This is a genomic window from Microbulbifer sp. 2205BS26-8 (genome assembly GCF_030731025.1).
Lineage (GTDB): Bacteria > Pseudomonadota > Gammaproteobacteria > Pseudomonadales > Cellvibrionaceae > Microbulbifer > Microbulbifer spongiae.
In genome coordinates, this window is sequence record NZ_JAVAMR010000022.1 from 1 (window position 1) to 57,671 (window position 57,671).

At 55.6% G+C, this 57,671-nt stretch carries 39 protein-coding genes and 1 pseudogene (1 of these 40 running past the window's edge); 27 read left to right on the forward strand and 13 right to left on the reverse strand.

Annotation, left to right across the window (positions count from 1 at the left end):
• The first annotated feature begins 514 nt into the window (after positions 1-514).
• A complete protein-coding gene (locus tag Q5Y71_RS09090; protein WP_306041793.1) occupies positions 515-1,486 on the forward strand; it encodes a dockerin type I domain-containing protein in 972 nt (323 codons plus the stop codon).
• Between the two features lie 252 nt (positions 1,487-1,738).
• Here Q5Y71_RS09090 and Q5Y71_RS09095 read toward each other — a convergent pair whose 3' ends face one another.
• Entirely contained in the window at positions 1,739-1,981 is a 243-nt protein-coding gene (locus Q5Y71_RS09095) for a hypothetical protein (RefSeq protein ID WP_306041796.1), read from the reverse strand.
• A gap of 190 nt (positions 1,982-2,171) precedes the next feature.
• A complete protein-coding gene (locus tag Q5Y71_RS09100) occupies positions 2,172-3,071 on the reverse strand; it encodes an alpha/beta hydrolase (protein WP_306041798.1) in 900 nt (299 codons plus the stop codon).
• Between the two features lie 377 nt (positions 3,072-3,448).
• Between Q5Y71_RS09100 and Q5Y71_RS09105 the strand changes: the two genes are divergently transcribed.
• The 4 genes and pseudogenes from Q5Y71_RS09105 to Q5Y71_RS09120 all read left to right on the forward strand — a co-directional run bounded on the left by Q5Y71_RS09105 (position 3,449) and on the right by Q5Y71_RS09120 (position 9,058).
• Positions 3,449-3,574: a hypothetical protein gene (locus tag Q5Y71_RS09105; RefSeq protein WP_306041800.1), complete on the forward strand. Its 126-nt coding sequence runs from the start codon at positions 3,449-3,451 to the stop codon at positions 3,572-3,574.
• A 12-nt stretch (positions 3,575-3,586) separates the two neighbouring features.
• A pseudogene (locus Q5Y71_RS09110) lies at positions 3,587-4,114 on the forward strand (haloacid dehalogenase type II); the annotation flags it as partial.
• A 343-nt stretch (positions 4,115-4,457) separates the two neighbouring features.
• Complete coding sequence (locus Q5Y71_RS09115) at positions 4,458-7,034, forward strand: exo 1,3/1,4-beta-D-glucan glucohydrolase (RefSeq protein WP_306041802.1); 2,577 nt, start codon at positions 4,458-4,460, stop codon at positions 7,032-7,034.
• 155 nt (positions 7,035-7,189) lie between these two features.
• Positions 7,190-9,058: a glycoside hydrolase family 3 N-terminal domain-containing protein gene (locus Q5Y71_RS09120; RefSeq protein ID WP_306041804.1), complete on the forward strand. Its 1,869-nt coding sequence runs from the start codon at positions 7,190-7,192 to the stop codon at positions 9,056-9,058.
• Between the two features lie 586 nt (positions 9,059-9,644).
• On the opposite strand, the gene Q5Y71_RS09125 is transcribed toward Q5Y71_RS09120, so the two are convergent.
• Entirely contained in the window at positions 9,645-11,978 is a 2,334-nt protein-coding gene (locus Q5Y71_RS09125) for a trehalase family glycosidase (protein WP_306041806.1), read from the reverse strand.
• A 77-nt stretch (positions 11,979-12,055) separates the two neighbouring features.
• A complete protein-coding gene (locus Q5Y71_RS09130) occupies positions 12,056-14,959 on the reverse strand; it encodes a TonB-dependent receptor (RefSeq protein WP_306041808.1) in 2,904 nt (967 codons plus the stop codon).
• A gap of 1,101 nt (positions 14,960-16,060) precedes the next feature.
• On the opposite strand from Q5Y71_RS09130, the gene Q5Y71_RS09135 reads away from it, so the two are divergent.
• Complete coding sequence (locus tag Q5Y71_RS09135) at positions 16,061-18,277, forward strand: M3 family metallopeptidase (RefSeq protein ID WP_306041810.1); 2,217 nt, start codon at positions 16,061-16,063, stop codon at positions 18,275-18,277.
• Positions 18,278-18,433: 156 nt separating this feature from the next.
• Here Q5Y71_RS09135 and Q5Y71_RS09140 read toward each other — a convergent pair whose 3' ends face one another.
• The 5 genes from Q5Y71_RS09140 to gltA all read right to left on the reverse strand — a co-directional run bounded on the left by Q5Y71_RS09140 (position 18,434) and on the right by gltA (position 25,026).
• Positions 18,434-18,982, reverse strand: a complete 549-nt coding sequence (locus tag Q5Y71_RS09140) for a DUF3365 domain-containing protein (protein ID WP_301418394.1) — start codon at positions 18,980-18,982, stop codon at positions 18,434-18,436.
• A gap of 12 nt (positions 18,983-18,994) precedes the next feature.
• Positions 18,995-20,344, reverse strand: coding sequence for a cytochrome c3 family protein (locus tag Q5Y71_RS09145; protein ID WP_306041813.1), 1,350 nt, complete (start codon positions 20,342-20,344; stop codon positions 18,995-18,997).
• Entirely contained in the window at positions 20,345-22,375 is a 2,031-nt protein-coding gene (locus Q5Y71_RS09150; protein WP_306041815.1) for an FAD-dependent oxidoreductase, read from the reverse strand.
• A gap of 518 nt (positions 22,376-22,893) precedes the next feature.
• Positions 22,894-23,430: a hemerythrin domain-containing protein gene (locus Q5Y71_RS09155; protein ID WP_306041817.1), complete on the reverse strand. Its 537-nt coding sequence runs from the start codon at positions 23,428-23,430 to the stop codon at positions 22,894-22,896.
• A gap of 306 nt (positions 23,431-23,736) precedes the next feature.
• Entirely contained in the window at positions 23,737-25,026 is a 1,290-nt protein-coding gene (gene gltA / locus Q5Y71_RS09160; protein ID WP_306041820.1) for a citrate synthase, read from the reverse strand.
• Between the two features lie 441 nt (positions 25,027-25,467).
• On the opposite strand from gltA, the gene sdhC reads away from it, so the two are divergent.
• The 9 genes from sdhC (at position 25,468) to sucD (ending at position 36,696) form a co-directional block, all read left to right on the forward strand.
• Positions 25,468-25,842 carry a succinate dehydrogenase, cytochrome b556 subunit gene (gene sdhC, locus Q5Y71_RS09165; protein ID WP_306041822.1) on the forward strand — a complete coding sequence of 125 codons (375 nt, stop codon included), beginning with the start codon at positions 25,468-25,470 and terminating at the stop codon, positions 25,840-25,842.
• On the forward strand, positions 25,830-26,204 hold the full coding sequence (sdhD, locus tag Q5Y71_RS09170) for a succinate dehydrogenase, hydrophobic membrane anchor protein (RefSeq protein WP_371877019.1): 375 nt from the start codon (positions 25,830-25,832) through the stop codon (positions 26,202-26,204). Before sdhC ends, sdhD begins: the two co-directional genes overlap by 13 nt.
• Positions 26,205-26,207: 3 nt before the next feature.
• Positions 26,208-27,980: a succinate dehydrogenase flavoprotein subunit gene (sdhA, locus tag Q5Y71_RS09175; protein ID WP_306041826.1), complete on the forward strand. Its 1,773-nt coding sequence runs from the start codon at positions 26,208-26,210 to the stop codon at positions 27,978-27,980.
• A gap of 19 nt (positions 27,981-27,999) precedes the next feature.
• Entirely contained in the window at positions 28,000-28,704 is a 705-nt protein-coding gene (locus Q5Y71_RS09180; protein ID WP_301418408.1) for a succinate dehydrogenase iron-sulfur subunit, read from the forward strand.
• Positions 28,705-28,903: 199 nt separating this feature from the next.
• The gene (locus Q5Y71_RS09185) at positions 28,904-31,780 is read left to right on the forward strand and encodes a 2-oxoglutarate dehydrogenase E1 component (RefSeq protein ID WP_306041829.1); all 2,877 of its coding nucleotides are present in this window, start codon (positions 28,904-28,906) and stop codon (positions 31,778-31,780) included.
• Complete coding sequence (odhB, locus tag Q5Y71_RS09190; protein ID WP_306041831.1) at positions 31,777-32,970, forward strand: 2-oxoglutarate dehydrogenase complex dihydrolipoyllysine-residue succinyltransferase; 1,194 nt, start codon at positions 31,777-31,779, stop codon at positions 32,968-32,970. Before Q5Y71_RS09185 ends, odhB begins: the two co-directional genes overlap by 4 nt.
• Before the next feature lie 71 nt (positions 32,971-33,041).
• Positions 33,042-34,484 carry a dihydrolipoyl dehydrogenase gene (gene lpdA, locus Q5Y71_RS09195; protein ID WP_306041833.1) on the forward strand — a complete coding sequence of 481 codons (1,443 nt, stop codon included), beginning with the start codon at positions 33,042-33,044 and terminating at the stop codon, positions 34,482-34,484.
• A 170-nt stretch (positions 34,485-34,654) separates the two neighbouring features.
• Positions 34,655-35,821, forward strand: coding sequence for an ADP-forming succinate--CoA ligase subunit beta (gene sucC / locus Q5Y71_RS09200; protein WP_306041835.1), 1,167 nt, complete (start codon positions 34,655-34,657; stop codon positions 35,819-35,821).
• Positions 35,822-35,823: 2 nt separating this feature from the next.
• On the forward strand, positions 35,824-36,696 hold the full coding sequence (sucD, locus tag Q5Y71_RS09205; RefSeq protein WP_301418418.1) for a succinate--CoA ligase subunit alpha: 873 nt from the start codon (positions 35,824-35,826) through the stop codon (positions 36,694-36,696).
• A gap of 614 nt (positions 36,697-37,310) precedes the next feature.
• On the opposite strand, the gene Q5Y71_RS09210 is transcribed toward sucD, so the two are convergent.
• The 3 genes from Q5Y71_RS09210 to Q5Y71_RS09220 form a co-directional block, all read right to left on the reverse strand.
• Positions 37,311-37,574: a hypothetical protein gene (locus tag Q5Y71_RS09210; protein ID WP_306041837.1), complete on the reverse strand. Its 264-nt coding sequence runs from the start codon at positions 37,572-37,574 to the stop codon at positions 37,311-37,313.
• A 726-nt stretch (positions 37,575-38,300) separates the two neighbouring features.
• Positions 38,301-38,906 carry a trans-aconitate 2-methyltransferase gene (locus Q5Y71_RS09215; RefSeq protein WP_306041839.1) on the reverse strand — a complete coding sequence of 202 codons (606 nt, stop codon included), beginning with the start codon at positions 38,904-38,906 and terminating at the stop codon, positions 38,301-38,303.
• A 103-nt stretch (positions 38,907-39,009) separates the two neighbouring features.
• Entirely contained in the window at positions 39,010-39,576 is a 567-nt protein-coding gene (locus Q5Y71_RS09220; protein ID WP_306041841.1) for a DUF2239 family protein, read from the reverse strand.
• Positions 39,577-39,839: 263 nt separating this feature from the next.
• Here Q5Y71_RS09220 and mtnP point away from each other — a divergent pair, with 263 nt between their 5' ends.
• From mtnP to Q5Y71_RS09250, 6 genes are all read left to right on the forward strand, one after another.
• Entirely contained in the window at positions 39,840-40,739 is a 900-nt protein-coding gene (gene mtnP, locus Q5Y71_RS09225) for an S-methyl-5'-thioadenosine phosphorylase (protein WP_306041843.1), read from the forward strand.
• A gap of 5 nt (positions 40,740-40,744) precedes the next feature.
• Complete coding sequence (arsS, locus tag Q5Y71_RS09230) at positions 40,745-41,692, forward strand: arsenosugar biosynthesis radical SAM (seleno)protein ArsS (RefSeq protein WP_306041845.1); 948 nt, start codon at positions 40,745-40,747, stop codon at positions 41,690-41,692.
• A 61-nt stretch (positions 41,693-41,753) separates the two neighbouring features.
• The gene (locus Q5Y71_RS09235; protein WP_306041847.1) at positions 41,754-42,437 is read left to right on the forward strand and encodes a TVP38/TMEM64 family protein; all 684 of its coding nucleotides are present in this window, start codon (positions 41,754-41,756) and stop codon (positions 42,435-42,437) included.
• 9 nt (positions 42,438-42,446) lie between these two features.
• Positions 42,447-43,931: an NAD(P)/FAD-dependent oxidoreductase gene (locus Q5Y71_RS09240; RefSeq protein WP_306041849.1), complete on the forward strand. Its 1,485-nt coding sequence runs from the start codon at positions 42,447-42,449 to the stop codon at positions 43,929-43,931.
• A complete protein-coding gene (locus tag Q5Y71_RS09245) occupies positions 43,931-44,605 on the forward strand; it encodes a TIGR04283 family arsenosugar biosynthesis glycosyltransferase (RefSeq protein ID WP_306041851.1) in 675 nt (224 codons plus the stop codon). The genes Q5Y71_RS09240 and Q5Y71_RS09245 overlap by 1 nt, the downstream gene beginning before the upstream one ends.
• On the forward strand, positions 44,598-45,239 hold the full coding sequence (locus Q5Y71_RS09250; RefSeq protein WP_306041853.1) for a TIGR04282 family arsenosugar biosynthesis glycosyltransferase: 642 nt from the start codon (positions 44,598-44,600) through the stop codon (positions 45,237-45,239). Before Q5Y71_RS09245 ends, Q5Y71_RS09250 begins: the two co-directional genes overlap by 8 nt.
• Here Q5Y71_RS09250 and mltF read toward each other — a convergent pair.
• On the reverse strand, positions 45,236-46,714 hold the full coding sequence (mltF, locus tag Q5Y71_RS09255) for a membrane-bound lytic murein transglycosylase MltF (RefSeq protein WP_306041856.1): 1,479 nt from the start codon (positions 46,712-46,714) through the stop codon (positions 45,236-45,238). The two genes, Q5Y71_RS09250 and mltF, sit on opposite strands and share 4 nt — an antisense overlap.
• Before the next feature lie 414 nt (positions 46,715-47,128).
• On the opposite strand from mltF, the gene purL reads away from it, so the two are divergent.
• From purL to Q5Y71_RS09285, 6 genes are all read left to right on the forward strand, one after another.
• The gene (purL, locus tag Q5Y71_RS09260) at positions 47,129-50,995 is read left to right on the forward strand and encodes a phosphoribosylformylglycinamidine synthase (protein WP_306041858.1); all 3,867 of its coding nucleotides are present in this window, start codon (positions 47,129-47,131) and stop codon (positions 50,993-50,995) included.
• Positions 50,996-51,245: 250 nt separating this feature from the next.
• A complete protein-coding gene (locus Q5Y71_RS09265; RefSeq protein WP_306041859.1) occupies positions 51,246-51,803 on the forward strand; it encodes an NADAR family protein in 558 nt (185 codons plus the stop codon).
• Positions 51,804-51,910: 107 nt separating this feature from the next.
• On the forward strand, positions 51,911-53,590 hold the full coding sequence (locus Q5Y71_RS09270; RefSeq protein ID WP_306041861.1) for an NAD-dependent malic enzyme: 1,680 nt from the start codon (positions 51,911-51,913) through the stop codon (positions 53,588-53,590).
• Positions 53,591-54,542: 952 nt separating this feature from the next.
• Positions 54,543-55,151, forward strand: coding sequence for an RNA polymerase sigma factor (locus tag Q5Y71_RS09275; RefSeq protein WP_306041863.1), 609 nt, complete (start codon positions 54,543-54,545; stop codon positions 55,149-55,151).
• On the forward strand, positions 55,144-56,196 hold the full coding sequence (locus Q5Y71_RS09280; RefSeq protein WP_306041865.1) for a FecR family protein: 1,053 nt from the start codon (positions 55,144-55,146) through the stop codon (positions 56,194-56,196). The genes Q5Y71_RS09275 and Q5Y71_RS09280 overlap by 8 nt, the downstream gene beginning before the upstream one ends.
• Positions 56,197-56,342: 146 nt before the next feature.
• Positions 56,343-57,671, forward strand: the 5' portion of a protein-coding gene (locus Q5Y71_RS09285; protein ID WP_306041867.1) for a TonB-dependent receptor. 1,269 nt of this gene lie beyond the right edge of the window; only the first 1,329 of its 2,598 coding nucleotides appear in the window; the start codon lies at positions 56,343-56,345; its stop codon lies off the right edge, out of view.

Below are 57,671 nucleotides of genomic sequence, written 5' to 3' on the forward strand. Positions count from 1 at the left end.
CCTGCGGCGCGAATATGCGCTTATTCTTCATCAAGTCTTCACAGCCAGTGCTTGTGTTGCCGATCGCGGCTGTTAATATGACGCACGGGGGTCGCCCCCCGCTTTTGATGGTAAGTGTCTGGATCCATATCTGGGAATTATTTTCAGAATACATTGTTGAGTAGTTTGGAAGTATTGACTCTTTATTGTATTTACCGATATCTGGCTTGTTCGGTTGGTTTTACAGTATTGACCGTTTCTGATTTATATCAATTCTGAAATCAATACATGCCGGAAAATTACTGTGCAGTGTAATACAGGTACCGGTTGCCAGCCCCTGGAGAAGACATAGCGGGCATTGCGATAGTACTTCCGGAATAACAGTGCAATAACTACCGGAAGTTTTGATTGATAACCCAATAAATACCAAATGCCTGTTTATGCAGCATGGGCTTGATTTGTCCCGGCGTCGGTCCAGCGCTGATCACTCTATGGATTTTTGAGTCACCAATTGACCTACTATAAGGAGATAGTAATGAGGATATTGCGTTTTCTTTCAACAATTGCCACGGGGTTGTTATTGAGCCTGAGCGGTACTTGTACTCTGGCACAGACCTTTCACGCCACCATGGTGATTGACCGCAGTGGCTCAATGACAGCCACAACAATGCGTAATGGTATCGCCAGTACTCGCTGCAAAGATGCCCTGTCTGCCGCCAAGGACAAAATCAACAACAGTCTTGTGGGAGGTACACAGATTAGCGTATGGACCTTCCAAAACAGTACCTATACCAATCGTACCGGTGGCTTTGTTTCCAAGGCCAATGCCATACAGGCCATAGACCTGTTGGCCGCACAGAGCTGCTCGGGTACCACGCCACTGGCACACACGGTCTGCTCTGCTATCGATGACCTGGAGCTGGCCACGCCGCTGCTCTACCGCACACTGTGGGTCCTCACCGATGGCGAGGAAAATTCCAGCGCGGGGCTCAGTTGCGGGGGACCGAGTGACGCTGACGGTGTGGAGCCCTGGGAGACCCTGAGTTGGCAGGGCAGGGTTTGGCATGAACTATTCCCTTCAGATACACCGCCCTATCAGACCGCGGGAGCCGGCGTAGCGACTGTGCCTATCTATTTCGGGGTTTTTGGCGATTATATCGGCCTGTCCCGTTACAGTGAGCCTGTGGCCCTGGCCGGTGATACACCGGCGGTCTCCTTCAGTCATCAATTCGCACCCGGTGATGCGGGTGGCCTGTTCAACACCATGGCCGCGGCCTCTGGCGGTTACGTTGCACTCATTGATGACTCGGCCAGCATCCCCACGACTTCCCGTTTTGATGTGAATGGGGATGGATGCGTGGACCAGAATGACCTGATAAAAATGCTGCCCTACCTGGGCAAGCGGGTGCCCGATGCTCCCGCATCGCTGGATGTGAATGGAGATTTTGTCGTAAACACCCGCGATTACAATCTGGTCACTGCTAATTCCGGGTTGGGCTGCAAATAGCATGGGTGGCTCACGGGTGTATTCCTGAGCCTGGTTGTGCACCCGGCAGCCAAGCCTGACCGGTTTGGCTGCCGCTTTTCCGCCGGTGCAACTGTGGGCTTGCCCGCTGTTCAGGGGTGTGCGCAGACCGGCGACAGGCATTGCCGTTTCGGGTGTCGTTTAACCCCAGCGTCTTTCGGCGTGCGGATAAAGAGTGCCGATTGAAGGCCCACTTTGAGCTTGCGAAAAGCGAAAGACAGTCGGTTGGACTTGTCAGGTTTCCTGCTTGGGCTGCGTCTCCTCCGGCAGATCATTGCAAACTGTACAGTGCATCCCTTTTCGGAAATAGTAAACGCGAATCACGGCAAAGAGTGCGACTGAGGCCAGTGACCACAGGATGCCAAACTCCACTGAATATGCCAGCCCTCTTCCCTTCCAGTATTGAATACCGGCGAGCATAAGAAAGGTAATTGGGATTGCAAAAGCATATTGCACACTCCATTTTTTTACAGGCATGTAACCCCCTGATAGGAATTGATGCATAAAAGCCACAGTGGCAGCAGGTAACCACCAGGCTGCCCAGGGGTGCTTCTGAGCGTGTAGAATGACTGCACCGGTTGGGGTAATCCTACCACACCACTAAAATCACGCCAGTTATCCCGGTTGCGCTGAAAGTGGCCTCCTCCTGCCAGTAAAATACCGCCTATCAAAAGGAGTATTTTCTCGGCCGGAGCTGGGATTTGAATACCTGTTCCAGCCCTTTATCGTAACCGGGATTCACCACTGTGCCATGGTTCTCACGCTCGAAAATGCGCTTGGTCAGGCTAAGGCTGTTATAGTTGCGGGATTCAAGGCGCTGGAGCATATCCCCGAAATCCCGCACGCCACATACGGACATGTCGTCCATGCAAGTTTCTTCGCCGCCGATAAAGAGATACACATTTTTTGGCAGATCAGAATGCCGCTCCGCATACGCCACTTCGCTCTCTAGGATTTGCTTCCCGGCCCACCAGATACTGGGACTGCCAATGACATAGCGATCAAAACTGTCGGTGTGATTGAACAGGGTGTGCAGGGCGAACAGCCCCCCCAGGGCGTGGCCGGCGACTGTCTCGTCGTTTTCATCCCCCATAAACGCATTATTGATAAAGGGTTTCAACTCTTTCTGGATAAATTCCAGGAAGCGGTCTGCGCCACCACCCAACAGGGCACCCTGAATTTCCCCCGGTACGGGGGTGAAATCGGTCAGGCGCATCCTGAGGCTGCTACTGTCGGTTGGGTGGGAAATGCCAACGAGAATCACTGGCGGTATTTTTGCCTTTCCCCGTGCATCCGGTATCTGCTCCTGAATCAGATTAGGGGCGGTCATTGGGAAGTGCATAAAGCCATCGGTCATATAGATGACCGGGTATCGGGTATTGGCTTCGGGATTATAGGTTAGAGGCAGTAACACATCGATCACGAACCCCCGCCCCAGAAGTTCGGAATGAAAGTGGTAAGACAGGATGCCCTGACGTGTAAACGAGGTGGGTTCGGCAGTACCCGCCTGAACTAATTGTGCTGCCAGGGCCATCAGGACCAGTATCCATAAGCCAATTATTTTCATTTTTATCCCACCATCAGTCAGCATGATGACCTTGGTAATCAGTATGCCGGCCGGGTTTATCCGTGTGCCTACCTGCCTTAGAGGGCTGTCAAGACTCATAAGCCTATCAGATGGACTATGACAACGGCTACCTGGCAGTGTGTTTCCTGTCGCAAAGATGTGTAAATACGTCTCAAGTGGAGAAAAGCCATGTATCGGTGGGCTAAAGGCAGGCTTATGCCTACTTTAATATATGCGGTAACAGCAGGGGGGTACGTTGGTAACTCAGCCATCAGTGTCAAGTCGGGGTGGGGGGCAACAGTAATCCTGTTGTCCGACCAGTCAATGCGCGGGGTTTGCACTTTTGCGGTATGCCTTCTTTTTGAAAGGAAACTATTATGGCAGTCACACTGGCTCTCGATGTTTACGGCACGATGATCAATACCCACGGCGTTGTCGCTATCCTTGCGGAGTGGATAGGTCCCAAGGCCAATGCGTTTAGCGGTACATGGCGAGAGAAGTAGCTTGAATATGCTTTTCGCCGCGGGCTAATGCAGATCTACCAACCTTTTTCCCGATGTACAAGCGATGCATTGGAGTATACCTGCCGGTTTTACCGTATCCAGCTGACAAAAGAGCAGAAAAAGAGAATCATCGACAGTTACCTGATGTTGTCCGCCTTTAAGGATGTAGCGCCCGCCCTGGCAGCGCTGGATAAAAGGGGAGTGCAGATGACTGCTTTTTCAAATGGAGAGGAAAAAGCAGTGGAATCGCTGCTCAGGCACGCCGGCCTGCGCGAGTATTTTCAAGCTATTGTGAGCTGCGATTGTATCAGGACCTTTAAACCCGATCCGGCAGTTTACAGTTACCTTATGCGCAAAACCCGCGCGCTGGCGAAAAATCTCTGGCTGGTCTCTAGTAATCCTTTTGATGTTATTGGAGCCATGTCTGCGGGTCTGCAAGCGGTATGGGTCAAGCGCTCGCCGGAGGCCGTTTTTGATCCCTGGGGATTAGCGCCCACAAAAGTGGTCACGGATTTGTGCGGTCTTGAATCAATCGTTTGAGGTAGTGATTGCCGATTGCAACGCGCTTTCCCTGTCATGATCTCACCGGGTCCGGGGTTTCCCATTTACCCAGAATTCAGTCCCTCTCGCCGACAATGTGTCTGTTGCTTGTTGCAGCTTTGCCGCGAAGGCTGCATTTTCTCGTACTGGCGCTGGTGCTGAAGGTCACAATCCCATGCCCGTCGCATCGATTCGTGGATTGTTGTTTCTGTAACGGAGGCATGCAGTAAGCCCAGCGGTCGAACACCTGAAAGCCTGCCCGTAAGCCGCGCGCTGCCGGTTTCTTGCACTGAGAGAAACGGTTGTTGTGTCGGCGGTGAAAAAAACAGTTAGGAGAGACGCGATGCCATTGCCCAGGCGCAAACTTTTGGGGGTATTGTTTTGCAGTGTGATTTTGGCCGGTTGCAAGCACGAAGGGCTGAACCGGACTGAGACAACGACTGCAGCAAATGGCACTGCGTCGGAGATTTCCGTATGGCCTGCGCTGCCACCGGCACTGCCTGTTGACCCAGCGCTGGAGGCGCGCATTTCCGGGTTGATGGCGCGGATGACCATCGAAGAAAAGGTGGGCCAGCTGATCCAAGCCGAAATCAAATACACCACCCCCGAAGATGTCAGGAAGTACCATCTGGGATCGGTGCTCAATGGCGGCGGCACCTACCCGGACAATAATAAATTCGCTACACCGCAGGACTGGCTCGCATTATCCGCGGCTTTTTTCGCGGCTTCCATGGATACCAGTGATGGCGGGGTCGCTATCCCCATTATTTGGGGCAGCGATGCGGTACACGGGCACAACAATATCGTCGGTGCGACTCTCTTTCCCCACAATATCGGCCTGGGCGCGGCCCGAGATCCGGACCTGATCCGTCGCATCGGTGTGGCCACTGCCCGTGAGGTGGCGGTAACCGGTATCGGCTGGACATTTGCCCCTACGGTTGCGGTGGTGCGCGATGACCGCTGGGGCCGCACTTATGAAAGTTATTCCGAAGATCCGGCGGTGGTGCAGGCCTACGCAGAGGCCATGGTCAAGGGCCTGCAGGGTGAGAAAAGTGATAGCGACTTCTTGCGGGGTGAGCATCTCGTTGCCACCGCCAAACATTTTGTAGGTGACGGCGGTACTATGCGGGGTATCGACCGCGGAGACAACCAGGTGTCCGAGAGCGAGCTGGCCAAGGTGCATGGGGCGGGGTATCTGGGTGCGCTTCCAGCAGGGGTACAGACAGTAATGGCCTCCTTCAACAGCTGGCGAGGCGAGCCTTTGCATGGCCACAGGTACCTGTTGACCGATGTACTGAAAGGACAGCTCGGATTTGATGGATTTGTCGTAGGTGACTGGAATGGCCATCGCTTCGTGCCCGGCTGTACTGTAGACAGTTGCGCGGCAGCGATCAATGCGGGCCTGGATATGTTCATGGTGCCGTCGGATTGGAAAACGCTCTATGAGAACACCCTGGCGCAGGCCAGGCGCGGTGAGATTCGCCCCGAGCGCCTCGATGATGCCGTGCGGCGTATCCTGCGGGTAAAAATCCGCGCTGGCCTGTTCGAGCACCAGCGACCGTTGGCCGGCAGGAGCGGTGTTCTGGGCAGTGCAGAACATCGCGCAGTGGCCCGCGAGGCGGTGCGCAAATCGCTGGTGCTGTTAAAAAACAACAACAACCTGTTACCGCTCTCACCCGCACAGAGCGTGCTGGTAGCCGGTGATGGAGCGCACAACCTGTCCAAACAGACCGGTGGCTGGACTATTTCCTGGCAGGGCACCGGCAATACCCGTGAGGACTTCCCCGGCGCGACCACAATTTTTGAGGGCATCCAGGCACTGGTCAAAGCTGCCGGTGGTGAAGTGGTGCTGAGTGCGCGCGGCGAATTCGACAGCACTACTTTTACCCATGGCGGCAGGCCCGATGTGGCCATCGTCGTATTCGGTGAAGAGCCCTATGCGGAATGGCACGGCGACCTGGCCAGCCTGGAGTATCAGCTCGGCAGCAACAGCGATCTGGCGCTGTTGCAAGCCCTGCGTAAACAGGGGATTCCTGTGGTTAGTATCTTCCTGTCCGGCCGCCCGCTCTGGGTCAATAGGGAGTTGAATGCTTCGGATGCCTTTGTCGCCGCCTGGCTGCCGGGTTCCGAGGGAGCGGGGGTGGCCGATGTGGTGTTCACCAGCCCCGAAGGCGGGAGACCATACGGCTTCAGCGGTACATTGCCGTTCAGCTGGCCGCACTATGTGCACCAGACGGTGCTGAATCCCTATCACCCGGACTACGCGCCGCTGTTCCCATTGGGCTACGGATTGCAGGATGGTGCACAGTCCCTGGTGAGCAACACCCTCACAGAAGATGGGGATACTTATTCCGACGGCGCGCTCGAAGATGCCTGGCTGATGGTGTCGCGCCCGCGCGCGCCCTGGAAACTTTTTATTGTTGAAGAGCTGCAGGCACCGGTGGCCGTTACCGGTAACCGGTCCAGCAGTGGCCCGGACACCAATATTACTGTGGCCGCTATCGACCGGGAGTCTCAGGAGGACGCGCGCCAGATTCGCTGGAAAGGTCTGCGCCCGGGGGCGGTATGGCTCGCTGCCGAGAGGCCCCAGGACCTTAGTCATTATCTAAAGGAGCGCGCGGCGCTGATACTGGATGTTCGTGTCGACCGCAAGCCCGAGCACCCGGTGCGCGCTGGTATCGCTTGTGGTCCGGACTGCGCGGCTGAACTGCCATTGCAAACCGCACTGGCAAAACTGCAACCTGGTAACTGGTCAACGCTCTCTATCGACCTGCAGTGCTTTGCTGCCGAGGGAGCGGATTTCAGCCGGGTATCAGGTGCTTTATCGATCTCCAGTGAAGGCGCTCTCGAGTTGGCGGTTGCCGACGTCAAATATGTGCCGGGTGCCGCCGACCGTGCAGTGATCTCGTGCGGAGGTTGAAGGGGCTGAGACGCCGGTGTGCCGCCGGCTGTGAGATGGTACGAACCTCTGATAACGCGGCGATGCCTTATCGCGGTGGCAAGGGTGGCAAGGGTGGCAACGATCCGTGGGATGGATTGCCGGGTAAATAAAAAACGGTTTTGTAGGAAGAAAGTATGAAACAGTCCCGATTGGCCAGCACAACCATCTCGGCCACAGCATTGGCTCTGGCTTTCGCCACAGCGCAGGCGGCGACGTCTGTGGAGGAGAGAGTCCGCGGGCTTGTGCACAAGATGACGCTGGCGGAAAAGATCGGTCAAATGACCCAGGCTGAACGTCAGCACGCCACTCCGGAGGACGTCAAAACCTATTATCTCGGTGCGATTCTCAACGGCGGCGGTTCCATCCCCAAGGAAAACCGTCGCAGTGACTGGGTTGAGATGATCCGGGACTACCAGGCGGCTGCTGGTGGCACCCGCCTTGGCATTCCGATCCTGTATGGTGCCGATGCAGTGCACGGTCATAACAATGTGCTGGGAGCCACCATCTTTCCCCACAATGTTGCCCTGGGTGCAACCCGCAATCCGCAGTTGGCGCGTGCTATTGCCGCGGCTACGGCAAGGGAAGTGGCGGCCACCGGTATTCACTGGACTTTTGCCCCCACCCTGTGTGTGGCCCGTGATGACCGCTGGGGGCGCGCCTATGAGTGCTTTGGCGAGGATCCGGAGCTGGTGTCAGCCTTCGCGGGGCCTTTCATCCAGGGATTACAGGGGGAGCGGCTCGACGGCAACAACCTGGCGGCCGACAAAGTACTCGCCACCGCCAAGCACTGGGTCGCCGATGGCGGTACTATTTATGGTACCGGTGATGAAGGCTATGCGATTGACCGCGGCGATACGCGACTGGGCGCGGACAGTCTGCGCGCAGTGCATATCGCCCCCTACCTGCCGGCACTTAAGGCCGATGTGGGCAGCGTGATGGTGTCCTACAGCAGTGTCAATGGCACCAAGATGCATGAGCACAAGGCGCTGGTAACAGATACTCTCAAGAAAGAACTCGGCTTTGCCGGTATCACACTCTCCGACTGGTCGGCACTCAGCGAGATTCCCGCCGAGACCAACCGCGCGCGTATTGTTCGCGCTGTCAATGCCGGCCTGGATATGGTGATGGAGCCGGAAAAATGGCGGGGCTTTATCACCGACCTCACCGCAGCGGTCGAAGCCGGTGAAGTGCCCATGGCGCGTATCGACGAGGCGGTAACGCGCATCCTGACCACCAAATTCCGGGCCGGACTGTTTGAATGGCCGCTACCGCCACTGGCCACGGCGCCGGATGCAGACCACCTGATCGGGCATCCGGCACATCGCGACCTGGCGCGACAGGCGGTGCGCGAGTCTCTGGTATTGCTGAAAAATTCAGGTGAGCTGTTGCCGCTGGACAAAAAGGCAAAGATTTTTGTTGCAGGCGATCATGCCGACAACATAGGCCTGCAATCCGGTGGCTGGACCATTGAATGGCAGGGTAAGCGCGGCAGTATCACCCGAGGCACGACTATCCTTGATGGCATCCGCGCGCTGGCAGAGCGGGAAGTCACATACAGTCCCACGGGGGAGGGGGCTGCCGGGCACGATGTTGCCCTTATTGTAGTGGGGGAGGAGCCCTATGCAGAGGGTATGGGGGATTACCGCCCGCTGCCCTGCAGTAAATGCCAACCTATCACACTCGCGAAATCCCAACGCGAAATGCTTGCGCGGGTGCAGGTCAGTGGGGTTCCCATGGCGGTTGTGATTCTTTCCGGGCGGCCGCTGATGATTACCGAGGATATTGGGTCCTGGCAGGCTGCGGTCGCCGCCTGGTTACCCGGCAGTGAGGGCGCGGGGGTGGCCGATGTACTCTTTGGCGAGCAGGCGCCATCCGGCAAGCTGCCGGTGACCTGGCCGAAAAGTCTGGCACAGTTGCCCATCAATACCGGGGATGCGAAGTACGATCCGCTGTTTCCCTACGGCTTCGGTCTGACTTACAACGCTGCAAGCAGTATCCGCTAAGCAAAATGAAAGCTTCCGGAAATGAATTGCCAGAAAATATTGTGGTAGGCATCCAAAACAGTGTAGAGCAACACTATGATTTGGCGATGTCACCGCGATACCCGGATGGCAGCACATTTTTTGCTGATGCTAACGGGGAAGAATCAAGGATTATTTGATTTTCTATAAAAAGAGCTTGTCCCATTTCTTGAATACAATTATTGGGTGAATACTCACAAAACTATTATCGGTATGTCACCAACGTTTGGTCCGGTACTGGAGCCCTTTTGGAATGAACCTGACCTGTTTGACGGATATATTGTGCTTGCCGCGGAACTGGCAGTAAAGACAGCCTCTGGAAGAAACCTTAGCAGAAAGAGTGTTGCAGGCCATTTAAGACAAAAGTGCTCCAAGGGTACCATATAAATAGGAAAGGCGCGCGATGACCTGAAAAGGAGGCTAAAGGAGGAAGCATTCGCTCCGGCTAGCGCCAGGTGGTCAATGGTGACCGGGTGCAGTGAGTTTTTGAATGCAGTGTAGAAACCTGTGTATCTAGGTGCTGGATTCTGAAGGCGTAAGAGCAGGCGTTACCGCGTCTTTGAATTGATCAGTGGTGCGTGCAGTGAATAGTGTGTTTCTCGGTGCCGCTTTTGCCGTGCAACACCAAGTTGAAACTCTGCTTGCATGTGGCGCTGAACTGCAACGCAGCATCGCTGTGTTTACGGGCTGCGGCGATCAGGCTGATCTGATTCCAGTGGCCGCTGGCTGTACGATAGCGCAGATTTTCAATACCGTGCTTGCCCATTTCCCGGGGCCACCAGTGGATGGTATTGTTGGGCGCATCGATGCGGATGCCGATGGCGTATTCGATCAGGTAGGTGATGGGGGCGAGTCCGGACCAGCCGATGAAATCTGGTTTGGCCTTGCGCCCACGAAGGAGTTTTTCCGGAAAGTAGTTTTCCCATGCGGTGCCTGTCTGTTTGTACACTTCAGTAGCGGCATTCAAATGGTTGAGAGCGATTTCGTGGGCCAGGTCCCTGTGCCCGTATTTTTCCAACCCCGAGATGACCATGGTATTTGTGGGCGCCCAAACGGCCCCGGCCCAGTAGTCGCCGCTGTAACCCACTTCATCTTTTGGATGGGTGGGCACCCGGTGTGCAGTTTTGAAGCTTTTCCCATCGTTCAGATGCCCGATCAGCCGCTCGACCTGTGTTGCGCTGGGAATGCCGCCCAGCATGGGCCAAAAGGCAGCAATGGTGCGCATGGTCATACGTCTGCCGCTGTTGCCCCAGTCGTAGTAAAAACCACTCTGTGCATCCCATAGTTTTTTGTTCAGGAATTCACTATAGCGGGCTGCGCGCCGGAGGTAGAAGAGGGCCTCAGAAGGTTTCTCGAGTATGTCTGCCATCTCTGCCAACCAGCGATCAAAGATGGCCATTTGTGCAGAGACATCTACACCTGCCAACAGGGTATCGTTGCGCGGTGAATCATCCATGGCAGCCTTGTCGGTGAGATACAGCCCGGTGGCGGGATGGTAGATCTGCTGGTAACTCTCGCGATAAGCCCGTAATGCCGGATAGATGCGTGCCAGGCGCGTCCGGTCGGCGGTAATGCGGTAGGCACGCAGTTCGGCCCAGGCGAGCATGGGGTGATTCAAGTTACCGGGGGTGCCGGGCTCCGACCAGCCTTTCACACCGAGCCGGCCGTCGGCCTCGCCGATTTCCCGAAGGATTTCGCCGTTTGGCATCTGAAGTGCATAAAAGTTGTCCAGTCCTTCAATGGCCGGGAACAGGTGGTGGGCATAATTGCCCCACATGGTGGAAAAACACATATCCCACAAAAAGATATTTTCGTTAAAGGCCTCGTCAATAAAATTTTTGACAAGCGGGCTGCCTGTTACTGGTTGGGTGAAATGCCCAAAGCCGATTTCCCAGGCGCGGTAATAAAATTCGATATAGTCCGGCCTGCGTGCAAACACGGGGCGGGGTAGCTGATCCCGCACCTGGGAAAATACTGGTAGCGGTTTCGGCTTGTAGGGTTCGGTGGGGAAAAAATAACCACCGTTTTCCAGTCGGGTGCGATAGATCGCCAGGTAGTGATCCAACCCTACTTTGGAAGCGCGTACTGCTGCCAGAGGGCGCATTCCATCGGGGTAGGTTTCCTGTTCAAGGATAATCCAGCGCGTGCCTCCTTTGGAGACATTTGCATGGATAAGCGACAGCCAGTCGATCACATCTTCACCAATAATGGAGCGGGCATTGGGAAAATCATCGGGGAAGTGTGCCTTGTAGTGGGTTGTCAGTGTGCGCCCCGGATACTGCATTACCCGGGCTACAGGATCATCCCCGGTGGCGGTTGTCCAGCCCACATCCTGTTGCAGCACGAGCGTGTCGGAGGTATTGGTCGCGATATGATCCCAGAAAGTGGCGTCCCGAAAGGGGGACAGTTCACCCGCGTGGTTGTGGTACCCGAAGCGCAAACCCCGTGCTTCCAGCTGCCGATGAGTGCGATTGAGGTCTGTGACGAGCGCATTGATGCCAACGGTGTCCCAGCCGCGGGTATCCCAACCAACAATCAGGTATTCGGCACCCAATTCGCGGTAAAAGCCTGCGGTTTGTTCGATGGTGTCTGCAGTGACATCGTTAAAACCAATATGTGCGCCGCTCACCTTCAGGCCCAGCTGATCGAGCAGGCTGCGCAATTCGGGCCCGCGACCGGCATAGGGGCCGAACTCTCCCGCGAACTCCACCGCAGCAAAGCCCATATCAGCCAGTGCTGAAAGGGTACCTTCGAAGTCGCGGTTGAGATCTTCACGCACAGACCAAAGCTGTATACCTATGACGGGTAGATCAGGCGAGCGCAATGTTTCCTTGCTGGGAGGGTTCGCCGCCAGAGTGCCGGTATAGAAAAAAGTCAAAAGACAGAGTGTAATCATTCGCATGGGCTCTTCCTGCAGATAGTTCCGCTGCGGCGGTATGTGCCGGGTACGCTCCTTGGCCCTGCATCACTCTGCAGTTATCAGAAGTTGATGCGGATAACGGCCGCGATGCGACGGTCGTTGATAAACCATGAGCGATTGAGCCTGGTGCCGTCGGCGTTAACCTGCATCTGCGTTTCGGTGACCTGATCCAGAATATTGGTGGCTTCAAGGCCCAGCTTCACATGGTCGTTAACGTTGTAGAAGACAGAGCCGTCCAGTTGGCCACTGTCACCGTTATAGATGGGCAACTTGGTGATCACGTCGCGGGTGGTCAGCAGATACTCGGAGCGCCAGTTCCAGGCCAGCCGTGCACTGACATCAGCATATTCGTACAGCCCTACCAGATTGTAGGTGTATTCGGACATGCCCTGCAATGGCAGGTTTTCGAAGGCGACTGCGACTTCGTTTCCATCATTGGTGCTGATGTTTGGGTTGGGTACGCTCTTGGCGTCTACATATGTGTAGTTGATCTGAAGACCGAGGCCGCTCCAGGCGCCGGGCAGTTGCTCAAAGAACTGTTGATAAGCCAGCTCGAATCCGCGTACAGTGCCGTCGCCGAGATTGACCGGCCCATCCACTTCCACGGTCTTGGTAACGCCGTTGTTGGTCACTGCTCTGGGGAAAGCGCCACTGACAAAGAAATCGGAAATATCCTTGTAGAACAGTGAGGCGGAGAGCGCGCCCACGTCGTTGAAATACCATTCCAGAGACACGTCGTAGTTGTGTGCCGTCATGGGCTTGAGGAAGGGATTGCCGGTACCGGCGCGGTAATCGGAGACCCGCGCGGCGTCGTCAATGCCATCTCTGTCGGTATCCACCTCGGTGATAATGGCGTAAACGCCCATGCTATCGCGCAACATACCCATATCCGGAAAGGCGATCGCCCGGGAGGCCCCAAACCGCATCAGCCATTCATCATTGATTGTGTATTTCACATTCAGGCTGGGCAGCCACTGGGAATGGCTGGCCGCACTGCTGGTCAGGTGGCTGTCGCCATTGAAGAAGGCAAGGTCATCTGCGGGTAGCGGCAAACTGGCGCTGATGGTGGAGTAGGAGACGCCGCCGGAAGTGGTGTAATCCAGCGTGACATAGCGCAGGCCAACATTCCCTGTAAGGGCATTGTCCAGGCTCGTAACCGTTGCCATCACATAAGCGGACTGGCGCTCTTCCCTGACCGGGTTGTATTCCGGCTGAGTGAAGACCCCATCCACCAGATCGTTGCGATCTTTCAGACTATTAAAACCAAAAATACGCCCCAATTCTGAGCGGAATGTGTGGTGATCTGCCAGGAGGTGAGCGCCCGGTGCCAGGATAGTGCCGCCTGCAATTCCGGGCGTGTTGCCGTGGAAAAAGTCATTAAAGTGGAAAACATCGTGGGCCGGGGCGGGGTAGGTTCCGGTTCCCGGCTGACCGTCCCAGGGAGTGGTATCGTGGACACCGTTAAAGAGCTTCATGCCGCCGGCCCAGGTTTCCGACAGGACACCCCAATTATAAGTGGACCAGCGGGTGGTCTGTTTCCGCTCAGAGGCACGCAGCCCCCCTCTGAGGGATTGAAACCAACCCCGGTCGATATCGTATTCCATATCCAGTTGCAGCGCTTTTGCTTCGCCTTCACTGTCTTCGATATGATCCATTGCGGCGCGGTAGAAATAATTGGCGGGATCGGTGAAATACGCTGCACTGGATTGTGGTGCACCTGCGGGCGCAATAAAGTTCACCTCGGGCAAATCTCCGGAGAAATCCACTTCTACGTCTGCGCGCGTATTGCCAAAAATGGACAGATCCAGCACTTGGGTTTGCGCCTGTACAAACTGGGCATCAAACGCCATCTGAAGTCGGTCGGTGGGGTGCAATGCCAGGTTCAGGGAAAGATCCTCTACCAGTGTGTCTGTTACCGAACGGCGGGCGAAGCTGTTATAACGGTCGGCGCCCTGCAGGGTTCCTGAGACGAAACGGTCGTCAGTGTACACACTGTCCGCACTGGGGCTTCCCACAGTGTCGTCTGACTGGAAGGCGTTTTCGTACCAGGTCGTGGATGCATCGGAACGCACATATTCCAGGGTGGCCAGGGTAGTATCGGCCGGATTGGCCCATTGCAAGACCAGGCTGCCGCCAGTGCGGTAACGGTCCTGATTTACCATGCGTGCGCCGGCATTGATGGGCACCCAGCGCTCGCCAACGTCGGGAATATCCAGTAATTGGGGTGCACCCTGGCCCACGGAGTTATTGCTGACGCGCAATTCTGAGTCGGCAGCACTGATCAGAAAGCCAAGTTCCCCCACATCGGTTTGCCAGCGGTTACTGTACAGAGCGGAGAAATCCGGCGAGGATTCGCCGCGCATATCCGTATAGTTCAAAGCTCCACTGAAGGCAAGCTGTTGTCCATCGCTGTCGAAAGGCTTGCGGGTTTCCAGCTTGATGGTTCCGGCGATGCCGCCTTCAATCATGTCTGCCGTCTGATTTTTGTAAACAATTACAGACCCCATCAATTCCGGCGGTACATCCTGGAAATTGAGTCCGCTACCATTGTTGGCAGAGAAACTGTCCCTGCCGTTGAACTCGCTTCGACTTTGCGCCATGCCGCGCAGAGCCGCGCCACTGCCTTCTATGGAGAAATGATCCGGGTCTTCCACGGCGGCAAAGCGTTCGATGGAAATGCCGGGCACCCGCTGCAGGGCTTCGAGAACACTTTTGTCCGGTAGGGCATTGATATCCGAAGCGGAGATGGCGTCGGCAACGGTGGCCGCATCCCGTTTGATATCCCGGGCATTTTTCAGTGACCCCCTGACACCCTCCACGGTGACTTCCTCCAAGGGCCCCGCTGTTTGCGTATCTTGCGCATTGGCACCGAGGGTGGCGGCAGCAATACAGACTGCCAATAGCGTGTGGTTAAAGGAGGTGCCGCTTTTGTTGCTCGAATAATTGGAGCCAGAATCTCTCATCTCACAAATCTCATCAATGACTGTCATTATTGTGTTTGTCCGTCGGGCACCTGGTGAGGCCGATGCCACTGGACTTTGCGGGCAGCGTACCCACCCTGTCAGATTGGAATCTGTTTTTACCAGGGGGAGCAAGCCCGCCGCTACTTTCTACGATAAGGGGGGCTGAATAAGCGGTAGCAGGGAAGCATCGATCTGACCTGAGGGTGGTTTTGATTTCCGTGTGCTGGAGCGAAGACAACCGGTGGTGTTGGCCCATCCAGTATTGAATAATGTACCGCGACTCATACAAAGCGTTTTTGCACCTGGGGGATGATGGACTGTGAAAACGCTCTTTTACATCGGCAAATCGCAAAAATACAAATAAGATTGCCCTGCCTATACTGGCTCAAAAGTACGATTTTAGAATGATGCCCAATTAAGCGATTAAACTAACTGTACAAATGGGCGAGCCGCTAGGTTTTCAAGGTTAAATCCGTGCAGCACTTTTGAATGGCTACCGTTTGTGATGAAAAGAAGGCAAATGCGGAAGTGTCGCGTAAGGTTCGACAAAAACCCATTTGAAGGGACTTTAGAGTCTGCAATTCGGGTATTTGTATAGCCACCGACAGTTTTTAATTTTTAATCAAAACAATATTCCCCATAATTGCGCGCACCCGAGCCTGTTGTTGGTCGCCCTTCTGGCATTGCCCGGGCAGTGTCTTTTACACCAGCGGCGCCTGCAGTGGTTTGGGCAGTTATGGCGTTATCCAATTGGCAAGCTAGAGAGCTGCCCTTCCTGTAAAACCCCTGTCAGCTTTTCCGGTTCCGACAGACAACGGCTGCTTGCATGTGCGAGAGTCGATGCCACTGAAGGTTAGATAAGGGCATGGTGAATGACAGCAAAAAGAATACACTTAAGAAGTCGATACCATTTTGATACCAACAAAAGATAAAACAGTCTCTTAGCCAAGTGATTCGTTAAAGAGGGGCGCTGTCGCGTGAAATCCTCTATTAGTCGCAACCCCGGCAGACAAAGGCGATAACATTGGCCTGTTACGGCCAACTGGGGTTAAACTCTGGCCCCTAAAACTATGGCAAGGTACCAATTTAGAGGGGTGGCAAATGCGTCAGGCACTGATTGTACTATCCGCAGCCGTGGGTCTGGCGACCCTGGGGAGTTGTGGTGAAAAGGCAGCACAGGAAGGGGTTGCTAAAAATATTGTGAAAGCAGAACACTCTCAAGCTGCAAACGCCCAACAGGCGGACAATATCCTGTTGGCGGAGTGGGTGGGCCCTTACGGTGGGGTACCCGCGTTCAATAAGATGCGTCTCGAAGATCTCAAACCCGCGATCGAGAAGGGCATTGAGATGAACCTGGCAGAGATCGATGCGATTACTGCTGACCCGGCTGCGCCGACCTTCGCCAATACCATTGTGCCACTGGAGCGTGGCGGTGCCGAGTTGGGGCGTGTGTTCTCCTACTATGGTGTCTGGAGTGGCAACCTGTCCTCCCCGGAATTCCGCAAGATCCAGCAGGAATTGGCTCCCCAGTTGGCTGAGTTCGAATCCAAGATCACCCAGAACGCGCAACTGTTCAAGCGTGTTAAGGCGATTTATGACCAGCGCGAATCCATGGATCTGGACGCTGAACAGAAACGCGTTGTCGAGTTGATCTACAACCAGTTTGCCATTAATGGGGCGACCCTGAAAGATGCAGCAAAAGAACGTTACGCCGAAATCAACCAGCGCCTGGCGGAGCTGTATACCAAGTTTGCCAACAATGTATTGGCGGATGAGGAGGGCTACGATATTTTCCTGAGCGAGGATCAACTTGCTGGTTTGCCCGAGTCCTATATTGCTGCAGCGGCCGCCCTGGCCGAAGAGAAGGGCGAGAAGGGTAAATACGCGATCACCAATACGCGCTCTTCCATGGACCCTTTCCTGACTTATTCCGATAACCGTGCACTGCGTAAGCAGGTATGGACCAACTATTACAGCCGCGGTGATAACGGTGATCTACATGACAATAATGCCATCATTGCCGAAATTCTGAAGCTGCGTGATGAACGGGTCAGCCTGTTGGGCTTTGACAATTATGCCCAATGGCGTTTGCAGGACCGTATGGCCAAATCACCCGAACGCGCTTTGACCCTGATGGAAGCCGTGTGGCCGGCGGCAGTAGCCCGCGTGGAAGAGGAAGTGGCGGATATGCAGGCGGTTGCGGATGCCGAGAAAGCCGGCATTACCATTGAACCCTGGGATTACCGTTACTATGCGGAAAAAGTCCGCAAAGCCAAATACGACCTGGATTCCGATGAAGTGAAACAGTACCTTCAGTTGGACAAGCTGCGCGAAGCCATGTTCTATGTGGCCGACGAGCTGTTCAATTTCGAGTTTACGCCAGTGGCAGCGGATACCGTACCGGTTTTTCACGAAGATGTGAAAGTCTGGGAAGTAACTGACAAGACCACTGGTGAGCATATCGGGCTCTGGTACCTGGACCCGTTTGCCCGCGCCGGCAAGCGCTCCGGCGCCTGGGCCACCATGTACCGCGATCACTCTACCTTTGACGGCAAAAAGACCGTACTGTCTTCCAACAACTCCAATTTTATCAAAGGGGCGCCCGGCGAGTCGGTGTTGGTGAGCTGGGACGATGCGGAAACCTTCTTCCACGAGTTTGGCCACGCATTGCATTTTCTCGCCTCCAATGTGACATACCCAACCCTCAACAGCGGCGTGCGTGACTATACCGAGTTCCAGTCTCAGTTACTGGAGCGCTGGCTGTCTACCGATGCGGTGATCGATAATTATCTGGTGCACTATAAAACCGGAGAGCCGATTCCTGCGGATCTGGTTGCCAAGATCAAAAATGCAGCCAGGTTTAACCAGGGCTTTGCCACAACGGAGTACCTGGCTTCCGCGCTGATGGATATGAAGCTGCATACGGCCGATCCGGAAGATATGGACCCGGATGTATTCGAACGCGAAACACTGGCAGAGCTGGGCATGCCGAAGGAGCTGGTTATGCGTCACCGCACACCACATTTTGGCCATATCTTTTCCGGCGAGGGCTATTCCGCGGGCTATTACGGCTATATGTGGGCCGATGTCTTGACTTCAGATGCCGCTGAGGCGTTTGCTGAATCCGAGGGGGGATTTTACGACAAGGAAGTGGCCAGCAGGCTGGTGAAGTACCTGTTTGCGCCGCGCAATGCCTTGGACCCCGCCGAGGCCTACCGCGCTTTCCGTGGTCGTGATGCCCATATTGAAGCGCTGATGCGTGATCGCGGCTTTCCGCCACCGGAAAAGAAAGACGCTGCTGCCGCAACCAAAAGCTGATTAACTGATTTATACAGTCACAATAAAAAAGCCGCAGCAGTATCAGCGGCTTTTTTGTCGCGGCCTTTGAAACAGTGGTGCTGGCGCACTGATTCTGCCTCAAGGGTAAGCGGGAAGGCTCTGGGGCGCAGCTTTGCCGCTTCAGGAGGCGGGATCTTACAGTGGGATACGGATAACAACACCGCCCATGGTCTGCCCGAGTTCAAAGTCATTGCGCGGGCTGTCCACATGATCGTTGTGGCAGCTGATGCAGGCGGGGGAAACACCCACGTCGGCGTACACTGCAGTAAAGTATTCCGTGTCCCCCAGCTTCTCGCGCCCGTAGAAGTTTTTACCGGGATTGTCGATCACATATTGCAGGCCTTGTTTCTCCATTTCGGTGCGCGGCTTGTTCTGTTTGTTGACCGGCCACAGGGATAGAAGGGCGTAGTTGAAACCGGAGTTTCTTTCCGCTACACGCTCCGCCCCCATACGCATCATCTGTGCGGGCAGAGGCAGCAGTTTCTTATCCTGCCAGTGCTCATCAGCATCGAGAATTTTTTCTTCATTTTGTAGACGGTTGACCACCTGGTTGGTGTAGTTGGCCCTGTCTGCTTCGATTACGGCAAAGATGGCATCCGCCATTCGCTCGGGTGCAATTCCCTGATGCTTTTCACAGCCAGTGAGCAGGGCCAGACCGGCGACAAAACAAGCGGCAATACGCATAGTGTTCCCCTCCTATTGGGATTTCGTTTGCTGTTTTTTGTTGTTGGACTTTCTCGCAATGCGGTCGCGAATCAGATCAAAGGTCTGGTGCTTCTCCGCGGGCTTGTGCTTGAAATTCTGTGTTATCAATTTTTTATCAGCCAGGGCGGCCAGGGAAAACTCCGCTCCGTGGCAGTTCAGGCAGACAGGTAACATTTTTTCATTGGGACGCAGATTGTGGTTCTGATTGTGGTTAACAACGATCTGCTTGACATGGGTTTCCCGTGGAAGGTGGCAGCTGGCACAACTGGGACCGCTTTTGGGATTGTTTTCCCAGATATTGAAATGGGGGGAATCCCGGTAAGCCAGACTGTGTTCATCGCTGTGACAGCCAAGGCAGGATTCCACTGCGGCATAGTGCACATTGACTGAATGGGCGTCGTGGCAGCTGGTGCAGTTCAATTCCCCCGATGCATCCGCCTGCATGGGGATTCTTGCCTGCAGCGGTGACATGGCACCGATGCGCTCAACAAGCCCGTGTGAAAGTTTGGAGGACAGGCGCATCCCGTGTTTGCCCTGGGTAAAGGATTTTTTTTGTTCGCTGTGACAGCTTGCACACTGTTCCACCACTTCCAGGCTGCTGAATTGCTGTTGGTTGTCGATATGGCACTGACTGCAGTTGACAGTGGCTCTGGCGTGAGCACTTTGCGCCCATGCTGTACGGATCTCTAAAGTTGAATTCAGGTCCAGGTCGGCTTGTTCCGGCTGCAGGGGCTTTTTGTGCGGGTGTTCCCGCAGCCACATCTGCATCGCGGTTCGGGCGGGCAAATGGGCATTCTCCAACAAATCCGGTTGCCCTTCATGGTCAGTCAGAAAATCTTCGTAGAGCGTGCTATTGTCGTGATAGTTATGGCAGCCGGCACTGGCACAGGTTTCGAAACCAAAGCCTCTATGGCTACTGCGCTCCTGTGCAATATCGCTGTGGCAGTGAAAACAGAAGTCCCCGGCCAGGCTGACCCCCATCTCGCGGGTAATTTCCGGTTTGTGCTCGGTGTGACAGCTGACGCACTGGCGCGCATCGAGTGTCTCCAACAGCGGCGCGTTTCTCGGGTCGAGAAATTTTTTTCGCGGGTGGGAGTCGTCTGCCAGTTCCAGTTCCTCGGCATGGCAATTCAGGCACGATTGCTGCATGGCCTCCTCGCCCGCAAAACCATCGGTATGACACGACATACAGTCCAGTTCTATCTGGTGGTGCCCGTGGCTCGTTTCCCCGGTGATGAACAGGGATTTGTCGGCAACCTCCAGGTTATATGCAGCCAGCGACCCCACGGCCAAGGTCAGCAGCAGGCCATAATGCCAGAATTTAAATTGATAGGATTTCATTTAAAAATAGTAAACCGCAAGAATATGGTAGGCGAGCAGTACCGGCAGCGCCCAGAGCAGGGCATAGTGGACACGGGACCACCACTTGCGATGCTCGCGCAGTTTCAGGTCTGTCCAGTGGTGGTTGCGTGCCATAAACACACCGACAAGTGAACCGGTTGCAGTCGCGGTGAGAAAAACAAGCATCAGTGCCAGGTTCAGATTTTCTCCCAGGCGAAACCCCGTGTGCACTACAAGGGCAAGGAGCGATATCAGACCAATCACACTGTGCGCATAGCGCCAGTGATCCATATGGCCAATGGTGAATTTCTTCCACCGCTTTCGTACGCTGAGTGCTGCTGTGAGCAGGCACAGCACGAGAATGGTGTAGCCGGTGACCTGCTTCCAGAAGTTGTCGTACCAGAGTTTTTGCCAGGAAAAGGCTGTTTGCACCGTGTCGGAAACCGGTGCAGCCGGCATCAAAAATGCCAGCGCAATAAGGAGCAGGGACAGTGCGGATGTGATCAGTATTCCCCTGGCGTGACGCATCACCAGATTGGGCGCGGGAGCATCCAGTAACTCCGCCATCAGTGGGCGGCAGCTGCCGCATATAGAGCCGGCAGTTGTGGCCTGCTGCAATTCATTCAAGGTGCGCTTGCCCTCGGATATGGCCTTGCACAGGTCCCCTTTACTCACGGAGTTGCACTGGCATACCAGGTAGCTATCGGGGAAATACTTGATAGTGGTGGCCGTCTGTTTTGCAAACAGACGGCCTGTAGTTTCAAAGCTCCTGAGGGTGCGCTGGTTGACTTTTTCCTGCCCAGTCACAGCCTGGCGCAGGCCGTTGGCTTCATTCCAGCTGCCAATATAGACTGCGCCGAGGATACGTCCATCCCCGATAAACAGTTGGCGATACACCCCGTTGAAACGATTGCGGTAAGCGTACCTTTGTACATTGTGCTGGTAGTGGATACTGTCCGAAGTAACGTCGCCGATAATGGCACAGGGGATGTGGGCAATCTTGAGCTGGATGTCGGTATAGCTCCCGGTATAGGGACGCTGTAACCGGGGGGCACCGTGATTGCGACGGATATGGGAGCAGCAGCTCTCCACCTGCTCATATCCGGGGCGCACCAATTGGTAAATTTTTTGATCAAATTCGGCACATTCCCCCACTGCGTATATATCGGGGTCGGAAGTTTGCATCCATTCATTGACAACAACGCCGCGCTGTGTTTTCAGCCCGCTCTGTTGCGCAAGCGTCACTTCGGGCTGAATCCCGGTACACAGCACTATAGCGTCGACACTCAGGGTTTTGCCACTGACAAATCGCAGCCTGGATTTTTTGCCATCCGCTTCGATTGCCTGCAGCGAGTCGCCGATTTCGAGATTGACACCGAGTGCCGAGAGCGAGGACTTCAGGAACGCTTCGCCCTCTTCCCCAAGCAGACCACTGAGCAAATATCCCCGCGACTGTAAAGTGACTGTGTTCTTTGGAGTTTTTAATGCGGTTGCGGCTTCAAGACCCAATGCACCGGCGCCTACGATACAAATATCGGCGTGCCGCTCGCGCAAGTTGATCAAATCGTGGGTATTGCGCAGGCTGCGAAAGGGGTACACAGTGGGCAGTTCGGTACCTGCGATCTGGGGAATGGCCGGATTGGAGCCAGTGGCCAGAATCAGTTTGGTGTAAGGCTGTGTATTTCCCGCCGCATCAGTCACCGTTTTGTGCGTGCGGTCAATGGAGAGAATTTTTCGGTCGATATACTCGGCCAGCCTGTGGTCACGCTGGCCAAGGATTGGGTTGTCCAGCTCTGCCCGTTCCACATGGCGGGACAGATACTGTGAAAGTTTTACCCGGTTATAGGGTGATTCCGTTTCGGCCCCATAGATAACAACCTGCACCTCATCACAAAACTCCAACAGCTTTTGGGCACAGCGGACACCAACCGGCCCTGTGCCCACAACAACGTAAATTGGATAGCTGTCATTGCTTGTGTACGTGTTATCTGGTGAATATTGCTGAACAGGTGAACTGTCTAGTTCAGTCATACACCTCCCCCCAAGTCCTTCGGCTTTGCCACCGGCCCGATGGTTATTCTTATTGTTAAGCTACAAATCCCTGAATACCAACTAGACCGACATCCCACAGAAAGATTTTTTTTTAAACTCTACTTCCTCTATATTTAAACAAAATTAAATAAACGTCTAGTGTTGAATGACAACGATGCAGAAAAGGCTGTTGAGGGAGTTTGGTGTGGTCAGTAACGCTCTCTGTGGCTGTCACAGCACGCATTGGGGGAAATGGGGATCTCATGCCGGAGAAAAATATAGTCGATTTATTTTGTATAGCGGGATTTTTCGGTTAATTTGTGAGCGATTCTGGATGGATTTCGCAGGGTGATGGCAAGGGAATTGAAGGCATGCGGCCCCATCCCTGTGGGCTGCACAAGTTTTTAGTGGTCGGGCTCTATATTACACATTGTTGCGTAGCGGCCAGGTTTTGCCTGATTCCAAAAGAGGGTCGGGTGTCCGTTACGGCTCGTCCCGGATTTTGTCACGGACAATCCTCAAGCTGGTTGGTAAAGCACGTAGAGCTCCTTTTCTTCCAGGGCAGTGCGGCGGGTTAGTGCCTCTCCAATTTTCTGGTAGTCCATTTTAAAATCTCGAACCATTTCCGGCGTAAAGGCTTCGTGATTGTACTGCTTGCAGAACTGCACAACCGTATTGGCGATTTCATTCATATCGGAACGAAAATCCTTGATCACCTGCAGTGTGTGGGAATCGCCGGCGAGCGTCTGCTCCAGGTAAACATAGAAGCGCACGTTTTCCTTGATTAGGTGGGCCTGGAAGGTGGATTTGAACTGGGTGAGCAACTGGGACATCTGGCGATAATTTTGCTGCTCATACCCCTCTGACCAGATGCGCTGGAAAATGCCGACCAGGTTCCGGTGGTCATCTTCCAGGGCCTTGATGAGTGTGGGGTCGTAGGAAATAGTCCGGTTTCCCTTGGCACTGGAGTAGGCGCTGCGTGTGTATCTCTCTTCGAGATCTGCGCTGTCTCTCGACTTGTCACTTCGGAACATACCGGAAAGAAAGCTAAGCATGTGTCATACCCTTGGTAGAGATTATGGATTGGTGAGTTGTGCAAGTGTGTTGTTCCGCGGATGGGGGGAGTGCTCTGTGGGCTTGGCACTGTTTCGCCCTGGCCGGGAGTGGTGGATTTTACATTGGATGACAGAGGCTTTAAGGTTGAATGGAGACCGGATTTTACTCAGTTGTGAAAGATGAGAGATGTATCACAACTTCTGCTTGGGAGGTGATTGCTTACGCAAAAGAGGGTTGGAACCATGGTACTCGGTACTGGTGAAAAAAGAAGAAACCCGGCTCTGCCGGGTTTCTTCTCTGCTTATCTAGCGTTGATCCAAGGGGATATAGTCGCGCTGGGTATAGCCGGTGTAAAGCTGGCGCGGGCGGCCAATCCTGTAAGGGTTGGAGATCATTTCATTCCAGTGGGCAATCCAGCCTGCAGTGCGGCCGGTAGCAAAAATAACGGTAAACATATCGGTGGGAATGCCGATCGCTTTCATAATAATGCCGGAGTAAAAATCCACGTTCGGGTAAAGTTTCTTTTCCACAAAATAGTCGTCCTCAAGGGCGATCTTCTCGAGTTTCCTGGCGATCTTCAGCAATGGGTCATGCTCGACACCCATAGCACCCAGAACCTCGTCACAGATACCCTGCATGACACGGGAGCGCGGGTCGAAATTTTTATAGACACGATGGCCGAAGCCCATCAGGCGGAAAGGGTCATTCTTGTCTTTGGCGCGTTTCACAAACTCATCGATACGGCTTTCGTCACCGATCTCCTGCAGCATGTTCAGTACCGCTTCGTTGGCACCACCGTGCGCGGGCCCCCAAAGGGCGGCAATGCCGGAGGAGATACAGGCGAAGGGGTTGGCGCCGGAGGAACCGGCCAGGCGCACGGTAGAGGTGGAGGCGTTCTGCTCGTGGTCAGCGTGCAACAGGAAGATGATATCCATCGCCTTGGCCACAATTGGATCGATCCTGCTGGATTCACAGGGATTGCCAAACATCATGTGCAGAAAGTTCTCGGCGTAGCTGCGGCTGTTGTCCGGGTACATGAAGGGCTGACCGTTGGAGTGCTTGAAGCACATGGCAGCCAGTGTGGGCATTTTGGCGATCAGGCGGTGTGCAGAAATTTCTCGGTGCTCCGGATTATTGATATCAAGGGAGTCGTGGTAGAAGGAGGCGAGGGCGCCAACCACACCGCACATCATGGCCATGGGATGGGCATCGTAGCGGAAACCCTTAAAAAAGCTCACCAGGGATTCATGCACCATGGTGTGTGACAAAATGGTGTCAACATATTCTTTTTTCTGCTTGGCGTCGGGCAGTTCTCCATTCATCAGCAGGTAGCAGGTCTCCAGATAATCGGACTGCTCTGCCAGTTGCTCAATAGGGTAACCACGGTGTAGGAGTTGGCCCTTGGCGCCATCGATAAACGTGATTTTGGATTCGCAGGCAGCGGTGGATACGAAACCCGGGTCGTAAGTGAACAAGCCCTTGCCGGTCAGGCTGCTGACATCCACCACCTCGGGGCCGAGGGTGCCGGAGAGAACGGGCATCTCAATAGCGCCATCAATACCATCAACTGTGAGTAGCGCTTTTTTATCGGACATTGCGGACTCCTAAAAACTGTTCCTTTGGCGGCCTTTGCCCAGGATTCTAGTGTGTTGGCAGCCTTTTGAGCGGGGCCAAACTTAAGTGTCGGGCCGTAAATTGTCAAACCAAAAGGGGTGGACGTCCAGTCTGATTGTGGCAGGATATTCGGTAACAGGGCGGGCTCCCTGGAGCTTTTATCTAGAGGGAGGCATAAAAGTCTACGGAAATCCTGTGATCCCGGATGGGTGTCTGCAAGGACTCCGAAAGCGGGCCTGTTCCCGGACATTCGTTGTGTTTTGACTATTGAATGCCTATAATCCGCGCGGCTTGCGCCACGGTACAGCTACTTTTGTATAAGACTCACCCGGGTCGAGTGCCAAGTGATCAGCAAGCGGCTCGTCCCTTCTTTGAAAAGCTAACGGGCGCCCGGTCGTTCAGGGCAACAAGGTGTTTTTCCTGTGAACAAAAACAGACCTGTCAATCTAGATCTTTCCACTATTCAGCTTCCCGCTGCCGCTTTGGCTTCCTTTTTGCACCGCGTTTCCGGCGTTGTGCTTTTTGCTGTCGTCGCGCTGTTGCTCTATATGCTCGATGCCAGCCTGAAATCCGAGCAGGGTTTTGCCGATGTGGCGGCAGTATTCAACAGCCTCCCTGCCAAGCTCGTGCTGTGGGCCTCCCTGGCCGCGCTTATTTACCATCTGCTGGCCGGGGTGCGCCACCTGTTGATGGATATGGGCATCGGTGAGAGCCTGGAAGGTGGCCGCCGCAGCGCTGTGACAGTACTGGTGCTGAGTGTCATCCTGATTCTACTGGCGGGGGTATGGTTGTGGTAAGAACAGTCACAAGTTTTGGCCGTAGCGGCACTTTCGATTGGTTGTACCAGCGCATTACCGCGGTGGTGCTGATCGCCTATCTCCTGTTTATTGTCGGCTTTATTTTCCTTACAAAAGACTTTGGCTACCAGGCCTGGTCAGAGTTGTTCGCCCAGCGCTGGATGCGTGTGTTCAGTCTGGTGGCCCTGCTATCGGTCATTATTCACGCCTGGATCGGGCTCTGGTCTGTTGTCACCGATTACATCACCAACCGGGTGATGGGGGGCAAAGCCACGGTGCTGCGCCTCTTCGTGGAAGCCGCTCTGGCGGTAGTTGCCGTGTTGTACACGGTATGGGGCATCGAAATTCTCTGGGGTGTATAAGTGATGGCGAACATGCGTACTATTTCCTTTGACGGGGTTGTCATCGGCGGCGGCGGCGCCGGCATGCGCGCGGCACTGCAGATGGCCCGCTCCGGCTACAAAACCGCGGTCATCAGCAAGGTCTTCCCGACCCGTTCACACACGGTGTCCGCCCAGGGCGGTATCACCTGTGCCATCGCCAGTGCCGACCCGAATGACGACTGGCGCTGGCACATGTACGACACGGTGAAGGGATCCGATTACATCGGTGATCAAGATGCCATCGAATATATGTGCTCTGTGGGCCCCGAGGCGGTGTTTGAACTGGAGCATATGGGCCTTCCTTTCTCCCGTACCGAAACGGGCCGTATTTACCAGCGTCCGTTCGGTGGTCAGTCAAAGGACTACGGCCGCGGTGGTCAGGCCGCGCGCACCTGTGCGGCGGCAGACCGCACCGGACACGCCCTGCTGCACACCCTTTACCAGAACAACATCAGGCACGACACCGAGTTTCTGAATGAATGGTTTGCCATTGACCTGGTGAAGAATCAGGACGGCGCGGTTGTCGGTGTGATCGCTTTGTGTATCGAAGATGGCGAGATCGTCTTTATCAAATCCAGGGCGACGGTGTTTGCCACCGGTGGCGCCGGTCGAATCTACGCCTCCACCACCAATGCCCATATCAATAGTGGTGACGGTGTGGGGATGGCCCTGCGCGCGGGTATGCCGGTGCAGGACATCGAGATGTGGCAGTTTCACCCCACCGGTATCTATGGTGCTGGCGTACTGGTGACCGAAGGCTGTCGCGGCGAGGGTGGTTACCTGATCAACAAGGATGGCGAGCGCTTTATGGAGCGCTACGCACCCAATGCCAAAGATCTCGCCGGCCGCGATGTAGTGGCTCGCTCCATGATACTGGAAATCCTCGAGGGTCGCGGTTGTGGTCCCGAGGGCGACCACGTACTGCTGAAGCTCGACCACCTGGGGGAAGAATTGCTCAACAGCCGCCTGCCGGGTATCTGCGAGCTGTCCAAAACGTTTGCCCATGTGGACCCGGTGAAGGAACCGATTCCGGTGGTGCCCACCTGTCACTATATGATGGGCGGTATCCCCACCAATGTGCACGGCCAGGCCCTGGCCCAGGACGCGGCCGGCAATGACCATATCATCGACGGCTTCTACGCTTGTGGTGAGGTAGCCTGTGTCTCGGTGCACGGCGCCAACCGCCTCGGTGGCAATTCCCTGCTGGACCTGGTGGTCTTTGGCCGCGCTTCGGGCCTGTTTATCGAGAAGGCCCTGCGCGAGGGAATTGAGCACCGCGAGGCCTCCGAGTCGGATATCGAAGCAGCCTTGGCGCGCCTGAACCGCCTGGAAACCTGCGAGACTGGTGAAAAGGCCGCCGGTCTGCGCAAAGAACTGCAGGGTGTGATGCAGAACCATTTTGGCGTATTCCGCCGCGGCGACTATATGGCGGAAGGTGTGAAGAAGCTGGCGGGTCTGCGCGAGCGTATTGAGAACGTGCGTCTGGACGACAGGAGCCGTGCCTTCAATACCGCCCGTATCGAAGCGCTGGAACTGCAGAATCTGCTCGAGGTTGCCGAGGCCACTGCGATTGCCGCCGAAGCCCGCACCGAGAGCCGCGGGGCCCATGCGCGCGAAGACTTCCAGGAGCGCGACGACGAGAACTGGCTGTGTCACTCCCTGTATTTCCCGGTGGAAAAACGGGTTGGCAAGCGTGCGGTAAACTTTGCGCCAACCACCATGGAAGCCTTTGAACCAAAAGCTCGCACCTACTGATTCGGGAGCGGAATAGAGTATGTTGAAAGTCAGTATTTACCGTTACAACCCGGAAACCGACAAAGCGCCCTATATGCAGGACTACGAGCTGGATACCCAGGGCAAGGACCTGATGGTGCTGGATGTGCTGGAGCTGCTCAAGGCCGAAGACTCCACTCTGTCCTTTCGCCGTTCCTGTCGCGAGGGTGTGTGCGGTTCCGACGGCATGAATATCTCCGGGCGCAACGGCCTCGCCTGCACCACGCCCTTGTCGGAAGCGGCACCGAAAGGCAAGCTGGTGCTGCGGCCACTGCCGGGCATGCCGGTGATCCGCGATTTGGTGGTGGATATGGAACAGTTCTACGAGCAGTACAGGAAGATCGAGCCATACCTGCAAAATGATACCCCGGCGCCCGCCATTGAGCGCCTGCAGTCCCCGCAAGACCGTGAAAAACTCGACGGCCTGTACGAGTGTATTCTGTGCGCCTGCTGCTCCACCGCCTGTCCATCCTATTGGTGGAACCCCGACAAGTTTATCGGGCCCGCCGGGCTGCTGCAGTCCTACCGCTTTCTGGCGGACAGCCGCGATCTGGCTACTGAGGAGCGGCTCTCCAACCTGGATGACCCCTTCAGCGTGTTCCGTTGCCACAGCATTCAGAACTGTGTGAATGTATGCCCGAAGGGATTGAATCCCACCCGCGCCATCGGCCATATTCGCAACATGTTATTGACTCGTGCGGTATAGGGGATGCAGGGCCGCCCTGCCAGTACCCGCCCGCTGTAGACCCGGGCCGGGTAATGCACTGATCCAATGACGCCAAGCCGATAAACCGGCATTCAATTGAAAAGGGGAGGTGGCTTTAGGCGCCTCCCTTTTTGTGACTGAAAGGAAAGGTAGTGGCTCACGCGATGAGAAGCCCACTGCAATTGAGGTAGGCATTAACATGCATGAAAGTACCATGGAGCAGCTGTGGCGCAGCTCTCATATCTCCGGGGGCAATGCCACCTATGTGGAGTCGCTGTACGAGACCTATTTGCACGATGCCAACGGGGTGCCGGAGGAGTGGCGCAATTATTTTGACAGTCTCCCCCGCGTAGGGGGGAGTAATGATGTTTCTCACGCCGCAGTGCGTCAGCACTTTGAATTGCTCAGCAGGCACCGCGCGCGCCCGGTTGCGGCGCCCGGCTCCGGTTCCGCCAATATGGAGCACGAGCGCAAACAGATCAAAGTGCTGCAATTGATCGATTCCTACCGCCACCGCGGTCACAAAAAAGCCACTCTGGACCCACTTGGTCTGATGGCCCGCGAGCAGGTGCCCGACCTGCAGCTGAATTACCACGGTCTTACCGAGGGGGATTTCGACACCACCTACAATACCGGCACCCTCTTTATTGGCAAGGAAGAGGCCACCCTGAGGGAGATTGTCGAGAGCCTGGAGCGTACTTACTGCGGCAACCTGGGTGCTGAGATTATGCACTTGTCCAACCTCGAAGAGCAGCAGTGGCTCCAGCAGCGCCTGGAGCGCAGCCAGTCCAGGGCTAATTTCGGTAGTGATATTCGCATCGAAATCCTGCAGCGCCTCTCTGCAGCGGAGGGCCTTGAGCGCCATCTGGACTCCAAGTATCCAGGCACCAAGCGCTTTGGAGTTGAGGGCGGGGAAAGCCTGATTCCCATGATGGATGCGTTGATCCGCCGCTCCGGTACCTATGGTGTGAAGGAAATCGTCATCGGTATGGCCCACCGCGGCCGCTTGAATACCCTGGTCAATATTCTCGGCAAGAATCCTGCGGATCTGTTCCAGGAGTTTGAAGGCAAGAAGACCCTGGATACTTCCGGGGATGTCAAGTATCACCAGGGCTTTTCCTCCAACGTGATGACCCCCGGCGGCGAAGTGCATCTGGCACTGGCTTTCAATCCCTCGCATCTGGAAATCTGCGCCCCGGTCGTTGTCGGTTCGGTGCGCGCTCGCCAGGACCGCCGCAAGGATGCCACTGGCGAGAAGGTCATGCCCATCAATATCCACGGTGATGCGGCGTTTGCCGGACAGGGTGTTGTGCAGGAAACCCTGCAGATGTCCCAGACCCGCGGTTTCTACACCGGTGGCACGGTACATATCGTGCTGAATAATCAGGTGGGTTTTACCACCAGCAAGCGTGAGGACGCACGCTCCACCGAGTACTGTACAGACCCGGCCAAGATGATTGATGCCCCAGTGCTGCACGTTAACGGCGACGACCCAGAAAAGGTGGTGTTGGCGGCATTGCTGGCGGTGGATTACCGCTATGAGTTCAAGAAAGACATTGTCATCGACCTGGTGTGCTATCGCCGTCGGGGGCACAATGAAACCGATGATCCCTCCGGCACCCAGCCGCTGATGTATCAGGCGATTCGCAAGCACAAGACTACCCGCACGCTGTTTGCGGAAAAGCTGGTCAGCCAGGGTGTCCTGGACAAACCGACGGCAGACAAGCTGGCCAATGATTACCGCGACAAACTGGACGCGGGCGAAGATGTGGCCACCGGTTTGGTAAAACAGCCGGATGCTTCCATGTTTGTGGATTGGAGCCCCTACCTGGGTCACGACTGGCAGGAGCCTGCCGATACCGGCTTTGCCCTGCCGAAACTGCAGGATGTGGCGAACCGTATGACCACGGTGCCCGACGGTATCGTGATGCAGCGCCAGGTCTCCAAAATTTACGATGATCGACGCAGAATGGCTGGTGGTGCTCTGCCGTTGAACTGGGGCATGGCGGAGACTTTGGCTTACGGCACACTGCTGGAGCAGGGCTATATGATCCGCTTTACCGGGGAGGACGTGGGGCGTGGCACCTTCTCCCACCGCCATGCGGTGATTCACAGTCAGAAAGACGGTCAGTGCTATGTGCCATTGCAGCACATGTTTGAAGACCAGCCACCCTTTTATATTTATGACTCCCTGCTGTCGGAAGAGGCGGTACTGGCCTTTGAATACGGCTATTCCACCACCACGCCGAAATCCCTGGTGGTATGGGAAGCGCAGTTCGGGGACTTTGCCAACGGTGCCCAGGTCGTGATCGACCAGTTCATCACCTCCGGTGAGCACAAGTGGGGGCGTATGTGCGGCCTGGTGTTGATGCTGCCACACGGTTACGAGGGCCAGGGTCCGGAACACTCCTCGGCGCGCCTCGAACGCTTTATGCAACTGTGTGCCGAGCACAATATTCAAGTGTGTAATGCCACTACGCCAGCGCAGATCTTCCACCTGTTGCGCCGGCAGGCTATCCGCCCGATGCGCCGCCCACTGGTCATTATGAGCCCGAAGTGGATTTTGCGTCACAAACTGGCCACCTCCAGTCTGGAAGCCCTGGCGGAGGGGCATTTCCACACGGTGATCCAGGATCAGGGCGTTGACCCGGCCAAGATCAAGCGTCTGGTCCTGTGTTCCGGCAAGGTGTACTACCACCTGCTGGAGGCGCGTCTGGAGCGTACCCAGGAAGATGTGGCCCTGGTGCGTATCGAGCAGCTGTACCCCTTCCCCGACGCAGCATTCGTGGAAGCGGTTTCCGTGTACAAAAATATCAAGAGTGCCGCCTGGTGCCAGGAAGAGCCCATGAACCAGGGCGCCTGGTACCACAGCCAGCACCATCTGCGCCGCCTGCTGGCGGAGACGCACCCCAAGCTGGACCTGGAATATGTAGGACGTGTGCCCTCAGCGGCACCTGCGGCGGGCTATATGTCCACGCATCTGGAGGAACAGAATAAGTTCATCAACGAGGCGCTGACCGTCAAACAACGGCGGCAGTCAGTAAAGCAGAGTCAATCTCAGGAAACAGGAAAATGACGATCGAGATTAAAGCGCCAACTTTCCCGGAATCCGTCCAGGACGGCACTGTCGCCACCTGGCATAAAAAACCCGGCGAAGCCGTGTCCCGCGATGAACTGATCGTGGATATTGAAACCGATAAGGTAGTACTGGAAGTGGTTGCACCGGCAGATGGCGCCCTTTCCGAGATCCTCAAGAATGAGGGCGACACGGTGCTCTCCAATGAAGTGATCGCCAGGTTTGAGCCGGGAGCCGGCGCCGCAGCTGCTCCGGCGGAAGAGCAGGCCGAGGCACCTGCCGCCAAAGACGCGGTGCCCGTTACCGATGAAAAAATCACCATGCCCGCTGCCCGTAAGATGGCAGCGGAAAAGGGCGTTGACCTGAGTGGTGTGGAGGGCACCGGCAAAGGCGGGCGGGTCCTCAAGGAAGATGTGATGAAGGCGGGCTCCACACCCGCCGAAGCGGCGCCGGTTGCTGCTGTTGAAGTCGCCGTTGCTGCGGGTGAGCGCGTAGAGAAGCGTGTACCCATGAACCGTATGCGCAAACGTATCGCCGAACGCTTGCTGGACGCGAGTCAGTCCACCGCCATGCTCACGACTTTCAATGAAGTCAATATGCAGCCGGTCATGGACCTGCGCAAAAACTACAAAGTGCTGTTTGAGAAGGTCCACAACGGCACCCGCCTGGGTTTTATGGGCTTTTTTGTCAAGGCGGCAGTGGAGGCGCTGAAGCGCTACCCGGCGGTAAACGCCTCTATCGATGGTGACGATATCGTCTACCACGGCTACCAGGATATCGGTGTGGCAGTCTCCTCCCCAAAAGGGCTGGTGGTTCCTATTCTACGCAATACCGGCAACATGGGCCTTGCGGATATGGAAAACAGCATCCGCGATATGGGGACGCGCGCCCGCGACGGCAAGCTGTCCATTGAAGAGATGACCGGGGGCACCTTCACCATTACCAATGGCGGTGTGTTCGGCTCTCTGCTTTCCACCCCGATCCTGAACCCGCCGCAAACTGCAATCCTGGGTATGCACAAAATCCAGGAGCGCCCCATGGCAGTCGATGGTAAGGTGGAAATCCTGCCGATGATGTACCTGGCACTGTCTTACGATCACCGCCTGATCGATGGTAAGGAAGCGGTTGGCTTTCTGGTGGCAATTAAAGAGATGATCGAAGATCCGGCGCGCATTCTGCTGGAAATCTGAGCGCCCTTGTTCAGGGGCCGCTCCGGCGCTTCCCTCGATCACACTGAAATTAGAAAAATCTGGAACTGATCATGTCGGAAAAATTTGACGTAATCGTAATTGGCTCTGGTCCCGGTGGTTATGTCGCTGCCATCCGTGCCGCTCAACTGGGTCTGAAAACCGCCTGTATCGAGAAGTGGAAGAACAGGGAGGGGAAAAACGTAAACGGGGGCACCTGCCTGAATGTGGGATGTATCCCGTCAAAGGCACTGCTGGACAGCTCGTGGAAATATCACGAGGCCAAGGATGCGCTCGGTGTGCACGGCATTTCGGTCGGCAAGGTCGAGATGGATGTCAGCAAGATGATCGAGCGCAAGGAAGAGATCGTCAAAAAGCTGACCGGTGGTGTGGCCGGCCTGTTTACCGCCAACAAGGTGACCTCTATCTTTGGTACCGGCAGACTGCTGGCCAACAAAAAAGTGGAAGTGACCGACGACGAAGGCAACACCAATATCTACGAAGCCGAAAACGTCATTTTGGCTTCCGGTTCTGTACCGGTCAATATTCCGCCCGCCCCGGTAGACAACACAATCATAGTCGACTCCACCGGCGCTTTGGAATTCACTGAGGTGCCCAAGCGCCTGGGTGTCATCGGTGCCGGTGTGATCGGTCTGGAACTGGGTTCCGTCTGGAGCCGCCTGGGTTCCGACGTTGTGGTTCTGGAGGCGCTGGACACATTCCTGCCAATCATGGACCAGCAGATTGCGAAAGAATCCCACAAGATTCTCAAGCAGCAGGGCCTGGATATCCGCCTTGCCTGCCGTGTTACCGGCTCCGAGGTGCAGGGCGGTGCAGTGACTGTTACTTACCAGGATAAAGACGGTAAGGAGCACCGCGAAACCTTTGACAAACTGATTGTTTGCGTCGGTCGTCGCCCCTATACCGAAGGCCTGCTGGCCGAAGATGCCGGTGTGAAGATGGACGAACGTGGATCTATCTACGTCAACGATCTGTGCATGACTTCCGCACCGGGCGTCTGGGCGGTTGGCGATGTGGTGCGCGGCCCTATGCTTGCACACAAGGCCTCTGAGGAAGGGGTTGTGGTTGCCGAGCGCATCGCCGGCCAGAAGCCCATGATGAACTATGATGTGATCCCCAATGTGATTTACACCCACCCGGAAATCGCCTCGGTTGGCCGTACTGAAGAGCAGGTGAAGGCCGATGGCGAACCCTACAACGTGGGCAGCTTCCCGTTTGTGATCAACGGCCGTGCCATGGCAGCCAATGACGCTCAGGGCCTGGTAAAAATCATCGCTCACGGGGAAACTGATCGCGTATTGGGTGCCCATATTGTCGGCCCGTCCGCTGCGGATCTGGTGCAGCAGGTGGCAATTGCGATGGAATTCGGTTCCAGTGCCGAGGATATCGGCATGACCGTATTTGCGCACCCGACCCTTTCCGAGGCCGTGAAGGAAGCGGCCCTTGGTGTGAATGGCCATGCGATTCACGCCGTAAACCGCAAAAGGCGCAAGTAAGCGCAATGTTCGATCGCGGGGCAGCCAATTAAAAGTTAAGAGGCTGCCCCGGTTTCATTTGCGGAATTCAAAATTTGCAGCGATGTAAAGGTTGAATTTTGTCTTCAGGTGCAGAGTAATCTGCAATTAATAAACACATGTGAAATGTGAAATGTGAATTGGTATTGACTATGAACTTGCATGAGTATCAGGGCAAACAACTGTTTGCGGCATACGGATTGCCGGTTTCCAAAGGCATTGCGGCGGAAACCCCGGCAGCGGCTGTAGCGGCGGCTGACGAGATTGGCGGTGATAAGTGGGTGGTTAAGGCCCAGGTACACGCGGGGGGCCGCGGCAAAGCGGGCGGTGTAAAGCTGGTGGACTCCAAGGCGGAAATCGAGGCGTTTGCCCAGCAGTGGCTGGGCAAACGCCTGGTCACTTACCAGACGGACGAAAACGGCCAGCCGGTATCCCGCATTCTGGTTGAGAGCTGCACCGATATCGATCAAGAACTGTACCTGGGCGCTGTTGTGGATCGCTCCACCCGGCGTATTGTTTTTATGGCGTCCACCGAAGGCGGCGTTGAAATTGAGAAGGTCGCGGAAGAGACTCCGGAAAAAATCCTGAAAGCAACTATTGATCCGCTGGTGGGCGCCCAGCCGTACCAGGCGCGGGAGCTGGCTTTTAAACTGGGCCTGAACCCGACCCAGGTCAAGCAGTTTACCAAGATTTTCCTGGGTCTGGCGAAAATGTTCCAGGAAAAAGATCTGGCCCTGCTGGAAATCAATCCGCTAGTGATTACCACCGAAGGCAATCTGCACTGCCTGGACGCCAAGGTGGTGATCGACGGAAACGCCCTGTACCGCCACGAGGATTTGCGCGAAATGCACGATCCGTCTCAGGACGATCCACGTGAAGCGCACGCGGCCAAGTGGGACCTGAACTATGTGGCCCTCGATGGCAATATCGGCTGTATGGTCAACGGTGCGGGTCTGGCCATGGGCACTATGGATATTGTCAACCTGTACGGCGGAAGACCGGCCAATTTCCTCGATGTTGGCGGTGGTGCCACCAAAGAGCGGGTTGTCGAGGCGTTCAAGATCATTCTGTCCGATGAGAATGTCAAAGCGGTGCTGATCAATATCTTCGGCGGTATCGTTCGCTGTGACATGATCGCCGAAGGCGTGGTTGGTGCAGTGAAAGAAGTCGGCGTACAGGTACCGGTGGTAGTGCGTTTGGAAGGGAACAACGCAGACCTGGGTGCCAAGGTGTTGAGCGACAGTGGCCTGAATATTATCGCGGCCACCAGCCTGACCGATGCGGCTCAACAAGTGGTCAACGCTGCGGAGGGTAAATAATCATGTCAGTACTGATTAACAAGGATACCAAAGTCATCTGCCAGGGCTTCACCGGTTCCCAGGGGACTTTCCACTCCGAGCAGGCGATTGCGTACGGCACCAAAATGGTGGGTGGTGTGACTCCGGGTAAGGGTGGCCAGACTCACCTGGGCCTGCCGGTATTCAACACCGTGAAAGAAGCGGTGGCAGAGACCGGTGCCGAAGCTTCCGTGATCTACGTCCCTGCGCCTTTCTGTAAGGATTCCATCCTGGAAGCCGCGAACGCTGGAATCAAACTGATTGTCTGTATCACCGAAGGCATCCCGACGCTGGATATGCTCGATGCCAAAGTGAAGTGCGACGAACTGGGTGTGCGCCTGATCGGCCCCAACTGCCCGGGTGTCATCACGCCGGGCGAGTGCAAGATCGGCATTATGCCGGGCCATATCCACAAGCCCGGCAAGGTGGGTATTGTTTCCCGCTCCGGAACCCTGACCTATGAAGCGGTCAAGCAAACCACCGACTACGGATTCGGCCAGTCCACCTGTGTGGGCATCGGCGGCGATCCCATCCCCGGCTCCAACTTTATCGATATCCTGGAGATGTTCCAGAATGACCCGCAGACCGAAGCGATTGTGATGATCGGTGAGATCGGAGGCACCGCTGAAGAAGAAGCGGCGGCTTACATCAAGGACAATGTCAGCAAGCCGGTGGTTTCCTACATCGCCGGGGTAACCGCGCCTCCGGGCAAGCGCATGGGCCACGCCGGTGCGATTATCTCCGGGGGTAAAGGCACTGCGGATGAGAAATTTGCCGCTTTGGAAGATGCCGGTGTAAAAACCGTGCGCTCCCTGGCGGATATTGGCAGCGCTCTGAAGGAAATTGCTGGCTGGTAATAACCATCGGGCAATTCCCCACCAGTGAAAAAGCCGTTTCATCCGAAGCGGCTTTTTTTTGCGAAGTCACCAGAACCGGAGGATAAGCGCTTTATTCAATCAGGCCTGACAAAGGCAGCCGGATGCTGGTTACACTCCTGTATTCACAGGGGCCCATCTTCAAATCACCGACTGGAATTTTTGCTTATAAGGATACGTTATTTATTACTGATTCAGGGAATGGAAAAATTCTACTGTTTAAATCGCGTTAATTTCTCATTCGCTACTGGGCTGCCTGTGGCGGTCTTCAGGATCTGCCTGAGCAAGGGTATAAAACGCCCTCTCAGTCATATGGCCTTATAGATTTCTCCCGGCGATCTGGGCAGTGGATCGTCAGTTGTGACAGTGTCAGGTTTCGGTTTTGAATCGGATGCGGCGGCCTGTCTCTCTATGCGGTACTTCTATTAAAAAATGCCGGACTGCTTATACCAGGTGGGGTGCTGAAGAGTCGAAGAACATGGGCGTAATCGCACCATCGCGCTTACCGCCCCGCAGGGATAGTACGAGAAGGTAAGCGCTGGTGGGGCTTCTTGAGACTGCACAGGCCTTTGGGGCGCCCGCTCCGCCTTGCAACGCTACGTCTTTTTATTGGATGGCGGATTGAATGGCCTGATGATGGCTGGAGGCTGATCGATTGGGCCCTCCTCCGGCGCACAGGCTTCGTCCAGCCCCCAGGTCTCATCCAACCATTGCAGAAGGCGCACGGCGCGCATCACCCGGTTGCCCCTGCCGGGCGCAATATGCAGGTCTACCGCGTTCTCTTTGATGGCGACCAGTGTAAAGGTAAAATAATCCCCCAGCTCCACTGGCTGAAATAATCGACAGGGTAATATAGGCATCTTGAATAGGCTCCTTATGTTGCCTGTGACAGAAACGCCGGGCAAAAGCCCATAGCGCTGTTTCTCTCGCCGCAGGCGTGATCCTTGTGGGAAAAAAGTAAAGGGAAATTTGTAGGTTGGGTACGCAACCAGAGAGGCGGTGCGCGGCTGAAGTAAAAGACCACACCAATCATCACGCAACGCCACAACACACTCCGCCGCCGGGGGCAGGAGTGACCCGGAAAACCTGCCTTCAAAAAGACCTTTATTGAAGACGAACGAGTGTATGGCGTATCATTCAAGACAGCCTCGCTAGATACCACGTTATCTATTGGGGTTAGCCATCCCTTGGTGTTGGTAGCACCGGGGGGTGGCGTTTTTCTCTCATTTACGCGGTCATGATGCGGTCCTTCTTTGTTCGTTTATTTGTGTCTAGAATACCTGCGGACGCCCCCGATATGGGGCGCCTCGCGGGGAGAAAAATGATGGTTGCGGTATTGCTTATCTATTTATTCTTCTTTTCTTGTGCCGTTGAGGCCTTGCGCCATTGAGGCGGCTGGGCGCTAGGGTAGCAGGCCTATACGGTATGCGCTTTTTGCAAGGAATTCAATCGAGTAGAGGTTTTAGGCGACACTTAATGCAGTTTTTCACTGGCTGGAGAATCCCTTTGCCATGCACCTGGGTATCAGCAATCCATTTCCTGGCAATCCAGGGGATGTTTTAGAGAACCGCCGTAGGCCGACCCGCCTAGGCTTTTTGCACGATCAAGTAGGTGTGTGATTCAGGATGCTGGCTGTACTCCAGGTGCTTGCAGAGGCAACCCAGGCTGATTAATAATGTAAGGAAGCCATTTGTTCCCAGGGTCGCGTAGTAAACTTCTGGTCCCATAAAGTCATCGGTGTGGTGACTTTTCTCATCTGTACCGCCGAAAGTGAAAATCAGTACGCCACCTTTGTTCAGGCTGAAAACCAGTTTAGCCAAAACAGTTGCTTGCTGTTCCAGGGGGATGTGCCAAATACTATCCCAGGCCGTGATGAAGTCATATTTTTCTTCTATACACCATTCACAGATATCCCGGTGATGAAAAACCACTCCTGGATGGCGACGCCTGGCCAAACGAATCATTTCCGCAGAGACATCCACGCCCTCTGGTGTAAACCCCTCATTTAAAAGAAGATCAATGAATCGGCCAGTAGAGCCGCAGCCGACGTCAAGGGCTTTGCCTTTGTTGTTGACGAATGCCAAGGCTCTTTTATGCGCATCGATTCCATTGTTTCTATTGAAATTCCCGTTCTCCCAAAGGTGGGTAATTTTGTCGTACGCTTTACCAATGTCTTTCGGGTGCATGGTCATTGAGCCTATCGCCTTAAGCCAGACGCAGCCGTCTGAAAGAAAACCGGTAGCAAGGCACTGCTAACAAAAATATTGCCTGGTTGTTGGGTCTGGTAAATCCGTATTACAAATTACCGCTGAGCATTTCCGCGATTTCGTTAAATTTGGTTAGCAAAATCTGTTTGAGGTCATCCGGCCAGGAATGGATGGCTTTTTCAAAACTGATTTTGCTGTTTCTGACCAGGGCGCGGCTGGCCTCTTCGAAGCCAGGAGCATCTCCTGCAACCAACAGCATCAACCCATCCAGTTGTTGTTGTTTTGTGGTGATACGATCTTCGAGCGAAACATGTTTTTGCGCCTGCTCCACCAACCTGCGAAGAGTGACAGAAGCACCACCGGGCTGCTGGCCCAGCCACTCCCAATGACGGGGAAGCAGGGTAACCTCTTTGGGGATAACCCCTAATTTGGGCCGTCCGCGCTTGGTTTTTGGGGTGTCTGTATCAGCTGTTAGCCTGGCCAGTACTTCCTCTGTATCACCGTGCCAATCCACCTCAACCCGTTTACAGCTTTCAGATTCAAAGACAATGGGTTCATGAGCCGCCCCCATGTCTTTTACTTGGTGAGCAATCGCCTCCAGTGTTCCCCGCGCGATGACCCTTAGCTGGTCGATAGCGATATAGTCTGTGCCCATCGTATTTCTCCATATTTACCCAGGCTAAATATTTTTATCCGGGTAAATATAGCTGATTCACCAGTCTGTGCACAATAGATAATGTTTTGATTAGCGCTCACCTGTGCAGTGTCCTCATCGGGAAGGGTGGGCAGCCTTTAAATCCCGGGATTGCCCGCCTTGCCTGGTGTCCGTGAGGGCCTGATTTTTGTTTACATGTCAGTGATATACACGGCATGCGGCTACTCCTATACTGCGGAAAAACCAACTATTTAGGAGCGAATATGGCCAGAGCACTGATTGGCGTTATCGGGGGCAGCGGTCTTTACGAGATGCCGGGGCTGAGTGAGGTAGAGGCGCTGCGGATAGACACGCCTTTCGGCGCGCCTTCAGACACGATTGTCTGCGGCAAACTACAGGGAATCCCCGTTGCTTTCCTGGCCCGCCATGGGCGCAGCCACCGCCTGATCCCCGGCGAAGTGCCTTACAGGGCCAACATTCACGCCCTGCGCCAACTGGGTGTGCGCTATATCCTGTCGCTCTCTGCTGTGGGCTCCCTACGCGAAGAAGTGCGACCGCTGGATATGCTGATTCCGGATCAATTTATCGATATGACGCGCAGGCGTGACAGCACCTTTTTCGGTGGTGGTGCCGTGGCCCATGTCGCCATGGCAGATCCGGTGTGCCCGTCAGTGGCACGGTGTCTGGCACAAGCCTTCGAGCGCACGCAGGCGGATCAGCCCATCCGCCTTCACAGACAGGGCAGCTATGTCTGTATCGAGGGTCCCCAATTCTCCAGCCGCGCGGAATCCCATTGGTATCGCAGTATGGGGGCCTTCGTGATTGGTATGACCAATATGCCGGAGGCGAAGCTGGCAAGAGAGGCGCAGATTGCCTATGCCACCCTGGCCATGGCCACCGACTATGATTGCTGGCATCCCCGTGAAGCAGCGGTAACTGCAGCGGTGGCCATTGCCAATCTGCAGCAAAATGCCGCCCGCGCCCAGCAGATCGCTGCAGAGGCGATCCGCCTGCTGGGTGAGGAACAGCCGCACTCTTTTGCACACACCGCGCTGGAAAGTGGTCTGGTGACGCCCCTGGAGGCTCTGCCCAAAGACACCCTCGCTGTAATAAAGCCACTGCTTGCTCCGACAGAACCGGTGCCTGAAGAAGTGGAGCGCTGAGGCGTATGCACGAAACACTACCGCTGTTGGAATTATCGGATTTCCCGGCCATTCGTCGCGAAAAAATACAAACCCTGCAGGTGAATATTGGTTACCGCTGCAACCAGAGCTGTGTGCACTGCCATGTGAATGCCGGCCCCAAGCGCACAGAGATGATGTCTGAAGAAAACCTGGCCCTGTTGCTGGAGGTAATGCGAGTGCGGGGTGTCAGCACCCTGGATATCACCGGTGGCGCGCCGGAGCTGCACCGGGGATTCAGGCCACTGGTGCAGGCTGCCCGCGGGCAGGATGTACAGGTGATAGACCGCTGTAACCTCACGGTGCTGTTCGAGCCGGGTCAGGAGGATACCGCGGAATTTCTCGCGCAACACCGGGTGGAGGTGGTCGCTTCACTGCCGTGCTACTCCATGGAGAATGTGGATAAGCAACGGGGCAAGGGGGTTTTCGATAAAAGCATTCGCGCATTGCAGAAACTGAATGCACTGGGGTATGGCAAGCCGGAAACCGGCCTGCGGCTCAATCTGGTTTACAACCCGCAGGGAGCCTCTTTGCCCCCGGAACAGACCGCCCTGGAAGCGGACTACCGCAGGGAACTGGCCGCGCATTTTAATATCGCGTTTAACAACCTGTTTGCCCTGGCCAATATGCCGATCAAGCGTTTTGGCTCTATGCTGGTGTCCAAGGGCCAGTTCCAGAAGTATATGGCGCTGCTCAAGGGCAGTTACAGTTCCGCCAACCTCGATGGCGTTATGTGTCGCACCCTGGTCAGTGTCGATTGGCAGGGCAATTTATACGACTGCGATTTTAACCAACAATTGAATATCCCGGTACCGGGCCGTTTACACTTGCGCGATCTGCTCAGGCACGACCTGCAGGATCTTTCCATTTGTGTGGCCGATCACTGTTACGGTTGCACAGCGGGGCAGGGTAGCAGTTGCAGTGGTGCCCTCTAGGGGGCTTGCGGAAACTGAAAGAGACAGGGAAATCAAACCCTGAACAGAGGAGCGAAGGGTTATGGGCAAAAGAATCCTGCTGGTGTCTGCGATACTGGTACTGGTGATTGCCTTTTATGCGTTCGATCTGGACCAGTGGCTGATGTTGAATAAGCTACAGGAGGGAACGGATAAATTCATGCAGTGGAAAGACGCCTCGCCACTGCTGGTGGGGCTGCTATTTGCACTGTTTTATATTCTGGTGACCGGTTTGTCCCTCCCCGGCGCTGCCATTCTTACCATTGTCGCGGGCGCGGTATTCGGTTTGTATTGGGGCACGATCATTGTTTCTTTCTCTTCCAGTATCGGCGCAACCCTGGCTTTCCTGGTGGCCCGTTATCTGCTGCGTGACTATGTGCAGGAGCGCTTTGCCATGCGGTTGAAAATGGTGAATGAGGGTATAGAGCGCGAGGGCGCTTTTTACCTGTTCGCGCTGCGCCTGGTGCCGGTTTTCCCCTTTGTCCTGATCAACATCCTGATGGGCCTTACCCATATCCGGGTATGGACTTTTTACTGGGTGAGCCAGCTGGGTATGCTGGCCGCCACTATTGTGTATGTGAATGCAGGCACCCAGTTGGCAAGGATTGATAACCTGAAGGATATTGCCTCCCCGGCACTGTGGCTGTCCTTTGCCCTGCTGGGGATATTTCCACTGCTGGCAAAATATATCCTCAACTGGGTGAAGCGCCGTCGCGCTGCCAAATGAGTTTTTGCAATGAATAGACCCAAGAAATTCGATCGCAATCTGATTGTTATTGGTGCCGGCGCTGCGGGGCTGGTGAGCGCTTATATCTCGGCTGCGGTAAAGGCGGAGGTGACTTTAATTGAAGCGGGGAATATGGGGGGGGACTGCCTGAATACCGGCTGTGTGCCCAGCAAGGCGCTTATTCAGTGTGCCCGTATCGCCCATTGGGCGCGTCGGGCCGGTCAATTTGGTGTCTGTGTCGCCGAGCCGGAAGTCGACTTTCCTGGCGTTATGCGCCATGTGCGCGCTTCTATTGAGCGGATTGCGCCTCACGACAGTGTAGAGCGATACACTGGGTTAGGGGTGGAGGTTATCCAAGGGCAGGCGCGCCTTGTGGACCCTTGGACAGTCACCATTGCGCTGAACAGCGGCGGGGAGCGGACGCTTAGCGCACGGGCAATTGTACTCGCTACCGGTGCTGAACCCATAGTGCCGCCATTGCCCGGCTTGGGAAAAGTGCGCTACCTGACCAGTGAAACCCTTTGGAACCGGTGCGCAAAGCTGGACCAGGTGCCGCGCAGGCTGTTGGTTCTAGGTGGGGGCAGCATTGGCTGCGAGTTGGCCCAGGCATTTGTGAGACTGGGGTCGGATGTCACTCTGGTAGAGAAAGAGAGCCGCCTACTGCCCCGAGAGGATCGAGAAGTATCCGAAGCCATTGCACATGCCCTCACGTCCGAGGGCGTAAACCTGCTCACCGGGCACAAGGCCCTGGCTTTTGTCGGTAAGCCAGACCGGATAGGTGGCGCCTTGCGCCTGCGCAACTTGTGCAATGTAGAGGGTGAAACACAGGTCACATTTGACGAAGTGATCCTGGCTCTGGGCAGGCGTGCCCGGACTCAGGGATTTGGGCTTGAGTCATTGGGCCTGGTGCAGGCCGGTAAGTTGGAGGTGGATGCCTACCTGCGTACCCGCTATCCCCATATTCTCGCCGCCGGTGATGTTGTGGGTCCCTACCAGTTTACCCATATGGCCTCGCACCAGGCCTGGTATGCCGCCGTGAATGGCCTCTTTGGGGATATTAAAAAATTCCCGGTGGATTACTCCCTGATTCCCCGTGCAACCTTCATCGATCCGGAGGTGGCCAGTGTGGGACTCAGCGAGGACATGGCTAGTGAACAGGATATCGCCTATGAAGTTACCCGCTACGATCTCGACGACCTGGATCGCGCCATAGTCGACGGTGCCGCACAGGGCTTTGTGAAAGTACTCACCGTGCCGGACAAGGATACAATTCTCGGCGTTTCCATTGTGGGCGAAAACGCGGCGGAGTTGATCGCGGAATTTATGATTGCGATGAAGCATGGACTGGGCCTGAACAAAATTTTATCCACTATTCATACCTATCCCACGATGGTAGAGGCCAATAAATTTGTCGCCGGGAACTGGAAACGGGCGCATGCCCCCAAGTGGGCGTTGCGCTGGCTGAAACTGTTTCACCGGTGGAGGCGGGGTTAGTGCAGTACAGTGTTGTTGTTCCGCTGCTGAATGAACGGGAGCAGCTGCCGGAACTCGCAGTGCAGTTGCGGGAGCTGCAAGCCCCCGACAATTGCGAAATTATTCTGGTCGATGGCGGCAGTAGCGACAACAGTGTGGAGATTGCCACTGCCGCGGGGTTTCCGGTAATTGTGTCAGGGCGCGGCCGGGCCGCACAGATGAACGCTGGTGCGGATGCGGCGTGCGGGCACTGGCTGCTGTTTTTGCACGCGGATACCCGTTTACCTCGGGGGGCTCTGGATGCGATTGCTGCGGCTGCGCTACAGGGGGCACAGTGGGGGCGTTTCGATATCCGTATCCGCGGCGACAGTGTCTGGTTTCCCTTGATTGCCACCTTGATCAACTGGCGTTCGCGTCTGAGCGGCATTGCCACAGGCGATCAGGCAATCTTTGTACGCCGCGCACTGTTCGAGCGCCTGGGCGGCTATGCCCGGCAGCCTCTGATGGAGGATATCGAATTAAGCCGGCGGCTGCTGAAGGTGGCGCGGCCATTTTGTTTGCACCAGCGGAGCATCACCTCCGGGCGCCGCTGGCAGAAGTTTGGTGTTCTGCGCACTGTGCTGTTGATGTGGCGTTTGCGGTTTGACTACTGGCGCGGTGTGCCTGCGGCCTCTTTGGCGAAGCGTTATGAGTAGTGTTGCCCGCCATACACTGCGCCTGGTTGTGATGGCCAAGGCGCCATTAGGCGGCTATGCCAAGACCCGATTGATTCCCGCACTGGGTGAGCGCGGTGCTGCTGCACTGGCGGAGAGACTGCTGCACCATACTCTGGAAGCCTGTGTGCGGGCGGACCTGGGGCCTGTGGAATTGCATGTGGTACCGGACCCCTCGCACGCCTACTGGCGGGATTTCCCGTTGCCGCCTGGAGTTGGTCTTTACGGGCAGTCGCAGGGGGATCTCGGCCAGCGCCTGTGGCATGCCAGCGGAAACGCGCGGGCGCTGGGGCAGGGGCTTCTGCTGCTCGGCACCGACTGCCCGGCGCTCACCGCGCAGCGTCTGCATATCGCGGCGGAGGGCCTGCAGGGGTCTGATGCGGTAATGTACCCGGCAAAAGATGGCGGTTACGCACTACTGGGACTCAAAGAGGTACAGGCGCGGCTGTTTGAAGACATCCTCTGGAGTACTGCAGTGGTGGCGCAGCAGACACTGGACCGATTGTGGGAGTGTGGAATGCATTGTCAGCGCCTGGAGACGCTGACGGATATCGATGAGCCAGGGGATTTATCGTCACTGCCGCAGGCCTGGAGGGAGTCTGTCGATGTGGGCTAGAGTGCCGGGGCTGTACCGCTCTCGGCCTCTATTGCGCTGCCATCGGCGAGCACCGTGCGGTTTTCATCGCCAGCAGCCGCTAGGCGCTGCTCCTCGATACGGCTGCTCCAGTTCAGCAGTGCCTGGTAGTGGCGGATATTCTGCACATAGGTCACCGGCTCCCAGCCCCGGGCATAGCCGTGCCTGGTGGTTTTATAGTACTGGCGCTTGGCCAGCAGGGGCAGGTGATCGCGCACATCGGGCCAGCGGTCCGGGTTGCCGCCCATGCGCTCGGTAAGCACACGGGCATCTTCCAGGTGGCCGTAGCCAACGTTATAGGCCGCCAGTGCCATCCAGGTTCTATCGGGTTCACGAATACGTTCTGGCAGCTTGTTGCGGATCTGTACGATATAGCGGGCGCCACCCTCAATACTTTCCGCCGGATTGAGGCGGTTGACCTCCAGTTCCTTTGCCGTATCCATGGTCAGCATCATCAGTCCACGCACACCGGTGCGGGAACGGGCACGGGGGTTCCAGTAGGACTCCTGGTAACTGAGTGCCGCCAGCAGACGCCAGTCCAACTGGTACTGATCGGCGACTTTCTGCATGGTGCCCTGCCACTGGGGCAGGCGCTCGCGGCTGCGTCTGGCGAATGCCTGGGCGCCGCCGACATTCAAGCCGCTGACGTGCCCGAAGAATTCCTCGCGCAGTTGTGCAACCATGCCATTGGTATTGGCGCGCAGCATAAACAGGCGCGCGAGGTGATACAGGCTGTCGTCGTTGCTCTTGGGAAACGCCCAGGCCACCGGTTGGAACTGGGTGAGATTGAACGCGACCGCGGTATTCGGGTAGAGGCCGCGGTGCACCGCGTAGGCGTTGGAATCCACTACGGCGTAGTTGTACTTGCCCTGCTGAACCATTTCCACCAGTTCCATGGTGTCCACATCGGAGATGGTCTCCCAGTCTAGCTCTGGATAACGCTTGGAGAGCTTGTTCAATTCCTCCGCGTGGGCACTGCCGGCGATCACCGCGACGGTCTTGTCAGCGAGATCGCTGATTTTGCGCGGACGTGCCTCGCCCACGCGGTAGATAATCTGTTGGCGGATCTCAAAATAGGATGGGGAGAAGCGTGCCTGTTCGCGACGCTGGGGAGTCACGGTGAGGCCGGCGGCGGCAAATTGGGCGCCCTCGGCGGGATCGTGCAGGCGCTCGAACAGCTCGTCCAGGTCGTGTACATCGCGGATGACCAGCTTGACACCGATTTCCACGGCAAAAGCGTGCAGCATGCCGTGCTCAAAACCGGTGGGGTTGCCGGAGGCATCTTCGTAATAAGTGGTGGGCCCGTTCTGCGAAAGCACAACCAGCTCCCCTGAGGCCCGGATGCGTTCCAGGGTATCCGGCGCCTTACTGGCGACCAGCAGAGCGGTACAGCAAAAGAGGGCCAGCCCTTTCAACAGGCGGCGGACATAGCGCAGCAGGCGGCTTGTCATCATCATAGGCTGTCCCCTCTAGCTCGTCCGTTGGTGTTATCGCTGTTATGCCCGGGATCTGATGCCAGTGTTGCGGCCAGGACTAGTGTGGCCAACGCTGTCTCATGCCATCAATTTTACATGATTTGACGACAGGCTGACCAATTTGGTTTTTGAGCCCTGTGATCTGTGCGCTTGAAAGCCTGCGTAGACTTGTGTACGCAATGCTTGCCCCCGATGCAAAAAAGAAGACTCAGGCGAAAAATGCTATCTACCTTTTGAATACCTTGATGGCGAATTAGTTCATGTGTCTCCAGGTGTCGGACAGGTGTGTTGGAGCGGCGATGCTTCAGGTACAATTGCGCCTCTCAAATTTCCGGGGCCTTGTGCGCTCTTTCTTTCACGCTATTTTTCTCATACAGACAAGAGGCAAACTCCCGCATGCTAGTTCTGCGTGGTGCTCCCGCACTGTCGACATTTCGCCGAAAAAAACTGCTCAATCAACTCCGTGCACTGCAACCTACGATTGAGGATCTCTACGCCGAGTTTGTGTACTTTGCCGATAGTGAGTCACTGGATAACAGGGAGAGCGCGCTGCTCGAGCGGCTGCTCCAGTATGGTCCGACAGAGGAAAAGCGCGAACCTATTGGCGAGTTGATCCTGGTGCTGCCGCGCCCGGGCACTATCTCCTCCTGGTCCTCCAAGGCCACCGATATCGCCCACAATGCCGGTCTGGCAAAAATCCACCGCCTGGAGCGGGGGATCGCCTACTACCTTAGCGGCGTGGCATTAACCGAAGCTGAACGCCAGGCCCTGGCATCGCAATTGTACGACCGCATGGTTGAGGTGGCGTTTACGGATTTTGAACAGGCGGAGCAGTTGTTTGTAGAAGAGGCGCCCCGTCCGCTGCGCGGTGTGGATATCCTCGATGGGGGCCGCGAGGCGCTGGAAGATGCCAACGTCACCCTGGGCCTGGCCCTTGCCGAGGACGAAATTGATTACCTGCTCGCCAGTTTCCAGACACTGGAGCGCAATCCCACCGATGTGGAGCTGATGATGTTTGCCCAGGCGAACTCCGAGCACTGCCGCCATAAGATCTTCAATGCCTCCTGGACCATCGACGGCGAGAAGATGCCGCACTCCTTGTTTGGCATGGTCAAGAACACCTACCAAAAGGGCGGTGACAATGTATTGTCGGCCTATGCGGACAACGCCGCGGTTGTGACAGGCAGTGTGGGCGGACGCTTTTACCCGGACCCGGTCAGTAGGGAATACAGCTTCAGTCACGAAGCCATCCATCTGTTGATGAAGGTGGAGACCCACAACCATCCCACTGCGATCGCGCCGTTTCCCGGCGCCGGCACCGGTGCCGGTGGGGAAATCCGTGATGAGGGCGCGGTGGGTCGCGGCTCCAAGCCAAAAGTGGGCCTGACCGGCTTCACGGTTTCCAACCTGCAGATCCCCGGTTGGGAGCAGCCCTGGGAATCCAATTACGGCAAGCCCGAGCGTATCGTGACCGCTCTGGATATTATGATCGAAGGCCCCATTGGTGGCGCTGCGTTCAACAACGAGTTTGGACGCCCAAATATCTGTGGTTACTTCCGCACTTTTGAGGAGCACTTTGACGGTGAGCGCCGCGGCTACCACAAGCCGATTATGCTCGCCGGTGGCTACGGGAATATCCGCGCAGAGCATATCGACAAGCCCGAGTTTTCCCCAGGTGCCAAGCTGGTTGTGCTGGGTGGTCCGGCCATGTTGATCGGCCTCGGTGGCGGTGCAGCCTCCAGTATGGCCAGTGGTTCCAGCTCCGAGGATCTGGATTTTGCTTCTGTACAGCGTCAAAACCCGGAAATCGAGCGCCGCTGCCAGGAGGTGATCGACCAGTGCTGGCAGTTGGGTGAGAGAAATCCCATTGCTTTTATTCACGATGTGGGCGCGGGCGGCCTGTCCAATGCCTTCCCCGAACTGGTTAAAGACGGCGGCACTGGCGGTAATTTTGAGTTGCGCAAGATTCCTTGTGATGAGCCGGGCATGAGCCCGCTGGAAATCTGGTGCAATGAGTCCCAGGAGCGCTATGTACTGGCTGTGATGCCGGAAGACCTGCTGTGCTTTAAAGAAATCTGTGTGCGCGAACGCGCACCTTTTGCCGTTGTGGGTGAGGCGACCGCAGACAAACACCTGCTGCTGAACGACACCAGGTTTGAGTCCAGGCCGGTGGACCTGCCGATGTCTGTGCTGTTCGGCAAACCGCCGCGCATGCACCGCAAGGCGGAAACACGTGAGGTTGACACCAGGGCGTTTTCCACTGCGGATATCGACCTCAATACAGCCGCCGAACGGGTGCTGCGCCTGCCCACTGTGGCGAGCAAGAGCTTTCTGATCACCATTGGCGACCGCTCTGTCACCGGCCAGGTATCCCGCGATCAGATGGTCGGCCCCTGGCAGGTGCCGGTAGCGGATTGTGCCGTGACCACCGCCGCCTACGACAGCTATGCCGGTGAGGCCATGTCCATGGGGGAGCGCACACCTGTGGCCCTGTTGGATGCCCCCGCTTCCGGTCGCCTGGCGGTGGGGGAAGCGATCACCAATATCGCCTGTACTCCGGTGAGGCAGCTCTCCGATATCAAACTCTCCGCCAACTGGATGTGTGCCGCGGGCCACCCGGGCGAAGAGGAAAAACTCTACCGCACCGTGGAGGCGGTGGGCATGGAGCTGTGCCCGGCGCTGGGTATTACCATTCCGGTGGGCAAGGATTCCATGTCCATGCGCACTGCCTGGGAGGACGAAGGCGAGCAGAAAGCGGTGACTGCACCGCTGTCTCTGGTAATCTCCGCCTTTACCCCGGTGACCGATGTGCGCAAAACGGTGACGCCACAGCTGCGCACTGACAAGGGCGACAGCGAGCTACTGTTGATCGACCTGGGTGCGGGTAAAAACCGCCTGGGCGGCTCCTGCCTGGCTCAGGTCTATAACGAACTGGGTGACGAACCTGCCGATCTGGACGATGCCGGAAAACTGAAAAGTTTCTTCGAGGTGGTACAGCAGGCTCTGCAGGAAGGCCTGATCATGGCCTACCACGACCGCGCCGATGGGGGTCTTTTCACCACCCTGGCGGAAATGGGCTTTGCCGGCCGGGTGGGTATAGATGTGGAAATCTACGAACTGGGTGAAGATCCGGTAGCCGCGCTGTTTAGTGAAGAGCTGGGTGCCGTGTTACAGGTTCCCGCCTGTGAAGCGGATATGCTGGTGCAGCGCTTTGCCGCTGTCGGTGTGCCCGCCCACCAGATCGGTTATCTGAATCACAGCGAGCACCTGTGTATCACCAATAACGGGGTTGAAATCTTCAGGCGCGCCCGTGCCGAACTGCAACAGATCTGGTCGGAAACCAGTTTCCGTATCCAGTCCCTGCGTGATAACGCCCACTGCGCTGAGCAGGAATTTGCCGCTATCGCCCGGGAAGACCCAGGCCTGTCAGTCAATCTCACCTTTGATATCAACGAAGATATCAGCGCACCTTATATAGCCAAAGGTGTTCGTCCGAAGGTCGCAATACTGCGCGAGCAGGGGGTAAACAGCCAGGTGGAGATGGCGCACGCTTTCCACCGCGCCGGCTTCAGTGCTGTCGATGTGCATATGAGCGACATCCTCTCTGGTCGTGTAGCGCTGGATGCGTTCAAGGGCCTGGTGGGCTGTGGTGGTTTCTCTTACGGTGATGTACTCGGTGCCGGTGAGGGCTGGGCCAAAACCATCCTGTTTAACGACCGTGCCCGCAACCAGTTTGCAGGTTTTTTCAATCGCACGGATACCTTCGGCCTGGGGGTGTGTAACGGCTGCCAGATGTTCTCCGTGATCAAGGCATTGATCCCCGGAGCAGACCACTGGCCGCGCTTTGTACGCAACCTGTCCGAGCAGTATGAGGCGCGCTTTGCCCTGGTGGGAATTGAAGACTCTCCTTCAGTATTGTTCAAAGGCATGGCGGGCACTTACATGCCGGTAGCTGTTGCCCACGGTGAAGGCCGTGTGGAGTTTGCCAACCAGCAGGCACTGGAATTGTGTGAAGCTTCCGACACCATCGCCATGCGTTACCTGAATAACAACGGCGAGATTGCCCAGACTTACCCGGCCAACCCCAATGGCTCGGTCAATGGTATTACCGCCCTGTGTTCAGAGGATGGTCGCGTCACTATTATGATGCCACATCCGGAACGCGTTGCCCGTACGGTCAGTAACAGCTGGCATCGGGATGAATGGAAGGAAGACTCCGGTTGGATGCGCCTGTTCTGCAATGCACGGGTATTTGTCGATTGAGGCGAATCGGTTTGTACCCCAGGTCCAGTACCAGGGATTTGTGACAGTATTGACTGAAGCTTACCGCTGTTCGGCCATGCCCCTTGCACAGGTGCCCTTGCAATGGTCGGTGGCCCTGCGGAATTGTTTGGTGTTTTCCGGGGCTTGCTGTGGTCGGTAACCGGTGCTGGCCTCTGTCCATTTTTTTCCGGGCCTCTGCCAGGCTAATACTATCAGGTTATTCGAAATCCGTAACTGGAACCGACAAGAATTGACTATCAAGAATACAGAGCAGCTGATTGATTATGTCAATCGCGGAAATAAGGTGAAGTACCTATTCTTCTGGGGACACAGGAAACCGAAGAAAGGCATATCGAAGTCTTGTTTGAGTCAGTGGTATGAATCACCTTTTGAATCTGATGGCAACAGGTTTCACACTGCCGAACATTTCATGATGTATGAAAAAGCAAAACTGTTTGGCGATAATTCCGCTGCAGAAAATTCCCTTGCCGTGGCTGATCCAGGTGCCGCTAAAGCAATTGGCCGTCAGGTTGAAGGATTTGATCAAGAGCTTTGGGATAAGAAAAAATTCGACATTGTTGTGCAGGCAAATTTGGCGAAATTTAAAGGCAACCAAGCGCTGAAAGAATTTTTATTGAATACTGGTGATCGGGTACTGGTTGAAGCGAGCCCTGTGGATAAGGTTTGGGGCGTAGGTCTGGCTGAAGATGATGACAAATGTCAAAATCCCAAAAAATGGAAAGGCTTAAATCTATTGGGCTTTGCCTTAATAGCCGTTCGCAGCAAACTGAGAGAGAGTGACGCATAACAAGTGCCTGCACGATCGCAAATGCTGTGTATATGCTGGATTTGCACTGCTTTGTGGCTTCGGCCCGTACGGTAGGCGCCTGACTTGCCTATTGGAAAAACCACGCTATGAGTAACCACGACAAGCGTCCGCTTTATATTCCCCACGCAGGGCCCTCCCTGCTGGAGATACCGCTGTTGAACAAAGGCAGTGCATTCACGCTGGAAGAGCGCCTTGAGTTCAACCTGGCGGGGCTTCTGCCGAACACCGTGGAGACCATCGAAGAGCAGGCGCGCCGGGCTTATCACCAGTATCAGCACTGCAAGACAGACCTCGACAAGCATATTTACCTGAGGGCCATTCAGGATGACAACGAAACCCTGTTTTTTTACCTGATTGAGCACCATATCAAGGAAATGCTGCCGATCATTTATACCCCCACGGTTGGTGCCGCCTGTGAGGAGTTTTCCAATATCTACCGCGACCACCGCGGCCTGTTCATCTCCTACCCGGATCGCGAGTATATGGACGATATGCTGCGCAGCGCCACCAAGGAGAACGTCAAGGTGATTGTTGTGACCGATGGCGAACGCATTTTGGGCCTTGGTGACCAGGGTATCGGCGGGATGGGTATTCCTATCGGCAAGTTGTCCCTGTATACCGCCTGTGCCGGCATCAGCCCCGCCTATACCCTGCCTGTGGCGCTGGATGTGGGCACCAACAACCGCAACTTGCTGAGTGATCCCATGTATATGGGATGGCGACACGAACGGGTTTGCCAGGAGGATTACGATGCATTCCTCGAGCAGTTTATCGCTGCGGTAAAACGCCGGTGGCCAAAAGTACTGGTGCAGTTTGAGGACTTTGCCCAGACCAATGCCATGCCGCTGCTGCACCGTTATCGCGAACAGCTGTGCTGTTTTAATGATGATATACAGGGTACTGCATCGGTGGCGCTGGGCACCATTTTGGCCGCTTGCAAGGTCTGGCAGGAATCCGTTGCGGCCCAGCGCGCCGTTATTGTCGGTGCCGGTTCCGCGGGCTGTGGTATTGCCGAGCAGATCGTGCGTGCCATGGTGCAGGCGGGCCTCAGCGATGCGCAAGCGCGCGCGCGTATTTTTATGTACGACCGCTACGGACTGGTGACTGCGGACATGAAGGGGTTGCACGACTTTCAGGCGGCGTTGGCTCAGGACCCGAAAGCCTTTGCGGGGGCCCGGGAGTGGGATCTGCAGACCCTGATCGGCAAAGTGGGCCCAAGTATCCTGATAGGCGTCTCGGGACAGGGAGGGCTGTTTACCCAGCAGGTGGTCGAGGCTTTGCACACAAGTTGTCCCCGCCCCCTGGTGATGCCGCTATCCAACCCCACTTCCCGCGCCGAAGCGACGCCCGCGGAGATTTATACCTGGACCAATGGCGAGGCCCTGGTGGCAACCGGCAGTCCCTTCGCGGCGGTGGAGACAGGGGGGCATCATATCGCTGTGGCCCAGTGCAATAACGTCTATATTTTCCCCGGCATCGGTCTTGGTGTGATCGCCGCCGCTGCAACGCAGGTGACTGACGGCATGTTGATGGCAGCATCCAACGCCCTGGCCGAGCAGGCACCGGTGGTAAAACACGGCGAAGGTGCACTGTTGCCGCATTTAAGCACTATCCGCGCGTTGAGCAAGCATATCGCCCGGGCTGTTGCCGCTCAGGCCCAGTTGGATGGCGTTGCGCCAAAAATCAGTGGGGAAAGCCTGGAACGGTCACTGGAGCGCAATTTCTGGCGGGCCGATTACCGCAACTACCGCCGGCGCTCTTTTTAAGGAAAGGGCTGCAGCTTTTCCAGGACTTACGCATAGGGTATGCTGTGGTGCCCGCTGATGGACAGGATGCCCGCAGCCGATTTGGTCCCTTCTGATCTGAATATTTCACCAAGCCCATGATGTTCAGGGGGCAATCGTACAGCCTTCTTTCGGGTATTCACGCAGCAGCTTTTTGTTTAATCAACAGCGAACCCGGCTGAACTGTGGCGCAAGGCACCCACCCCTGGGCCTTTTCTACACGCCGGGAGCAGCACTCATGCGCAGTAATCCGCTCAACAGGTTTCGCTGTGTGGCAAATAGTGTTTGCCAAAGATACTGCTTCGCCAGTTGGAATACCCAGCATGCGGGTTTGTAAACCACCACAGCCGCTACTTTCGTTAGCTTCAGATAGATATTGGCCAGCTCCGTTTTGCAGCACCAGCGTACGCAGTCGCTCCCGCAGCACGGGGCGAGGCAAATGTCCACCTAGGGCCAGTTTGAAGAACCAGGCAATGGGCTACAACTGGTCAGTCGCAGTGCAAACACCCTGGAAATGGGTGACTGCTGCGCTTTTTTGCCCGAAGATATTCACGATACACGCTGCCTTTCTGCGTATGCTCTGATGTTCCGTCTGACCAGCTGTGATTTCCCAGAAAAAAAGTGGGCTGGCAGGTGACAGTAATTTGAGCCGGTTCGGAGGGAGGACAGGGTGCTTGTTAAAAGTGTACAAAAAATCGCTTTCCTATAGTGGAAAACCTCTCCCCGATCGTCTGGACATTCAATGGAGGAGAATCGACGACTACCAGGGTTGGGGGTAACGATATCGATACAGGGTTTAAGTGCTCAAATAACAAACAATTTAATGGGGTTTTATTTAGGAATTGCACGGATTCGGTTCTGCAAGCAGCATTTTTAGAGTAAAGATTGAGTAATTTGGCAAAGTGCTGGGCTGAGTAGTTACGGTTGGGGAGAGATGTCAGAATCAGAAAAAGAAACACTAAGTGGCATATATCTCGCAATCCGGGCGACACTGGCGCGGGTGGTATCGCGCATTGTACCGCCTAAAGAGATCGAGGATATCGTTCAGGAGACCTATGTCAGGGTCTGTCAGGTTAAGCAAAAAGAAGAGATATTGTACCCGCGCTCCTTTTTACTAAAAACGGCCCGAAACCTGGCACTGGATTACCTCAAGCGGTCAGAAACACGGCTGGCGGTGAGCGCCGATGAAGACCCGGAACTGGCGCCTGGCCAGGGAGAGTATTTTTCCGACGAAACCTATGACCGGGTCGCGGTGGAGAAAGAATTCGCACATTTTTGCGAAGCCGTTCGCCAATTGCCCGTAAAATGCCGTAAGGTGTTTGTCATGAAGAAAGTGTACGGCTACTCCCAGCGGGAAATAGCCAAAGCGTTGAATTTAAGCGAAAGCACCGTGGAAAAGCATGTTGCCACCGGCATCAAGCGCTGTACCTATTTTATGATGCAACGGAGCAGCCTTGAGCCAGACAGCCATGGCCTGAGCAAACAGCGGCCACTATCCTCCACCTCGCCGTTTGAGCGGGGCAGGGGGAGCGCAGATGAGTAATATTCACAAACTGCAAACACAGGAACAGCGCTACGACCAGGCGAGCCAGTGGATTGCCAAACTGGACAGGGGCTTGAGTGCGAAAGAAATTCAAGCCCTGCACCAATGGTTGGCGGACACTGGCGATAATCGCCAGGTACTGTTCAAGATGGCGGAAATTTGGGACAAAATGGACGCCCTGTCGCGGCTTTCCGAACTGTTCCCCAGCACCCCAAAGCCCGAACATGGCACTCCCCGGCCCTACCTGGCCGTGGCGGCGTCCGTGCTGCTGGTGTTTGCCAGCCTGTGCGCCTGGGTGGGCACTACGTTTCCCGAAAAGTTTGCCGGGCGGCAATACCTGTTGGGCACTGTCGTCGACCGGATGTACGAAACGGCAATCGGAGAACACTCCTCGATTCATTTACCCGACGGCAGCCAACTGGTGCTCAATACCAACAGCCGGGTAAAAGTCAACTATACCGACCACCATCGAGTGCTGGTACTTGAGCGTGGCGAAATTCACGTCGAAGTGGCCCACGATAACGCCCGCCCCCTCAGTGTTATTGCGGGAGATAAAGTGGTGCAGGCTGTGGGAACCGCATTCAATGTGGAAATTAATAGCGATCAGCACATCGAGCTTGTGGTCACCGACGGCAAGGTTCTGGTCGCCGTACACCAGACACCGGGCAAAAATGCGCTCGAGTTTGGGCCCGATATTTTGCCACCCTCCTCAATGGCTGTCTCAAAAGGTGAACAACTGGTACTTGGGGGAGAGGGAGAGGAGGAAGAAGTTGGAAAAATAAAACCTGAAGAAATACAAGTCAAATTGTCCTGGCGGGAAGGCAACCTGGTTTTTCGAGGAGAATCTCTGGAGGACGCAGTGGCCGAAATCAGCCGCTACACACAGGTTGAATTCGTTATTCTCGATGAAAACCTGAAAAAAATGCGCATTGCCGGATTATTTAAGGCCGGCGATGTTAAGGGTTTATTGTTGGCCCTAAGAAAAAACTTCAATATTTCCTATCAGCGGATTGGAGAAAGCAAGATCTTGCTAAGCGCCCAGTAGCTCCAGCCTGATAATCCTAAGCCGTGCGAAATGCACAGTCAGTATACTAATTATAAAAAATGCATTTGGCAGTATGGTGGAAAAAAATTGCTAGGTCGTCTACTCAGTACGCAAGCGAGAAGCTCGCGGCTGAGAATAATAATCTGGTGCGATTTCGGTGTGTTGTCCTCTTCCTGCTGATGATGCTGTCATCAGTATTGCCTGTAAAAGCGGCACAGCCACATGAAAAAATTCCTTTCGTTATTCCTCAGCAAAGAGCGGACCTGTCGCTCACCGAATTTGCGCAGCAAGCCGATTTAACGCTTATTTTTCCTTTTGATATCGCACAGGGAAAAACGGCAAACCGTTTGGTGGGTACCTACTCGATAGAAGAAGCTATTCGAGGTTTACTGTCGGGAACGGGGTTAAGCGCAAAACTGGAGGGGGATGGGCAGCTCAGTATCAGTATTGATAGCGCCCGAGGAGGGGTGAATTCCATGAGGTTGGATTTTTGCAAACCACAAAAAAAGGCAATTGCACAGACGATTCGTGAGGTGCAGCAGAGCAAGCACAGCGCTCCCGCTTGGTGTAGCGCGGCACTGGCCTACCTGGCGATAACCACGACGCCCGCCAGCGCCCAGAGCAATGAAGAGGCCGATAGCAAGGCTATTGAAGAAATCACTGTTACTGCTCAGAAGATTGAGGAGAGTATCCAGGATGTGCCCATTGCTGTTTCGGCTTTGTCTGGTGACACTATGGACGACCTGAAAATCGAGCGCGGCGAGGAGCTGTTGCGCGCGGTGCCCAATGTGAATTTCTCTAAAAACAATTTCAGCACCTACAATTTTTCTATTCGCGGTGTGGGTACCAAGGCTGTCTCCGCCAGTTCAGACCCGGCGGTGGCGGTGAGTTTCAACAATGCGCCACTGATCCGCAACCGCCTGTTCGAGCAGGAGTTCTTCGACGTACAACGCTTGGAGGTGCTGCGCGGCCCGCAAGGTACCCTGTATGGTCGCAATGCCACCGCCGGGGTGGTGAATATGTTGCCGCAGATGCCGGGGCCGGAGCTTGAATCGAATATTAAGGCGGAAGTGGGCAGCTACAATTCCCGGCGTACCAGCGGCATGTTGAATGTACCCCTGGGGGATTCTCTGGCCATGCGCTTTTCCGGTGCTATGACAAAACGGGACGGTTTTGACCATAATACTTTTACCGATAACGACGTTAATGACCGGGATCTCTATTCCACTCGCTTGATTCTGCAATGGGAGCCCAGCGAGGTGTTTAATGCCAACCTGATCTGGCAGCACTTTGAGGAGGACGACAACCGCTCCCGCACGGGCAAACAGCTTTGTACCCGAGACCCAGGCTTGGAGATGGTCAATGAGACAGAGGTTCCGGACCTCTTTAGAGGGGCCCTTAGCCAGGGGTGCTCACCAGGCTCTCTGTACGATGATGACGCCTTCGGAGCCCCCAATGCGCGCAGTTTCGCATTT

What these genes read in the sequence shown, in the direction of transcription:
- Q5Y71_RS09090 (WP_306041793.1), top strand. Translation starts at nt 515, where the DNA reads ATGAGGATATTGCGTTTTCTTTCAACAATTGCCACGGGGTTGTTATTG.
- Q5Y71_RS09095 (WP_306041796.1), bottom strand. Translation starts at nt 1,981, where the DNA reads ATGCCTGTAAAAAAATGGAGTGTGCAATATGCTTTTGCAATCCCAATT.
- Q5Y71_RS09100 (WP_306041798.1), bottom strand. Translation starts at nt 3,071, where the DNA reads ATGAAAATAATTGGCTTATGGATACTGGTCCTGATGGCCCTGGCAGCA.
- Q5Y71_RS09105 (WP_306041800.1), top strand. Translation starts at nt 3,449, where the DNA reads ATGGCAGTCACACTGGCTCTCGATGTTTACGGCACGATGATCAATACC.
- Q5Y71_RS09115 (WP_306041802.1), top strand. Translation starts at nt 4,458, where the DNA reads ATGCCATTGCCCAGGCGCAAACTTTTGGGGGTATTGTTTTGCAGTGTG.
- Q5Y71_RS09120 (WP_306041804.1), top strand. Translation starts at nt 7,190, where the DNA reads ATGAAACAGTCCCGATTGGCCAGCACAACCATCTCGGCCACAGCATTG.
- Q5Y71_RS09125 (WP_306041806.1), bottom strand. Translation starts at nt 11,978, where the DNA reads ATGCGAATGATTACACTCTGTCTTTTGACTTTTTTCTATACCGGCACT.
- Q5Y71_RS09130 (WP_306041808.1), bottom strand. Translation starts at nt 14,959, where the DNA reads ATGAGAGATTCTGGCTCCAATTATTCGAGCAACAAAAGCGGCACCTCC.
- Q5Y71_RS09135 (WP_306041810.1), top strand. Translation starts at nt 16,061, where the DNA reads ATGCGTCAGGCACTGATTGTACTATCCGCAGCCGTGGGTCTGGCGACC.
- Q5Y71_RS09140 (WP_301418394.1), bottom strand. Translation starts at nt 18,982, where the DNA reads ATGCGTATTGCCGCTTGTTTTGTCGCCGGTCTGGCCCTGCTCACTGGC.
- Q5Y71_RS09145 (WP_306041813.1), bottom strand. Translation starts at nt 20,344, where the DNA reads ATGAAATCCTATCAATTTAAATTCTGGCATTATGGCCTGCTGCTGACC.
- Q5Y71_RS09150 (WP_306041815.1), bottom strand. Translation starts at nt 22,375, where the DNA reads ATGACTGAACTAGACAGTTCACCTGTTCAGCAATATTCACCAGATAAC.
- Q5Y71_RS09155 (WP_306041817.1), bottom strand. Translation starts at nt 23,430, where the DNA reads ATGCTTAGCTTTCTTTCCGGTATGTTCCGAAGTGACAAGTCGAGAGAC.
- gltA (WP_306041820.1), bottom strand. Translation starts at nt 25,026, where the DNA reads ATGTCCGATAAAAAAGCGCTACTCACAGTTGATGGTATTGATGGCGCT.
- sdhD (WP_371877019.1), top strand. Translation starts at nt 25,830, where the DNA reads ATGGTTGTGGTAAGAACAGTCACAAGTTTTGGCCGTAGCGGCACTTTC.
- sdhA (WP_306041826.1), top strand. Translation starts at nt 26,208, where the DNA reads ATGGCGAACATGCGTACTATTTCCTTTGACGGGGTTGTCATCGGCGGC.
- Q5Y71_RS09180 (WP_301418408.1), top strand. Translation starts at nt 28,000, where the DNA reads ATGTTGAAAGTCAGTATTTACCGTTACAACCCGGAAACCGACAAAGCG.
- Q5Y71_RS09185 (WP_306041829.1), top strand. Translation starts at nt 28,904, where the DNA reads ATGCATGAAAGTACCATGGAGCAGCTGTGGCGCAGCTCTCATATCTCC.
- odhB (WP_306041831.1), top strand. Translation starts at nt 31,777, where the DNA reads ATGACGATCGAGATTAAAGCGCCAACTTTCCCGGAATCCGTCCAGGAC.
- lpdA (WP_306041833.1), top strand. Translation starts at nt 33,042, where the DNA reads ATGTCGGAAAAATTTGACGTAATCGTAATTGGCTCTGGTCCCGGTGGT.
- sucC (WP_306041835.1), top strand. Translation starts at nt 34,655, where the DNA reads ATGAACTTGCATGAGTATCAGGGCAAACAACTGTTTGCGGCATACGGA.
- sucD (WP_301418418.1), top strand. Translation starts at nt 35,824, where the DNA reads ATGTCAGTACTGATTAACAAGGATACCAAAGTCATCTGCCAGGGCTTC.
- Q5Y71_RS09210 (WP_306041837.1), bottom strand. Translation starts at nt 37,574, where the DNA reads ATGCCTATATTACCCTGTCGATTATTTCAGCCAGTGGAGCTGGGGGAT.
- Q5Y71_RS09215 (WP_306041839.1), bottom strand. Translation starts at nt 38,906, where the DNA reads ATGACCATGCACCCGAAAGACATTGGTAAAGCGTACGACAAAATTACC.
- Q5Y71_RS09220 (WP_306041841.1), bottom strand. Translation starts at nt 39,576, where the DNA reads ATGGGCACAGACTATATCGCTATCGACCAGCTAAGGGTCATCGCGCGG.
- mtnP (WP_306041843.1), top strand. Translation starts at nt 39,840, where the DNA reads ATGGCCAGAGCACTGATTGGCGTTATCGGGGGCAGCGGTCTTTACGAG.
- arsS (WP_306041845.1), top strand. Translation starts at nt 40,745, where the DNA reads ATGCACGAAACACTACCGCTGTTGGAATTATCGGATTTCCCGGCCATT.
- Q5Y71_RS09235 (WP_306041847.1), top strand. Translation starts at nt 41,754, where the DNA reads ATGGGCAAAAGAATCCTGCTGGTGTCTGCGATACTGGTACTGGTGATT.
- Q5Y71_RS09240 (WP_306041849.1), top strand. Translation starts at nt 42,447, where the DNA reads ATGAATAGACCCAAGAAATTCGATCGCAATCTGATTGTTATTGGTGCC.
- Q5Y71_RS09250 (WP_306041853.1), top strand. Translation starts at nt 44,598, where the DNA reads ATGAGTAGTGTTGCCCGCCATACACTGCGCCTGGTTGTGATGGCCAAG.
- mltF (WP_306041856.1), bottom strand. Translation starts at nt 46,714, where the DNA reads ATGATGATGACAAGCCGCCTGCTGCGCTATGTCCGCCGCCTGTTGAAA.
- purL (WP_306041858.1), top strand. Translation starts at nt 47,129, where the DNA reads ATGCTAGTTCTGCGTGGTGCTCCCGCACTGTCGACATTTCGCCGAAAA.
- Q5Y71_RS09270 (WP_306041861.1), top strand. Translation starts at nt 51,911, where the DNA reads ATGAGTAACCACGACAAGCGTCCGCTTTATATTCCCCACGCAGGGCCC.
- Q5Y71_RS09275 (WP_306041863.1), top strand. Translation starts at nt 54,543, where the DNA reads ATGTCAGAATCAGAAAAAGAAACACTAAGTGGCATATATCTCGCAATC.
- Q5Y71_RS09280 (WP_306041865.1), top strand. Translation starts at nt 55,144, where the DNA reads ATGAGTAATATTCACAAACTGCAAACACAGGAACAGCGCTACGACCAG.